The organism is Dactylosporangium sp. NPDC048998 (genome assembly GCF_043197855.1).
Classification (GTDB): Bacteria; Actinomycetota; Actinomycetes; order Mycobacteriales; family Micromonosporaceae; genus Dactylosporangium.
Window position 1 is genome coordinate 1 of sequence record NZ_JBICTV010000040.1, and the last position, 56409, is coordinate 56409.

52 protein-coding genes and 1 riboswitch (1 of these 53 only partly in view) are annotated in these 56409 nt (G+C 72.3%); of the genes, 23 read left to right on the forward strand and 29 right to left on the reverse strand.

Annotated features, from left to right (window positions below):
* Positions 1–151: 151 nt before the first annotated feature.
* From ACGFI8_RS42175 to ACGFI8_RS42205, 7 genes are all read right to left on the reverse strand, one after another.
* Complete coding sequence (locus tag ACGFI8_RS42175) at positions 152–2323, reverse strand: FtsX-like permease family protein (RefSeq protein WP_392813350.1); 2172 nt, start codon at positions 2321–2323, stop codon at positions 152–154.
* A complete protein-coding gene (locus ACGFI8_RS42180; RefSeq protein WP_392813352.1) occupies positions 2320–3006 on the reverse strand; it encodes an ABC transporter ATP-binding protein in 687 nt (228 codons plus the stop codon). Before ACGFI8_RS42180 ends, ACGFI8_RS42175 begins: the two co-directional genes overlap by 4 nt.
* Positions 3007–3142: 136 nt before the next feature.
* The gene (locus tag ACGFI8_RS42185; RefSeq protein ID WP_392813354.1) at positions 3143–3667 is read right to left on the reverse strand and encodes a PadR family transcriptional regulator; all 525 of its coding nucleotides are present in this window, start codon (positions 3665–3667) and stop codon (positions 3143–3145) included.
* A gap of 88 nt (positions 3668–3755) precedes the next feature.
* Positions 3756–4565: an SAM-dependent methyltransferase gene (locus tag ACGFI8_RS42190; protein WP_392813356.1), complete on the reverse strand. Its 810-nt coding sequence runs from the start codon at positions 4563–4565 to the stop codon at positions 3756–3758.
* Between the two features lie 79 nt (positions 4566–4644).
* Entirely contained in the window at positions 4645–5514 is an 870-nt protein-coding gene (locus tag ACGFI8_RS42195) for a carbohydrate ABC transporter permease (protein ID WP_392813357.1), read from the reverse strand.
* On the reverse strand, positions 5511–6488 hold the full coding sequence (locus tag ACGFI8_RS42200) for a carbohydrate ABC transporter permease (protein ID WP_392813359.1): 978 nt from the start codon (positions 6486–6488) through the stop codon (positions 5511–5513). The genes ACGFI8_RS42195 and ACGFI8_RS42200 overlap by 4 nt, the downstream gene beginning before the upstream one ends.
* An 18-nt stretch (positions 6489–6506) precedes the next feature.
* Positions 6507–7772, reverse strand: coding sequence for an ABC transporter substrate-binding protein (locus ACGFI8_RS42205; protein ID WP_392813360.1), 1266 nt, complete (start codon positions 7770–7772; stop codon positions 6507–6509).
* Positions 7773–7964: 192 nt separating this feature from the next.
* On the opposite strand from ACGFI8_RS42205, the gene ACGFI8_RS42210 reads away from it, so the two are divergent.
* Together ACGFI8_RS42210 and otsB are read left to right on the forward strand one after the other, a co-directional pair.
* A complete protein-coding gene (locus tag ACGFI8_RS42210) occupies positions 7965–10052 on the forward strand; it encodes a glycoside hydrolase family 9 protein (RefSeq protein WP_392813362.1) in 2088 nt (695 codons plus the stop codon).
* 70 nt (positions 10053–10122) lie between these two features.
* A complete protein-coding gene (otsB, locus tag ACGFI8_RS42215; RefSeq protein ID WP_392813364.1) occupies positions 10123–10947 on the forward strand; it encodes a trehalose-phosphatase in 825 nt (274 codons plus the stop codon).
* A 179-nt stretch (positions 10948–11126) separates the two neighbouring features.
* Here the strand turns inward: otsB and ACGFI8_RS42220 are convergent, their stop codons facing one another.
* The 3 genes from ACGFI8_RS42220 to ACGFI8_RS42230 all read right to left on the reverse strand — a co-directional run bounded on the left by ACGFI8_RS42220 (position 11127) and on the right by ACGFI8_RS42230 (position 16340).
* The gene (locus ACGFI8_RS42220; protein ID WP_392813366.1) at positions 11127–12629 is read right to left on the reverse strand and encodes an EAL domain-containing protein; all 1503 of its coding nucleotides are present in this window, start codon (positions 12627–12629) and stop codon (positions 11127–11129) included.
* A gap of 107 nt (positions 12630–12736) precedes the next feature.
* Entirely contained in the window at positions 12737–15136 is a 2400-nt protein-coding gene (locus ACGFI8_RS42225; RefSeq protein ID WP_392813368.1) for a penicillin acylase family protein, read from the reverse strand.
* A 64-nt stretch (positions 15137–15200) separates the two neighbouring features.
* Positions 15201–16340: a type III PLP-dependent enzyme gene (locus ACGFI8_RS42230; RefSeq protein WP_392813370.1), complete on the reverse strand. Its 1140-nt coding sequence runs from the start codon at positions 16338–16340 to the stop codon at positions 15201–15203.
* Between the two features lie 155 nt (positions 16341–16495).
* On the opposite strand from ACGFI8_RS42230, the gene ACGFI8_RS42235 reads away from it, so the two are divergent.
* A complete protein-coding gene (locus tag ACGFI8_RS42235; RefSeq protein WP_392813372.1) occupies positions 16496–17041 on the forward strand; it encodes a hypothetical protein in 546 nt (181 codons plus the stop codon).
* Positions 17042–17054: 13 nt separating this feature from the next.
* Here ACGFI8_RS42235 and ACGFI8_RS42240 read toward each other — a convergent pair whose 3' ends face one another.
* Genes ACGFI8_RS42240 through ACGFI8_RS42250 form a run of 3 tightly spaced genes read right to left on the reverse strand, consistent with a single transcriptional unit; the run spans position 17055 to position 19924 of the window.
* Complete coding sequence (locus tag ACGFI8_RS42240) at positions 17055–17669, reverse strand: GNAT family N-acetyltransferase (protein WP_392813374.1); 615 nt, start codon at positions 17667–17669, stop codon at positions 17055–17057.
* 26 nt (positions 17670–17695) lie between these two features.
* The gene (locus tag ACGFI8_RS42245; protein ID WP_392813375.1) at positions 17696–19222 is read right to left on the reverse strand and encodes an APC family permease; all 1527 of its coding nucleotides are present in this window, start codon (positions 19220–19222) and stop codon (positions 17696–17698) included.
* Between the two features lie 60 nt (positions 19223–19282).
* Positions 19283–19924 (reverse strand): GPP34 family phosphoprotein, encoded by a 642-nt coding sequence (locus ACGFI8_RS42250; RefSeq protein ID WP_392813377.1) that lies wholly within the window; start codon positions 19922–19924, stop codon positions 19283–19285.
* A 196-nt stretch (positions 19925–20120) separates the two neighbouring features.
* On the opposite strand from ACGFI8_RS42250, the gene ACGFI8_RS42255 reads away from it, so the two are divergent.
* From ACGFI8_RS42255 to ACGFI8_RS42275, 5 genes are all read left to right on the forward strand, one after another.
* The gene (locus ACGFI8_RS42255; RefSeq protein ID WP_392813379.1) at positions 20121–20969 is read left to right on the forward strand and encodes a helix-turn-helix domain-containing protein; all 849 of its coding nucleotides are present in this window, start codon (positions 20121–20123) and stop codon (positions 20967–20969) included.
* Positions 20970–21005: 36 nt separating this feature from the next.
* Positions 21006–21218: a DUF397 domain-containing protein gene (locus ACGFI8_RS42260; protein WP_392813380.1), complete on the forward strand. Its 213-nt coding sequence runs from the start codon at positions 21006–21008 to the stop codon at positions 21216–21218.
* 393 nt (positions 21219–21611) lie between these two features.
* The gene (locus ACGFI8_RS42265) at positions 21612–22301 is read left to right on the forward strand and encodes a hypothetical protein (protein WP_392813382.1); all 690 of its coding nucleotides are present in this window, start codon (positions 21612–21614) and stop codon (positions 22299–22301) included.
* A gap of 103 nt (positions 22302–22404) precedes the next feature.
* Positions 22405–23721, forward strand: a complete 1317-nt coding sequence (locus ACGFI8_RS42270; protein WP_392813383.1) for a condensation domain-containing protein — start codon at positions 22405–22407, stop codon at positions 23719–23721.
* Positions 23722–23825: 104 nt separating this feature from the next.
* The gene (locus ACGFI8_RS42275) at positions 23826–24578 is read left to right on the forward strand and encodes an SDR family NAD(P)-dependent oxidoreductase (protein WP_392813385.1); all 753 of its coding nucleotides are present in this window, start codon (positions 23826–23828) and stop codon (positions 24576–24578) included.
* 20 nt (positions 24579–24598) lie between these two features.
* Here ACGFI8_RS42275 and ACGFI8_RS42280 read toward each other — a convergent pair whose 3' ends face one another.
* The 4 genes from ACGFI8_RS42280 to ACGFI8_RS42295 form a co-directional block, all read right to left on the reverse strand.
* Entirely contained in the window at positions 24599–25492 is an 894-nt protein-coding gene (locus ACGFI8_RS42280) for a type 1 glutamine amidotransferase (RefSeq protein WP_392813386.1), read from the reverse strand.
* 98 nt (positions 25493–25590) lie between these two features.
* Positions 25591–26055, reverse strand: coding sequence for an FMN-binding protein (locus ACGFI8_RS42285; RefSeq protein ID WP_392813388.1), 465 nt, complete (start codon positions 26053–26055; stop codon positions 25591–25593).
* Positions 26056–26071: 16 nt separating this feature from the next.
* Entirely contained in the window at positions 26072–27439 is a 1368-nt protein-coding gene (locus tag ACGFI8_RS42290; RefSeq protein ID WP_392813390.1) for a ferric reductase-like transmembrane domain-containing protein, read from the reverse strand.
* Positions 27440–27443: 4 nt separating this feature from the next.
* Positions 27444–28097, reverse strand: a complete 654-nt coding sequence (locus ACGFI8_RS42295) for a TetR/AcrR family transcriptional regulator (protein WP_392813392.1) — start codon at positions 28095–28097, stop codon at positions 27444–27446.
* A 123-nt stretch (positions 28098–28220) separates the two neighbouring features.
* Here ACGFI8_RS42295 and ACGFI8_RS42300 point away from each other — a divergent pair, with 123 nt between their 5' ends.
* Complete coding sequence (locus ACGFI8_RS42300; RefSeq protein WP_392813393.1) at positions 28221–28775, forward strand: class I SAM-dependent methyltransferase; 555 nt, start codon at positions 28221–28223, stop codon at positions 28773–28775.
* 21 nt (positions 28776–28796) lie between these two features.
* Complete coding sequence (locus ACGFI8_RS42305; RefSeq protein WP_392813395.1) at positions 28797–29288, forward strand: DinB family protein; 492 nt, start codon at positions 28797–28799, stop codon at positions 29286–29288.
* A gap of 43 nt (positions 29289–29331) precedes the next feature.
* On the opposite strand, the gene ACGFI8_RS42310 is transcribed toward ACGFI8_RS42305, so the two are convergent.
* Together ACGFI8_RS42310 and ACGFI8_RS42315 are read right to left on the reverse strand one after the other, a co-directional pair.
* On the reverse strand, positions 29332–29595 hold the full coding sequence (locus tag ACGFI8_RS42310) for a hypothetical protein (RefSeq protein ID WP_392813397.1): 264 nt from the start codon (positions 29593–29595) through the stop codon (positions 29332–29334).
* 126 nt (positions 29596–29721) lie between these two features.
* Positions 29722–30465, reverse strand: a complete 744-nt coding sequence (locus ACGFI8_RS42315) for an IclR family transcriptional regulator (RefSeq protein ID WP_392813398.1) — start codon at positions 30463–30465, stop codon at positions 29722–29724.
* A 28-nt stretch (positions 30466–30493) separates the two neighbouring features.
* Here ACGFI8_RS42315 and eda point away from each other — a divergent pair, with 28 nt between their 5' ends.
* From eda to ACGFI8_RS42340, 5 genes are all read left to right on the forward strand, one after another.
* Complete coding sequence (eda, locus tag ACGFI8_RS42320) at positions 30494–31141, forward strand: bifunctional 4-hydroxy-2-oxoglutarate aldolase/2-dehydro-3-deoxy-phosphogluconate aldolase (RefSeq protein WP_392813399.1); 648 nt, start codon at positions 30494–30496, stop codon at positions 31139–31141.
* Positions 31138–32232, forward strand: coding sequence for a sugar kinase (locus ACGFI8_RS42325; protein WP_392813400.1), 1095 nt, complete (start codon positions 31138–31140; stop codon positions 32230–32232). The genes eda and ACGFI8_RS42325 overlap by 4 nt, the downstream gene beginning before the upstream one ends.
* A 95-nt stretch (positions 32233–32327) precedes the next feature.
* Positions 32328–33515: an AbfB domain-containing protein gene (locus ACGFI8_RS42330; protein WP_392813401.1), complete on the forward strand. Its 1188-nt coding sequence runs from the start codon at positions 32328–32330 to the stop codon at positions 33513–33515.
* 64 nt (positions 33516–33579) lie between these two features.
* Positions 33580–33670, forward strand: a riboswitch (glycine riboswitch).
* A 133-nt stretch (positions 33671–33803) separates the two neighbouring features.
* On the forward strand, positions 33804–35180 hold the full coding sequence (locus ACGFI8_RS42335) for an L-serine ammonia-lyase (RefSeq protein ID WP_392813402.1): 1377 nt from the start codon (positions 33804–33806) through the stop codon (positions 35178–35180).
* A gap of 47 nt (positions 35181–35227) precedes the next feature.
* Positions 35228–37450 carry an MMPL family transporter gene (locus ACGFI8_RS42340; RefSeq protein WP_392813403.1) on the forward strand — a complete coding sequence of 741 codons (2223 nt, stop codon included), beginning with the start codon at positions 35228–35230 and terminating at the stop codon, positions 37448–37450.
* 86 nt (positions 37451–37536) lie between these two features.
* Here the strand turns inward: ACGFI8_RS42340 and ACGFI8_RS42345 are convergent, their stop codons facing one another.
* Positions 37537–38052 (reverse strand): glycerophosphodiester phosphodiesterase, encoded by a 516-nt coding sequence (locus tag ACGFI8_RS42345; protein WP_392813405.1) that lies wholly within the window; start codon positions 38050–38052, stop codon positions 37537–37539.
* Between ACGFI8_RS42345 and ACGFI8_RS42350 the strand changes: the two genes are divergently transcribed.
* Complete coding sequence (locus ACGFI8_RS42350) at positions 38017–38661, forward strand: class I SAM-dependent methyltransferase (protein WP_392813406.1); 645 nt, start codon at positions 38017–38019, stop codon at positions 38659–38661. The genes ACGFI8_RS42345 and ACGFI8_RS42350 overlap by 36 nt on opposite strands.
* Positions 38662–38794: 133 nt before the next feature.
* Here ACGFI8_RS42350 and ACGFI8_RS42355 read toward each other — a convergent pair whose 3' ends face one another.
* Positions 38795–40030: an ROK family transcriptional regulator gene (locus ACGFI8_RS42355; RefSeq protein ID WP_392813408.1), complete on the reverse strand. Its 1236-nt coding sequence runs from the start codon at positions 40028–40030 to the stop codon at positions 38795–38797.
* Between the two features lie 295 nt (positions 40031–40325).
* Here ACGFI8_RS42355 and mmsA point away from each other — a divergent pair, with 295 nt between their 5' ends.
* From mmsA to nhaA, 5 genes are all read left to right on the forward strand, one after another.
* Positions 40326–41873 (forward strand): multiple monosaccharide ABC transporter ATP-binding protein, encoded by a 1548-nt coding sequence (mmsA, locus tag ACGFI8_RS42360; RefSeq protein WP_392813409.1) that lies wholly within the window; start codon positions 40326–40328, stop codon positions 41871–41873.
* A complete protein-coding gene (locus tag ACGFI8_RS42365) occupies positions 41870–43162 on the forward strand; it encodes a sugar ABC transporter permease (RefSeq protein WP_392813410.1) in 1293 nt (430 codons plus the stop codon). Before mmsA ends, ACGFI8_RS42365 begins: the two co-directional genes overlap by 4 nt.
* Before the next feature lie 71 nt (positions 43163–43233).
* Positions 43234–44349, forward strand: coding sequence for a substrate-binding domain-containing protein (locus tag ACGFI8_RS42370; protein WP_392813411.1), 1116 nt, complete (start codon positions 43234–43236; stop codon positions 44347–44349).
* Between the two features lie 78 nt (positions 44350–44427).
* Entirely contained in the window at positions 44428–45603 is a 1176-nt protein-coding gene (locus ACGFI8_RS42375; RefSeq protein ID WP_392813413.1) for an ROK family protein, read from the forward strand.
* Between the two features lie 119 nt (positions 45604–45722).
* The gene (gene nhaA / locus ACGFI8_RS42380) at positions 45723–46964 is read left to right on the forward strand and encodes a Na+/H+ antiporter NhaA (RefSeq protein WP_392813414.1); all 1242 of its coding nucleotides are present in this window, start codon (positions 45723–45725) and stop codon (positions 46962–46964) included.
* Here nhaA and ACGFI8_RS42385 read toward each other — a convergent pair.
* The 4 genes from ACGFI8_RS42385 to ACGFI8_RS42400 all read right to left on the reverse strand — a co-directional run bounded on the left by ACGFI8_RS42385 (position 46946) and on the right by ACGFI8_RS42400 (position 50954).
* Positions 46946–48244 (reverse strand): SLC13 family permease, encoded by a 1299-nt coding sequence (locus ACGFI8_RS42385; RefSeq protein ID WP_392813415.1) that lies wholly within the window; start codon positions 48242–48244, stop codon positions 46946–46948. The genes nhaA and ACGFI8_RS42385 overlap by 19 nt on opposite strands.
* A complete protein-coding gene (locus ACGFI8_RS42390) occupies positions 48241–48687 on the reverse strand; it encodes a CBS domain-containing protein (protein ID WP_392813416.1) in 447 nt (148 codons plus the stop codon). Before ACGFI8_RS42390 ends, ACGFI8_RS42385 begins: the two co-directional genes overlap by 4 nt.
* On the reverse strand, positions 48684–49958 hold the full coding sequence (locus ACGFI8_RS42395; protein ID WP_392813418.1) for a cation:proton antiporter: 1275 nt from the start codon (positions 49956–49958) through the stop codon (positions 48684–48686). The genes ACGFI8_RS42390 and ACGFI8_RS42395 overlap by 4 nt, the downstream gene beginning before the upstream one ends.
* Before the next feature lie 159 nt (positions 49959–50117).
* Positions 50118–50954, reverse strand: coding sequence for a TrmH family RNA methyltransferase (locus ACGFI8_RS42400; protein ID WP_392813419.1), 837 nt, complete (start codon positions 50952–50954; stop codon positions 50118–50120).
* A 196-nt stretch (positions 50955–51150) separates the two neighbouring features.
* Here ACGFI8_RS42400 and ACGFI8_RS42405 point away from each other — a divergent pair, with 196 nt between their 5' ends.
* On the forward strand, positions 51151–51783 hold the full coding sequence (locus tag ACGFI8_RS42405; protein ID WP_392813421.1) for a LuxR C-terminal-related transcriptional regulator: 633 nt from the start codon (positions 51151–51153) through the stop codon (positions 51781–51783).
* 43 nt (positions 51784–51826) lie between these two features.
* Positions 51827–52834, forward strand: coding sequence for a sensor histidine kinase (locus tag ACGFI8_RS42410; RefSeq protein ID WP_392813422.1), 1008 nt, complete (start codon positions 51827–51829; stop codon positions 52832–52834).
* On the opposite strand, the gene ACGFI8_RS42415 is transcribed toward ACGFI8_RS42410, so the two are convergent.
* The 4 genes from ACGFI8_RS42415 to ACGFI8_RS42430 all read right to left on the reverse strand — a co-directional run.
* Entirely contained in the window at positions 52822–53634 is an 813-nt protein-coding gene (locus ACGFI8_RS42415) for a polysaccharide deacetylase family protein (RefSeq protein WP_392813423.1), read from the reverse strand. The genes ACGFI8_RS42410 and ACGFI8_RS42415 overlap by 13 nt on opposite strands.
* A 165-nt stretch (positions 53635–53799) precedes the next feature.
* On the reverse strand, positions 53800–54342 hold the full coding sequence (locus ACGFI8_RS42420) for a GNAT family N-acetyltransferase (RefSeq protein ID WP_392813425.1): 543 nt from the start codon (positions 54340–54342) through the stop codon (positions 53800–53802).
* Position 54343: 1 nt separating this feature from the next.
* Complete coding sequence (locus ACGFI8_RS42425) at positions 54344–54937, reverse strand: hypothetical protein (RefSeq protein ID WP_392813427.1); 594 nt, start codon at positions 54935–54937, stop codon at positions 54344–54346.
* A protein-coding gene (locus ACGFI8_RS42430; protein WP_392813428.1) for a glycoside hydrolase family 38 C-terminal domain-containing protein crosses the window boundary here: on the reverse strand, positions 54934–56409 show its end. 2520 nt of this gene lie beyond the right edge of the window; the window shows 1476 of its 3996 coding nt (coding positions 2521–3996); its start codon lies beyond the right edge, outside the window; the stop codon is at positions 54934–54936. Before ACGFI8_RS42430 ends, ACGFI8_RS42425 begins: the two co-directional genes overlap by 4 nt.

The following is a 56409-nucleotide window of genomic DNA, read 5'->3' on the forward strand; positions in this document are numbered from 1 at the left end:
GGGGGGGGGGGGTGTGGGGTTGGGGGGCCGCCCCACCCCCCGGGGGGGGGGCCCCACCCCCCCCCCCCCCCCCCGGGGGGGGGGGGGGGCGGGGGGCCCCCCCCCCCCCCCCCCCCGCGCCGATCAGGGCCTTACGGGCCTTGCATTCCGGTCACTCGTTGCGGGCCGTCTCCGGTCCGGTCACACGCTCCAGCAGCGGCAGGGTCGAGGCGATGATCGCCAGCGACACCGCCAGGCCCAGCGCGGCCAGCGCGTAGAAGCTCCAGCCCGGCGGGGTCAGCGTGTAGCCCATCTGGGCCCGGAGGAACAGCTGCGCTGCCGCGAAGCCGGTCACCGCGGCCAGCACCGCGACCGCCAGCAGCGGCACGGCGCTCTCCAGGGCCACGACCCGGCGCAGCATCCGCAGCGGTACCCCGGTGAGGCGCAGCAGGCTGAACGGGCGCTTGCGGTCGACGATGCCGGCCGCGACGCTCACCGCCAGGCTGCAGCCCGCGATCGGCAGGCTGAACAGCATGACGACGTTCGCCAGCCGCTGGAACTGGTTGAGCTGCGTCCGCTGGTTGCCCACGTAGTCGTTCTCGGTCGCCGGCGGGACCCGCCCGTCGGGATAGGCGAGCTGGAGCACGGTGCGGACCCGCTCGCGCGCCCCGGGCGTGCCGTCCAGGCCGACGGCCAGCGTCGAGATCGGCAGCGCGGCGAGCTCCTCGACGGTGACCGGCGACGCGGGCCACACCGTGTCCGGGCCGGCCTCTCGGTTCGGGCTCAGCCTGACGAGGTCGTACGGGACCTGCGCCACGACGGCGCCGGGGGCGCACCGGCCGTACTGCGGAAGCCGGGCCAGCTCGGCACACGGGGCGACGTTGGGCGGCGACATCGGGGTGTTCTCCGGGTTTTGGTACAGCACCAGCGCGAACGTGGCGCCGGGCGTGCCGCGCAGCCGGTCCAGCAGCGCGCCGGGGACCTGGGCGCCGTCGCGGTCGAACTGCTGCACCATCGTGGCCGCGGCCAGCGGGCTCTCGCGCACGCCGCGCTGGTCGACGATCGTGGTGATCACGCCGGTCGCGGCGCTGACCACGAAGAGGCCCAGGACCACGCCGCTGATCGCGCGGAACGCGGCCTGCGGGTTGTCGGCGAGCCGGCGGGCGGCGACGAGCGTCGGCAGCCGGCGGGCGCGGCGGGCCATGAGCCGGGCGCCGACCATCGTGATCCACGGACCGGCGAACACGAGACCGGCCATGACCACCAGGAATCCGGGCAGGAAGGCGGCGACCTGGCCGTGGGAGGTGGGGGGTCTACGCCCGATGAAGTACGCCAGCTCCGCGAGCCCGGCGGCCAGCGGGATCAGCCGCCACGCCCGCGGCGGCGCCGGCGTGACCTGCCGCGCGACGCCAAGCGGCGAGATCCGCACGCGGCGCATCGCGAGCCGGGCCGCGAGGGCGGCGCCGAGCGGGACGCCGAGCGCGATGAGCACGGCCGCGAGCCAGCCCGGCGAGAGGTCCTCCGGGAAGAAGCGCATGCCGGTGAACGGGAACTGCGCCATGAGCGCCCGCAGCGCCGGAAACAGCGCGAAGCCGGCGGCGGTGCCGATGACGGCGGCGGCCGAGGACTCGACGGTGGCGAGCATGGAGACCTGCCGCGGGGTCGCGCCGACCAGGCGCATGGCGGCGAAGCGCTGCTCGCGCCGGGCGGCGCTGAGCCGGGTCGCGGTGCTGATGAAGATGAGCACCGGGAAGAGCAGGCCGCCGGCGAGCACCGACAGGACCAGGTCGAGCGCGGCGACCGGGATCGGCGGCGCGTTCGTCGAAATCGAGGAGACCGTGCGGGCGCCGGCGATCGCGGCGACCTCGTCCGCGGGGCGCCCGACGACGGCGATGAGCGAGTCGGGCGAGGCCAGGGCCGAGTCGTCGATGATGCCGGCCTCGCGCCCGGGGAACCGGGCGCCGAGCTCGTCGGCGGGGTGCGACGCGATGAGGTCGTGCAGGGCCGGGGAGACGTAGTACTCCCCCGGGGCGGGGACCCGCGGCAGTCCGGGCACCGCCGGCGGGTGGGGCCCGGTGAGGCCCACGTCGACGCGGTCGAGGGACTTGCCGTCGAAGAAGTCCCAGCGCCTCGACCACACCAGCGGGTCGGCCGCGGGCGCTGCGTCGGCCGGTTGCGCCGCGATCCAGCCGGCCCGGCCGGCCTGCGCCTCGAGGGCGCGGACCCCGGCGGCGGTGGACAGCAGCAGGCCGACGCCGAGCGCGACGGCCACGGCGATGACCACGAACCGCAGGAGCGCCTCGCGGCCGCTGGCCACCGCGAGCCGCAGGCCGAAGCCGATCACGACCCGCTCCCCTCGGCGGCGAGGGCGTGGACCGTGCCGTCGCGGACGATGACCTCGCGGTCGGCGTAGACGGCGACCCGCGGCTCGTGGGTGACGAGCACGACCGTGGTGCCCTGCTCCCGGGCGACGCCGACCATGAGGTCCATGACCTGCTCGCCGGTGAGCGAGTCGAGCGAGCCGGTCGGCTCGTCGGCGAAGAGCACCTGCGGCCGGTTGATCATGCCGCGGGCCAGCGCGACCCGCTGGGCCTGCCCGCCGGAGAGCTCGCCCGAGCGGCGGCGCTCCATGCCGCCGAGGCCGAGCCGCTCCAGCCAGCCGCGGGCCTGCCGCAGCGCCCCGGCCCGCTTGAGGCCGCCGAGCAGCAGCGGCAGCGCGACGTTCTCCTCGACGCTGAGCTCCGGCACGAGCTGGCCGAACTGGAACACGAACCCGAAGCGCTCCCTGCGCAGGGTGCTGCGCTCGTGCTCGTTGAGCGTGTCGATGCGCTGGCCGTCGAAGCGGATCTCGCCCTCGGCGGGCACGAGGATGCCGGCCAGGCAGTGCAGCAGCGTGGTCTTGCCGGAGCCGCTGGGCCCCATCACGGCGACGATCTCGCCCGGCCCGGCCTCGAACGACGCCTTGCGCAGGGCCGGGGTCTCGCCGAAGGACAGCACGGCGTCGCGCGCCTCGATGATCGCGCTCATGCCGTCACCTCCGCTTCGCTCCGGCAGCGGCATGAGCTGAACCTGCGTTCCTGATGAGCGGCCCCAACGCCAGGTCTGGCTCGGTGAGGCTTCGCGCTGACCGACCCAGACCAGGCGCCGCTGCGCTCCGGGCCGCTCATCGCCGCACCAGCCCGGCGAGGTGGTCCAGGCGGGCCACGGTCAGCTCGATCCAGCGCAGGTCCGCCTCCAGGTGGAACAGGCCGTGGTCGGCGAGCATCGCCTCGACGAGGTCGCCGTTCTTCTTGATCTCGTGCAGCTCGCGCATCCGCTTGAGGTGCGCGGCGCGCTGCGTGTCGAGGTACTCCCCCGCGGGCCGGTCCAGCATCAGCGACAGCACGACCTTGGAGAACAGCACGGTCTGCAGGTGCGGCTCCGGCTCGACGGGCTGGGTCAGCCACGCGTCGACCTCGGTCGCGCCGAGCTCGGTGATCACGTAGCGCTTGCGGTCGGGCCCCTCGCCGGCCTCGACGTCGCTGATCACGACCTTGCCGTCGCGGGCGAGCCGGCCGAGCGTCGAGTACACCTGCCCGAACGGCAGCGGCCGCCCACGGCCGAAGAACGTGTCGTAGTCGCGCTTGAGGTCGTAGCCGTGGCTCGGCTCACGCTCGAGGAGCCCGAGCAGGGTGAGAGGAACGCTCATGGGCAGACCATACACCGCGGATATACACTCGGTATATACCCGCGAGGAATAAAGCCCCGCCGGAGCCGAAAATCCGGGAAACGGCAGCTCAGCGAATGCGGGCCACCGCGCCGTAGCAGGCGACGTCCTCGGCGGATGGGCGGGGGCCGGGCACGCCCTCGGCGTGCCAGTGCGCCACCGAGACGATGCCCGGCTCGACGAGGTCGAAGGCGGACAGCAGTTCGGCGAAGCGGGCGCCGGTGCGCGCCTGGAACCGCCCGTCGGGGTTGTTGGCCGTCAGCCTCGCGATGGCCTCGTCCGGCAGGAACTCCCAGGTGGCGTGGGACGCGACGACGAAGCTGCCCGGGGCGAGCGCGCCGGTGAGCTTGTCGACGATCTCCTGGGGGTGCTCGTCCTCGCGGACGAAGTGCAGCACGGCGACGAGCAGCAGCCCGACCGGCTGGGACAGGTCCAGCGTGGCGGCGAGGTCCGGGTGGGACAGGATCTCGTCGGGCTCGCGCAGGTCGGCGTCGAGGTAGGCGTTGACGCCCCCGGGCGCGCTGGTCAGCAGCGCCCGCGCGTGCGTGAGCACGATGGGGTCGTTGTCCACGTAGACCACACGGCTGGCCGGGTCGACGGCCTGAGCGATCTCGTGCGTGTTGTTCGGCGCGGGGATCCCGGTGCCGATGTCGAGGAACTGCCGGATGCCCCGCTCGGCGAGGTATCGCACGGCGCGGCCCATGAACGCACGGTTCTCCACCGCCATGAGCTTCACGCCCGGCATCGCGGCGGCGATGGCGTCGCCGGAGGCGCGGTCGGCGGCGAAGTGGTCCTTGCCGCCCAGCCAGTAGTTGTACCGCCTGGCCGGGTGCGCCACGGTGGTGTCGATACGGGCGCGTGCGTCGTCGGTCGTGTCCATCAGTGCAACATCGTAGCCATCGGCGGCCACGATTGGACAACGCCGCCCGCCGGGTATGGGGCGTTCGTGAGGGTCGCGGTCATGCCTTGACCGCACCCTGCATGATGCCGCCGATGATCTGCCTGCCGAGCACGACGAACACGAGCAGGATCGGCACGGTACTGATCAGGGTCCCGGCGAGCACGAGCGTGTAGCTCATGTAGTAGCCGCCGGCCAGCGTCGACAGGGCGACCTGGACAGTCGGGTTGCTCTGACCCAGGGCCAGCAGGGGCCAGAAGAAGTCGTTCCAGGCGCCCATGAAGGTGAACAGCGCCAGTACCGCGGCGGCCGGCCGCGCCGCGGGCAGCACGACGTGCCAGTACAGCCGGGTGGTTGAGCATCCGTCGACCCGGCCGGCTTCGAGCAGCTCGTCGGGCAGCGCCTCGGACAGGTACTGGCGCATCAGGAAGACCCCGAAGGCGGACGTGGCCGCCGGGACGATCACGGCCTGCAGATGGCCGGTCCAGCCCAGCCACTGGGCCATCATGATGTACAGCGGGATGATGCCCAGCTGGGCCGGCACCATCATGGTCACGACCAGGAACACGAGCATCGCGTCGCGGCCGCGGAAGCGCAGCTTCGCGAACGCGAAACCGGCCAGCGTGCTGGTGAGCACCACGGAGAGGGTGACCGTGCTCGCGATGATCGTCGAGTTGAGCAGCGCCAGGCCGAAGGCGCCCTGGGCGAACGCGTGCCGCAGGTTGGCCCACAGGTGGGTGCCGGGCAGCAGTGCAGGCGGCCAGCGCCCGGCCGCGGAGTCGTCCTGCGAGGCCGCGACCAGCGACCAGTACAGCGGAAACACCGACACCGCGACGATCGCGCCGAGCAGCAGATAGGCCGGCGCTCCGGCGCGGCGCCGGCCCGGTGCCGGGGATCCGCGGTGGGCGCGGGAAACCGGTATCACGCTCATGTGGCGCTCCGAATACGCCGGGAGAGCAGGTAGTTCACGCCGACGGCCACGATTATGATCATGAACATGGCCCAGGACACCGTGGCCGCGTAGGCGTACTTGCCGTGGCTCCAGAACTGCTCGTAGACGTACATGGCGAGGGTCTGGAACTGGCGGGAGTCGCCGCCGGTCGGGCTCAGCCCCGGGTTGAACATGAGCGGCTCGGTGAACAGCTGGATGGTGCCGATGGTCGACATGATGACGGTGAAGATGATGGTCGGCCGCAGCGCCGGGACGGTGATGTGGCGGAACTTCTGCAACTCGCCGGCGCCGTCGAGGTCCGCCGCCTCGTAGAGGTCGTCGGACACCGCCTGCAGCGCGGCAAGGTAGATCAGGGCGTTGTAGCCCGTCCACCGCCAGGTGATCATGACGGCCAGCGCCAGCCACGATTGCCAGGTGCCCTCCTGCCAATCGATCTTGTGCACGCCGACCAGGCTGAGCACCCAGTTGATCAGGCCGAAGTCCCGCCCGAACAGCTGGGCGAAGATCAGCCCGACGGCGGCGACCGAGGTGACGTTGGGCACGAGGACACCCATCCGCAGCAGCGTGCGGGCGCGCAACCGGCGATGCATGAGGTGGGCGATCCACATCGCGAGCAACAGCTGGGGTGCGGTGCCCAGTACGCCGATCGCGGCGGTGTTGCGCAGCGCGTTCCAGAAGTAGTCGTCGTGGATCAGTCGTGCGAAGTTGTCCAGCCCGACGAAGATGTTGTCGCTTCCGGGCATGTCCCGGTTCCACCGGGTGGTGGCCATCCAGCCCGTGTAGAGGATCGGGAACAGCCCGAACACGAAGAAGATCAGGAAGAACGGCGCGATGTAGAGGTACGGCATGCCCTTCACGTCGAGCTTGTAGCGCAGGCGGGCCCACCAGCCGGGCGTCGCCCACGGGACACCTCGCCGCGCGCGCACCGCGGCCGGAGGTGTGGAGACTGCCATCTGGCTCGTCGTTCCCTTCTACGGCTCGGTGGCGTTCGCGACGTCTTTCAGCACCTGTCGCCAGGCCTTCTGGGGTCCCTGCCTACCCTTGTCGACCCGATTGATCCCCTGACCGATCAGTGGACCGATGTCGCCGTCCTTGGGGCCCTGGTACTGCGGCCGCAGCTTCCTGGCCGCCGTGGTGAAGATCTGGCCGGTCGGCGCATTGTTGAAGAACGGGTTCGTGTACCCGGCCACGGCCGGGTCGGTGTAGAGCGCGGGCTCGCTGGGCAGGTGCCCCTGGGTCCGGAAGATCCAGCTCTCCTGCTCCGGCGCGGTGAGGTACTCGGCGAGCTCGATGGCCTCCTTCCGGTGCTTGCTCTGCTTCGGCACGGTCAGGAACGAGCCGCCCCAGTTGCCGCTGCCGCCGGGGATCGTGGCGATGTCCCACTTGCCGCTGGTCTGCGGCGCGTTCTGCTTGATGGTGTCGGTCATCCACGCGGGGCAGGCCACGGTCGCGAATGATCCCCGCTGGAACCCGGCGTTCCACTGCTGGCTGAACGTCGTCAGCTTCGCCGACTCGCCGGCCTGCACGGCCTCGACGGCGAGGTCGAACGCCTGCTTGACGGCGGGGTTGCTCGCCACCACCACGTTGTTGCCGCGGTCGGTGTAGGCGACCGGCGCCTGGCCCATGATGGCGTTGAAGACGTTGGCCCCCGAGTCGAACCAGGCCACGTCCTTGGGTGCCCTGGCCTCGAACCGCTTGCCGGTCGCGATGTAGGACCGCCAGTCCGGCCACAGCGCCGAAACCTTGTCGCGGCCGGTCGGCAGGCCGGCCCGCGCGAACAGATCCCTGCGGTAGCAGATCGCCAGCCCACCGACGTCGGTACCCAGCCCGATCAGCTTCCCGTCGTCACTGGTCGCCTGCTGCGCCTTCCACGGCAGCCACCGGCTCGGGTCGACGCCCTGGGCCTTGAAATCCACGAACTTGTCCGCCATGACCCTGAACTGGGCGATGTAGCCGCCTTCGATCGCTTCGACGTCGCCGGTCCCCGATCCCCCCAGCAGGTGCGCCTGCAGGTTCTTGTGGTGGTCGTCGAAGGAGACGACGTGCTCGACGATCTTGAGTCCGGGGTGGCTCCGCTCGAACCTGGTGTACAGGTCGCGATATCCGAAGTCGCCGAACGTCTCGACCACGAGCTGGTTCTTGTCCGATCCGGTGAAGCCGCACGCGGCAACCGCCGTGCTGATCGCCAGGCAGCACAGCGCCAGCATGACTCCTACCTTGCAGCTGCTGGTGCGCATCGGACCTCCTTGCGCCGCGGCATCACCGCACTACCGCGCCGGAGACGCCTTATGCACCGGACCCGCGCCCGCCTCGCACCCCGGAGTGGATTATAGTGAGAGCGCTCCCACAGTGTGGGTAGATTCCCTGATCAGGTACCAGTGAAACGCTCTCTTCTCGGCGCTGCCGCTGCGGCTTTGCTCCTTGTCCCGGTGGCCCCTCTCGCCACACCCGCCGCAGCCGGCCCGGTCTGCGCCACCGCCCCGACGCTGTGCGTCGACGACGTCTCGTCCCGCGTGCGGGTCAACCAGGTCGGTTACCTCACCGACGGCCCGAAGGAGGCGACCGTTGTCACCACGAAGACCGCGCCGCTGCCCTGGCGGCTGCGCAACGCCGCCGGCGCGGTCGTGGCGAGCGGCGACACCACCCCGCACGGCGTGGACCCGACCTCGGGGCAGAACGTGCAGACCGCGGACTTCAGCGCGTACCACACCGCGGGCACCGGCCTGACCCTGGCTGCCGACGGTGAGACCAGCGTGCCGTTCGACGTCGGGGTCAACGCGGCCTACGAGAGGCTGCGGGTCGACGCGCTGTCGTTCTACTACACGCAGCGCAGCGGCATCGAGATCCTCGGCGGCATCGCGCCCGGCTACGCCCGGGCCGCCGGCCACCTGGGCGTCCCGCCCAACCGGGGCGACACCGACGTGCCCTGCCAGCCGGGTGTCTGCGACTACCGGCTCGACGTGCGCGGCGGCTGGTACGACGCCGGCGACCAGGGCAAGTACGTGGTCAGCGGCGGCATCGCGGTCCACGAGCTGATGAGCACCTTCGAGCGCACCAAGCTGGCCCGCGCGGAGCCCGGCAAGCTGGGTGACGGTTCGCTGCGGATCCCCGAGCACGGCAACGGCGTCCCCGACATCCTCGACGAGGCCCGCTGGGAGCTCGAGTTCATGCTGCGCATGCAGGTCCCGGCCGGCAAGCCGCTGGCCGGCATGGTCCACCACAAGGTCCACGACCAGAACTGGACCGGCCTGCCGCTCGACCCGGCCGCCGACCCGCAGCCGCGCGAGCTGCACCCGCCGTCGACGGCGGCGACGCTCAACCTCGCGGCCACCGCCGCGCAGGGCGCGCGGCTGTTCCAGCCGTACGACAAGCCGTTCGCCGACCGGCTCCTCGCCGCGGCACGGACCGCCTGGACCGCGGCCGTCGCCCACCCGGCGATCTACGCCCCGGCGTCCGACGACATCGGCGGCGGCGCGTACGACGACAACGACGTGTCCGACGAGTTCTACTGGGCGGCCGCCGAGCTGTACCTCAGTACCGGCGAAAACGCCTACCTGGAAGCGGTCATGGCCTCGCCGTGGCACACCGCCGACGTGTTCCGGCCGCAGGGCTTCGACTGGCAGTTCACCGCCACCGCCGGCCGCCTCGACCTGGCGACCGTGCCCAGCGCCCTGCCGGACCGGGCCCGGGTGCGGCAGTCGGTGGTGGACGGGGCGAAGCGGTACCTGGCGATGCTGCGCGCCAGCCCGTACGGCATCGCGTACGCGCCGATCGGCGGCAGGTTCGACTGGGGCTCCAACAGCCTGGTGCTGTCCAACCTCATCGTGATCGCGACCGCGTTCGACATCACCGGCGACCGGCAGTTCCGCGACGGCGTGGCCGGCGGGATGGACTACCTGCTCGGCCGCAACGCGCTCAACCAGTCGTACGTCACCGGGTTCGGAGCGCGGGCGTCGCACAACGAGCACTCCCGCATGTACGCGCACCAGCTCAACGCCGCGCTGCCCGGCCCGCCGACCGGCTCGCTCGCCGGCGGGCCGAACTCCGCGATCCAGGACCCGATGGCGTCGAACAGCCTGCGGGGCTGCCCGCCGCAGCTCTGCTACATCGACGACATCCAGGCCTGGTCGACCAACGAGATCGCGATCAACTGGAACTCGACCCTGTCGTGGGTGGCGTCGTTCCTGGCCGACCAGGGCGAGGGCGGCCCGGTGCCGGCTGCGGCGTGCTCGGTGTCGTACCGCCCGGTGTTCGACTCCGGACACAGGTTCCTCGCGGAAGCCACGGTTCGCAACACGGGCGCGTGGACGCTGCATGACTGGAAGCTCCGGTACGCCTACACCGGCACGCAGGTGCTCAACCGGGCGTCCGGCGCCACGGCGCGGCAGACGGCCGCGTCGGTCGAGGTGACCCCGAGGTACTCCCGGCTGCGCCCCGGTGAGTCCACGACGATCCTGCTGGCCGGCCGGGTGGATTGGGGCCCGGACACGGCGCCCGCCTTCTTCTCGTGCGGTTAAGCCGGGCGTGAGATCGGGCGCGAGCCGCGCGGCGCGTCACGCTCGGGGCGCGTCCGGTAGCCTTCGGTGCATGCTGAGGACCCCGGAGTCGGCGGCGGGTGCCGCCGGGCTGACCGCGATCCTGGACCGCCCGCAGGAGGCGTCCCTGGCCTTCGACTTCGACGGCGTGCTGTCGCCGATCGTCGCCGACCCCAGCCTTTCCCGGCCGTATCCGGGGGTCGTGGCGGCGCTCGGGCGCCTCGCCGAGCTGGTGGGGTCGGTCTCGATCATCACCGGGCGGCCCGTCGCGGACGTGCTGCGGCTCGGGGACCTGGGCGAGCTGGCCGCGCTCGAGCAATTCTCGATCTTCGGGCTGTACGGCATGCAGCGCTGGGACCGGGCCGGCCGCGCGGTGGTGTCCGAGCCGGTGCCGGCCGGGGTCGCGGAGGCGCGCGCGGAGCTGCCGGCGCTGCTGGAGGCGGCCGGCGAGCCGGGCGTGACCGTCGAGGACAAGGCGATGTCCGTGGCCGTGCACACCCGCCGCGCCGACGAGCCGCACCGGGCGTTCGCGGCGCTGCGGGGCCCGCTGCACGAGCTGGCCGGGCGGCACGGGCTCGCGCTGGAGCCGGGGCGGATGGTGCTGGAGCTGCGCCCGCCGGGCGTCGACAAGGGCCACGCGCTGCGGGCGATCGTCGAGCGGCGCGGGGCCCGGGCGGTCGCCTACTTCGGCGACGACCTGGGCGACCTGGCCGCCTTCGACGCCGTCGAGCGGCTGCGGGAGGCCGGCATGGCCGGGCTGAAGGTGTGCAGCGGCTCCGACGAGGTGCCGCAGCTGGCGGCCCGGGCCGACCTCATCGTCGACGGGCCGCCCGGCGTGCTCGAGTTCGTCGAGGGGCTCAACGAGCGCCTGAAATAGCGCGAAGGTCATGAGCGCGCAGCCCGTCGACGCTGCCGGCCTCCAGCGGACCGGGGTCCTGCGCCGCCCGGTCGCCAAACCAACGGTTTTCGATGTGCGGCGTTCTTGATGACTCGGGTCCGCGTCACCTGCGGACCGTTCCTCCCGCGAGACACCGGGTCTGCGGTGCCAAGGACCGATCAGCGCGGCAGCCGCTGCAGGATCATGCGCGCCATCGAGGCGACCAGGGCGCTGTCCTCGGTGTGGGCGAAGGCGAGCGAGCCGTGGGAGCCGCGCCCGCACAGGGCCGCCGTGTACCGCGGCGCGACCACGACCGCCGCGCACTCCTCTACGTTCCCGCCCGGTCCCGGCGCGAAGCGCATCCCCGGCGCGATCGCGGCCGGGTGCAGCGGGGCGACCAGCCCGACGAACGCCGCCCGCTCGGCGAGGCCGGTCAGCGACGGCAGCCAGGAACGGGCGGTGGCCGGGTCGGTGCACGAGGCGAGCACGACCGCGCCGGTACCGGCACGCCGCAACAGATGCTCCAGGTGCGCCGCGAACACCTCCGGCGTGCCGGCTCGCGCCTTCCCCAGCGCCGCCGCGGCCTCGAACGGCGTCCCCGCCGGCAGGTGCAGCCCCGGGCGCGACGGCCGCAACGCCGCCGCGCCGGCCGTGCCGTCCGGATCGAACGGGCCGTCCAGGTTGAACGAGCCGACCGGGTCGAACGGGGCCAGCTGCGCGATCGGGGCCGGCCCGCCGAACAGCAGGCCCTGCCCCCAGTGCGCGCCCAGCGCGCGGGCGTTGGCGAGGTCCGCCTCGGTCTCGATGCCCTCGGCGACGATCACCGCGCCGGTCCGCTCGGCCACGGCGCTCACCGCGGCGACGATCTCGACGGTCCGCGACGCGTGCGGCGCGCGCAGCAACTGCAGGTCGAGCTTGACGACCTCGGGCTCCAGCAGCGGCAGGAACGCCAGCGACATCGGGTCGGCGCCGACGTCGTCGAGGGCCAGGCAGTTGCCGTGCGACTGGATCGCGGCGGCCAGCTGCAGCAGCGCGGCCGGCCGGGCGGAGAGGGCCCGCTCCGTGTACTCCAGCACGATCCGGAACGGCGGCCCGCCCGTCATCAGCTCGAGCAGCCGCGGCGACAGCGGCTGGTCGACGACGGCCGGCTCGGCGTTGACGAACACCAGCGGCGGCGGCTTGTCCGCGCTCCGCGCCACCTCGAGGGCCCGCTCCGCGCACAGCGTGTCGAGCTCGGCGAGCCGCCCGGCGGCCACCGCCGCCGCGAACAGCGCCCGCGCGTGCCACAGCTCGCTGCCGACCGGCCCGCGAGCGAGCGCCTCGACCCCGACCGGCTGCAGCGACCGCAGCTCCACGATCGGCTGGAACAGCGGCTCGACGGCCCGCTCGGCAAGCACCCGGTCGATCAGCTCCCCGCCGTCGACGGCGGTTGACGCTGCGGTCGTGCCACCGGGCGCGGCGGTGCCGGGCCCGGCGGTCGCGTCAGTCGGCGCGGGAGCACTGGGCGTCGCGGTCGGGCCGGATGTGGCGGCCCGCCGGGAGCGTGGTGCCAGCGTGCGGCTCACCCGCGAGACCCGGGAGCGGAACGACGAGGGCCGCAGCGGCGCGGGTGTCGGAGTGGACACGGAGGGTGACGCGGCGGTCGCGGGGATCGGAACATCGGGCCGGTCCTGGGCCTGCATGCCAACCTCCCGGCTCGACACCGCCGCGTGCCCCGCTCCCCGCACAGTAGACCCTGGCCTGCCGGCAAACCAGCCGCGCAGGTCAGGGCCCACTGCTGGAGATCGTGTCACGCCGAGGCGGCGATCACCTCCACCGATTGCGTGTCGGCGTTGATGGCCGAGTCCGAGTACCGGCAGTCGCGCAGCTTCTTCTGGGAGTACAGCAGCGTCTGATCGGTGAAGTGGGACGAGGCGGGATCGCCGGACTCGCTGAAGGTCAGGATGCACTTGGCCGACGGCCCGGACGAGGTGTACGCCAGGGTCAGCAGGAAGCTGGTCCCGTAGTTGACGACGTAGCCCTTGTCGGTGAGGTCGCTGCCGGGCGCGAACGTCCCCGGGTCCACGAAGCCCTCCAGCGACGAGCCCGGCAGCGGCTCGTACTGCGCCATGTTGGCGCTGCCGATGTTCTCCGTCGAGCCGGGCACCGCGATCTTCTGCCCGTTCTTCACCGTGTACTGCACCTGCTGCATCGGCACGTTGAGCGCCAGCCCCAAGGCCCGCATCCGCAGCATCGCCCGGGCCAGGCCGGCCAGGATCGCGTCCGGCGAGGACGGCGCGCCACGCGGGGTGCGGGTCGGGTCGGCGGCGCTGAACGGCGTGCCGAACAGCGAACCGGAAGCGTCCAGCGCGCCGGGGTCGGCCGCGACGACCGCGCCGACGGTCTCCCGCCACAGCACCGCGCCGCGGCTGGCGAGCTCGAACTGCCGGTCCCAATCGGCCAGCACCGTGCAGCCGGGGCTGACGTCGACGGCCGTGCCGTCCACGACGACCGGCCTGGTGCCGCGGGCCCGGCAGGCGGAGACGGCGTAGGCGGCCAGCTGCGCGGCGGTGTACGTGTCGCCGGACAGGATCGTCGTGCCCAGCCCCGCGAGGTCGAACTTGGCGGTGCTGTTGATGAGCTTGACGTTCTGCCGGGTGCGCACGGTCAGCGGCTCGCCCTCCGGACCCTGCAGCGGCGTGAACCCGGTCAGGAACTGGTTGGCGTTGGGCACCCAGTGGCTGTCGTTGGAGTTGAACACGTAGTCGCGGCGCTGCAGCTGCGGCTGGTTCGCGAAGGGCACCAGGCCCGGCGAGCGGGCGCCCGGCGCGACGACCCAGGCGTTGGCGCTGTTGCTGCCGTCGAGCAGGCCCAGCGGGTTGCTCGCCCACTCGGCGATCGAGGCCGGGGAGAGGTTGGGCGTGGGCGAGGAGTCGGCGTACCAGGCGTTGCCGGCGGAGTCGGTGGCGACCGTGTTCACCCACGGGATGCCCTGGTCGCGGGCGAGCGAGGCGCGCAGCGAGTTGACGTCGGTGGCCCGCGCCATGTTGAGCCACACCCGCAGGAGCCGGTCGTTGTCGATATTGGCGTCGCGGTAGGTGATCGCCGAGTACTGGTTCCAGCCCAGCGAGGGGTCGATCGCGGAGAGGTCCAGGACCGGGCCGTAGCGGGTGGACCACATGGTGCGGGTGACGTTCTGCAGCGAGCCGTTGGGCTGCTTGACCTTGACGGTGACGGCCTTGCCGGTCATCGCCTCGCGGCGGTTGTCGACGAGGTACGTCGTCGGCGAGCTCGGGTCGAGGTTCACCGAGTAGAACGTGTACCGGGCGCCGGCCGCGATCGTGTGCGTCCACGCGACCTTGTCGGTGAAGCCGATCTGCACGCCCGGCAGGCCGCCGAGGCTCGCGCCGTAGACGTTGAGGTCGCCGGGCACGGTCAGCTGCGACTCCCAGAAGCGCAGCTCGCCCTCCCACGGGAAGTGCGGGTTGCCGACCAGCATGCCCTTGCCGGTCTGCGACTTGTCGGCGCCGAGCGCCCAGCCGTTGCTGGACAGCGACTTGCTCTGCCCGGTGAGCTGCTGCACGCCGGCGCTGGTGAGGGCCGGGGAGATCGGCAGTGCGGACGCGGCGCCGGACGGCGGGGTGGCCATGGCGATCGGGGCGAGCAGCGCGCCGCCGCTGGCCAGCAGGGCGACGTCGCGCTGGTAGGCGAGCAGGTCCACGGCGGTGATCGGCCCGACCCACGGCTGGCCGGCGCACCAGCCCGGCACGCGGGCGGCGCCGCGGCTGGCCAGGAAGGCGTTGTACCCGCGCACGTAGCCGTTGACCACCTGCAGCTCCTCCGGCTGCAGCTGGGCGAGCTGGGTGCGGGCGCGGTCGACGACGCCGAGCGAGGCGTAGGCGAAGTCGGTGGCGAGGTTGGCGCCGTCGGGCCCGGGGCCGAACCAGCGCGACCGCTCGCTGCGCACCTTGACGATCTGGTCGGCGAGGTCGCAGAAGCGGTCCTCGGCGTAGGCCCACGCCTGGCCGAACGCGGCGTTGCCGATGGTGGAGGCGCTGATGTGCGGCACCCCGTAGGAGGTCCGCTTGATGACGGCGGAGTATCCGCCGGAGGCGACCGCGGCGGCCGGCCCGGCCGCGGTGACGGCGACGGCTGGGGTGAGAAGCGCCGCGGCGGCGAGCGCGGTGACGACCCGGCGGGTTCCGGACACGGTTCCTCCGTTACAGACCAGGGGATGCGGTGAGAGACGGGAAGGACCTTGGCAACTGAGAGCATCAACCACAGTACGCAGCGTCATCACTGGTTTCAATGGCCACTCCAGTAACACAACGCACCACCGGCGCGTCGAAGCCATTGAATCTTGATGCATAGACTGTGGTATATGCACCGGCGGTGCCGAGATACACCTCGTCGCCGGTGCGCAGGTCCGCGGACAGCTCGACGTCGAACATGATCGTGTCCTGGCTGTCGCAGGTCGGCCCGGTGAGGTGAAACCGGTCGCGGGCCGCGCTGCCGCGCGAGTCGGAGACGGGAAAGCGCAGCTGGTTGCCGGTTTCCAGGCTCTCCATGAGCCCGTTGAACGCGCCGACGTCCAGGTGCGCCCAGCGCCGGCCGCCCCGCACGGCGGTACCGATCACGGTGGCGCGCAGCCGCCCGGCCTCCGCGACGAGGGCGCGCCCAGGCTCGCAGGCGGCCGCCACCGGATACGGCAGCTGCGCCAGCCCCGCGGAGATCGCCGCCCAATAGTCCGCGATCGGCGGCGTCTTCGCGGTGTACCGCGCCGGAAAACCGCCCCCGAGGTTCACCATGTGCAAGAAGACATCTTCGGCGGCCAATTTGCTCATTACGTACCCGACGGCCCGCAGCGGCGCCCGCCACGCGTGCGGCAGGAGCATCTGGGAGCCGACGTGGAAGGCGGCGCCGTACGGGTGCAGGCCGCGCTCGCGGGCGGCGAGCATGAGGGCCACCGCCGTGTCGCCGTCGACGCCGAACTTGCCCTCGCTCGGCACGCCGCTGCGGATCTGGTGCGCGGCCAGCCGCACGACGACGGCCGCGCCCGGCGCCGCGGCGGCGAGCTTGTCCAGCTCGTCCTCGGAGTCGAAGGCGAAGCGCCACACCCCCGCCGCGTGCTGGCGCGCGATGTGCGCCGGCGGCTTGACCGGGTTGCTCGACAGCACCTGCGCGGGGTCGGCGCCGATCGCCACCAGCGCGTCGAGCTCGGCCGCGGACGCGATCTCGAACCGGCAGCCCAGGGCGTGCAACAGCGCGAGGATCTCGGGGTGCGGGTTGCACTTCATTGCATAGTGCACATTGACAGCTGGCAAATTCGTGGTGAGCGAACGGTATGCCTCGGCGACGTTGTCGAGGTCGATGACGAGTTCGGGGGCCGACGGGGGGTCGTCGCGCCGGTCCATGGACCCTCCCGAGATCGCAAAAATGGCGACGGAATGAAGTCACCATATTGCACTCGGTGACAGTTGGACTACTCTCAATACACCGACGATCGAAAAAGGACGATCGACTGTAGCCGCTGCACTGTGCCTGGCCGACCGCGATCGGAGTGCGGGACATGAACGTCAAGATTGTCGATCAAGTGCAGGGCGAACTGCGCGACGAGGCGTGGACGCTCTACTCGGAGGCCTTCGCCGAGCTCAACGCGCTGGCTGTCCAGCGCCATCTCATGTACCGCAACGAGTTCGACGACGTGATGGGCGATCCGCGGGTCCAGAAGTACCTCTGCCTGGACGACGACGACACGGTCCGCGGGCTCTCGATCTACACCAACGACCTGGACGCGGTGCCGCTCATCGCGCCGCCCTACTTCGCCCGGCGCTGGCCGGAGCACTACGCCGAGAAGCGGATCTGGTACTGCGGCTTCGTGGCAACCCAGTCCGACGGCCGGGCGGCCGCCGCCTTCGGCGAGCTCGTGACGGCCATGTATCTCACCGCGGCGGCGCAGAACGGCCTCATCGCGCTGGACTTCTGCAGCCGCACCGACGAGGTGCGGCACATGGCCCGCGTGGTTCGGCTGATGCTGCACCGCCTCTCCGGCGACGTGAAGGCGCAGCGCATCGACGAGCAGCAGTACTGGCTCTACGAGTTCCCGGCGGCGTGACGCCGGAGGTCTTCTAGCGCAACGGTTCCCGCCACATCGGCCACACCGGCGGGCCGTCGGGCAGCAGCACCGGCGGCCGGCTGACGTAGCCGTGGCGCAGATACAGCTCGCGGTTGTGCGGGTCGTTGGCCTCCAGGTACGCCGGGAGGCCGGCGCGGTCCAGCCGGGCGTGATGCCGGGCCAGCAGCGAGCTGCCGATGCCGAGGTTCTGCCGGTCGGGCCGCACCGCGACGAACGCCAGGTAGTGGTGCGGCACGAGCGGGTGCTCGGCCTCCAGCGCCGCGTCGAGCTGGCAGATGCGGTCGAACGCCGGGCCGGTGACCTCCTTGAGCCGGCTGTCGTAGTCGACCGGCGGCGGGATCGCCCGGGTCAGCGGAAACCACAGCGCGACCCCGGAGAGCCTGCCGTCGATCGGGTCGACGCTGGCGTACACCTCGCCGTGGCGCACCGCGTGCTCGGCGAAGATCGCGAAGTACTCCGGGCTGGACTCGCGGCGCAGCTCCGCGTCGGGCATCAGCCAGCACGCGACGGCGCCGTCGCTCATCGCCGCGGTGAGCACCTCGGTGATCTCCTCGGTGCCGACCGGATCGATGTCGCGGACGACCACGTCCTGAATGGCGTGCGTCATGACCATCCTCTCCAGAGACGGTGCGGCTAGGCCGCGTGGTGCGCGACGTCGGCGGTGACCCGGTGCGGACGCGGGGGGCGGCCGAAGACGCTCTCCGGCACCACGAATCCTTCGGTGCCGCGCCCGATCCCGGCGTACGCCTCGGGCCGCGCGCCGCGCATGATCGCGGCCCAACCGATGCCGAAGGTCGCGCAGACCGCGTACGCGGTGGGGAACAGCCAGTTGAACGGCGAGTCCGGCGGCACCTGCAGCAGCTGGCCGAGGCCGACGACGGTCGCCGCGAGCACGACGCTGAGCAGCAGGAACGACAGCATCGGGGCGATGCGGGAGCGCCAGACGTTCTCCCTGCGGCGGTGCCGGACGAAGAAGCCGACCACCGCCGCGGACGTGGCCCACATCAGGATCAGCACGCCGAGGCCGCCGACCGTGGTCATCCAGGCGAACAGGTGCACCAGCGGGTCGGTGTGGGTCACGAAGTACAGGATCAGCACCCCGAGCGCGAGCACGCTCTGGGTCAGCGAGCCGACCAGCGGGGCGCCGGTACGCGGGTGCGCCACGCCCCACAGCCGGGGCAGCACCCGCTCCCGGCCGAGAGCGAACTGGTAGCGGGTCACCGCGGTGTGGAAGGCGAGCATCGCGGCGAAGACGCTGGTGAGGAACAGGATGTACCCGATGTTGACCAGCGCCTCGGGCACATACGGCCCGACGAGCTTGAAGACCAGGTCGGTCTGGTTGTCCCGGGCGGCCTGCACGATGTCGCCGGCGTTGACCGACATCGCCCACGCCGAGACGCCGCACAGCAGGCCGGGCAGCAGCACGGCCCAGTGCGTGGCCCGGCCGATGGTCTTCTTCGGGTCCTTCGCCTCCTCCGACAGCACGACCGTGGCCTCAAACCCGACGAAGCCGGCGATCGCGAGCACCAGCATCGCGACCACCTCCGGGGTGGCCAGCTGCTGCGGTGCGAGCGGGGCGAGGTTGACGTGGCCGCCGTGCGGGTGGGCCAGCATGAAGAAGTCGTAGACGAGCACGATGGCGATCTCGACGGTGAGCAGCACGGCGAGCACCTTGCCGCTGAGGTCGACCCACAGCACGCCGAGGATCGCCACCAGGAACCAGCCGACGAGCGAGCACACGAACCAGCTCGCGTGCACGCCGCTGGCCTGGAGGATGCCGGAGGCAACGACGCCGAAGAGGCCCAGCAGGCCGATCTGCATCGCGGCATAGGCGGGCAGCGCGACGAACGCCGCGGCCACGCCGATGATCCGGCCCAGGCCGTGGCTGATGTAGCTGTAGAAGGCGCCCGAGTTGACGATGTGCCGGCTCATGGCCACGAAGCCGACGGTGAACAGCGACAGGATGAGGGCGGCCACGAAGTACACCAGCGGCACCGCGGTGTTGCCGACGACCGCGTAGATCGTCGAGATCGCGCCCAGGATCACCGTCAGCGGTGCGGCCCCGGCTACGCCGAAGAACACCACCGACGGCACGCCGAGCCGGTTGCTGGCCAGCCCGCGCGCGACGATGTCGGGCCCGGTCGAGGTGGTACGCGCCATGTTGTTCGGTCTCCTCACGCGGGCGCCCTGGCGCCCTGGTTCACGCGGCGAGCGGTGGTCTCAGCGGCGACCGGCGGCGAGCGCAGAGCCCACCGCGGCCTCGGTGTACTGCACGAGCTGGACGAGGTCGTCGGGGAGGGAGCTCATGATCCCCGGCAGGTTCTGCATGCAGTCGCGCTGCTGCTGGGGGCTGAAGAACACGTACCGCGTCAGGCCGGTGGCCACGACGAGCGCGACCAGCACCCGGTCGGAGAGGTTCATCGAGCGGCGCCGGCTGAGCGCCTCGGCGAGGCGGATCGACTCCCACGCCGCGGCGTTGCGCTGGTCCGGGTTGACCGGCATGTAGAGCGTCTGCGCGCTGAGCAGCTTGCGCCGGGTCACCGGCTCCACCACCCCGGCCCGCAGCAGCCGCTCCCCGACCTGGTCCGCCGCGTCCTGCGACAGGTAGGCCAGCCAGGTGCGGATCTCCTTGTGCTGGGGTTGCGCGACGAGCAGGTCGAGCAGGGTGTGGGCCAGGGAGTCGCCCGGCGGCTCCTGGCTCACCACATACAGGTCGCCGGTCATCGCGCGGAGCCGGCCGAACAGCATGAGCTCGCCGAGCAGGCCCGCGGCCAGCCCGAGCCCGGTCGCCCTCGGGTGCAGGCGGGATCGGCCCGTCCGGTCGTCGTGCGCAATCAGGTAATAGCTGTTGGCAAGCACCACGAATCACGCTCCTCGGCACGCGGCAAAAGGAGATCATGAATGAATAAAGGTTCACCCTCGATGTCCCCAGCATCATGTACCAAGCACTGCGCGTAGTGCAACGAGTACTAGACTCGGAGTCTCAGCGGTCGGGAAATTGCCTAAGATCATGGGCGTGCAGACGGACCCCACCAGAACACCAATCGAGGAGGTAGCGGTGGCTGTCGACGAGGGGCCGACGTTGCGCCGCCGCCGGCTGGCCGCCGAGTTGAAGAAGTGCCGCGAGGACGCGGGCCTCACCCAGGAGCACGTCTCCCGGCACTTCGAATGGCACTCGGCGAAGGTCACCCGCATCGAGAACGCACGGGTCCCGGTGACCCCGCGGGACGTGAACGATCTTCTGACCCTCTACCGCATCGGCGACAGCGAGTACCGCGACGCGTTGATGACCCTGGCCCGGCTGGCCCGGCAGCGCGGCTGGTGGACCGACTACAAGGACGTGATGCGCCCGGGCAACTTCGTGGGCATGGAGGCCGACGCGTCCTCGGCCAAGGTCTGGGAGCCGATCGTGCTGCCGGGGCTGCTGCAGAGCGAGCCGTACATGCGCGCGCTCATGGGCAGCGGGCGCAGCCACGACCCGCAGGCCGCCATCGACCGCCGTGTCGAGCTGCGAAAGACCAGGCAGAAGCGGCTGACCGGGCCGTCGCCGCTGACCCTGTGGGCGATCGTCGACGAGTCCGTGATCCGCCGTCACGTGGGCGGCGTCGACGTCATGCGCGACCAGTGGCGCCGGCTGATCGCCGCCACCGAACTGCCCAACGTGACGCTGCAGGTCCTGCCGTTCGACGCGGGCGAGCATGCGTTCCTGGGCGGTTCGATCGCACTCCTGGAGTTCCCTGACGTCGCCCACTTGGACGTCGTATACCTCGAAGGGCTTGCCGGGGACTACTACGAAGAGCAGCCTGCAGAGGTCAAGCGTTACCGGGTCGAGTTCGAGCGCCTCAGCACCAGAGCACTCGGCCGGGACGCGTCGATCGGCATGATCAAGCGCCTGCTCGACGAGTGACGGCCGGGGAGTCCGCCAGGAAGGGAGGTGCTATGCATGGCAACGCATGTTCAACACGTCGCCTGGCGTAAAAGCAGCCGCAGCAACGGCAACGGCGGCAGTAATTGTGTGGAGGTCGCGGTCGTCGGCGCAATAATCGGCGTCCGGGACAGCAAGAATCCCGACGGGCCGGTTTTGCAATTCACGCCCACGGATTGGGAATCGTTTGTGGACGGCGCGAAGCACGGTCGCTTCGATTCCGCCCACTAACGACGTTGTGGTTCAACGGCGGTGCTGCCGACACCGTCATTGAACGTTGACACGGCACCTCGTCGTGCCACTGTCGAACCGATGACGCCTTGACGGCACGTTGCGGGGGGCCGGTGCGCGCAGCATCGGTCCTCCACAATGTGACGCGTCGATGCTATTGCTCATCTCGGCCGAAGCACAGCACGCCGTTTCGCAGCATCTGCGATTTCTACCCAACCGCCCCCGGCCGGTCTCACGGTGCCGCGCCGGGCGGGCGCCGGGTCAGGGACACGATCAGCATACCGCACCCAGCGACGCCGATCACTCGGCCAAAAAGCCCTGTTGACCTGCGATTTCTTCGACGTACGCTCGCGGCTCACGACGAGTCGGAGGTTTGCGTTGGTCGATCCCGGCATGGCGACGTGGGCGCGGGTGGTCCTGCTGCAGGACAGCCCGAGGCCGTACGAGCGTGTCCAGGCGTACCGAATCCTCTCCCCCTTCAACCCCCAGGCGTACCGGCCGCGGCTGGCCCGGGCCCTGGGCGACCTCGTGGACGGCTTCTCCCCCGCCGCCCCCGCCGATGCCTGTCTTGCCCTGCTGACCGAGGCCGCGACCGCGCTGCGGGCGTGGGCCGGGGCGCTGGTCGAGGAGGGCCGCCCGCCGCTCGACCTGGTGCTCAACGGCGGCCGCAACCGCCGGGCCGCGGACCGCGAGGGCCCGGACTGGGACCTGCTGGCCGCGTCGCTGGCCCTGGCGGCGGCCGGCCGCGGCGACGCCGCCCTGGCCGTCGCGGAGGAGCTGGTCATCGCCGAGCGCGGCCGGCGGGCCGGCTCGCGGGCGGCGGGCAGCCGGCTGGCGATCGCCCTGGACCATCAGGCGACCCTGCTGGAGCGGCGCGCACGGTCGCACGCCGCCGCATCCCTGCGGCGGGAGGCGGCCGAGGCCGCGGCCCACGGCGCCGCGCAGCGCCCGCGGAGCAACGAGATCGCCGCCCTGCTCCTCGCGGGCGCGGCGGCCACGGCCACGACCGGCCGCACACCGAGCGGGAAGCGCGCGATGATCGCTCCCGGTGCGGCACCGTCCCGGACGCCGATGCCCCTGTAGCGGGCACCCGACGGCACGGCGGCGTGACGTGATACGTCGGCGCCCGCTATATGGCGGTGCGGCGGGCGTCGACAACCATCCATCATTCCGTGAGACTCTCTGCGTGGAGTCCGAGTTCGCCTTCGCGGGGGCCCGGCCGGGCACCGGGCCGGCCACCTGGGGACAGAGCGCGATCTGGGACGTGGTGCGGCGGCTGGGCGCCGACGCGGCGCGGTACAACGTCTCCGGCGGCACGCCGCTGGACCCTCCGCTGCCCCTGGACCGGCTCGCCGGCGTGGTCCGCGCCCTGCTGCTGCGGCACGACTCGCTTCGCACCGTCCTCGCGCCCGACGGCGAGCGGCTCGCCCAGGTCGTGCACGCCGCCGGCGCGGTGCCGGTGCACGCGCGCGAATGCGAGCCGGCCGACGTGACCGAGACCGCCTACGCGCTCTACCACGAGCTGCAGGCCATCCCGTTCGACGCCGAGCGCGAGCTGCCGGTCCGCGTCGGTGTGGTCGTCGCGGACGGCCTAGCCGGATACGTCATCCTGTCGCTGTCGCACACCGCCTCCGACGGCTGGGGCCTGCGCAACCTGCTCGCCGACTGCGCCGCGCTCCTCGCCGGCCGCGAGCCGTCCGGCGACGCGCGGCAGCAGCCGCTGGAGGAGGCGGCGTACCAGGCCTCCGAGCGCGGCCGCCGCCGCGACGCGGCCGCGCGCCGGGCCTGGATCGACAAGCTGCGCCGCGGGCCGGCGAGCCAGTTCCCGGACCGGGCCGGCCGCCCCGCCGCACCCGCGTTCCCCAACGCGGTGCTCAACTCCCCCGCCCTCGCCCTCGCGCTGGACCGGGTCGCGACCGGCCTGGCCGTGAACCAGGGCGCGGTCCTGCTCGCCGCCGCGGCGGCCGCGGCCGGCCGGCTCGGCGGCGCGCCCGACACCGTCTTCCAGATCGTGGTGAACAACCGCTTCCTGCCCGGCATGGCGGGCGCGGTCAACACCATCGCCCAGGAGGGGCTGCTGCACCTGCCCGGCACCACCGGCGACTTCGCCGCCCTGGTCCGCCGCACGTTCGGGGCCGCGCTCTCCGCGCAGCGCCACGCGTACTACGACAAGCTCGCCCTGGACCGCGACATCGCCGACCTGCGCGCCGCGTGCGACCACTCGTGCTTCGTCAACGACACGCGCGGGCTGATGCCGATCCTCGGCTACGCCAAGCCGCCGGCGGAGCCGCTGCACCGCGCCCGCGCCCGCACCACGCTGACCTGGCCGCTGGAGCACGCCCCGCGCCGCAACACGACGTTCGCCCTCGACGCCCAGGACGCCCCGGGCAGCCTGGAACTGGCGATGACCGCCGACGCCGCGGTGCTGCCGCGCCCGGACATGGAGCGCTTCCTCTTCGGCATCGAGGACCTCGTCGTCACCCAGGCCCTCGCCCTGCAGTAGCGGTCGCAAAAGTTTTCCGCGGGACCGATGAGTTCCGCCGGAGGGTGGCGTTACACCTCGCGTCCACGGCACACGGCCGGGATACCGAGGAGGAGACAACACCGATGAACGTGATCATCTACGGGGCGGCGGGCGGCATCGGCGGCGCGGTGGCGGAGGCCTTCGCGCGGCAGGGCGCGACCGTGCACCTCACCGGGCGCACCGCCGCGACGCTCGAGGCGCTCGCGGCGCGCATCCGGGAGCAGGGCGGCAAGGCCGAGGCCGCGGTCGTCGACGCGTTCGACGAGGAGGCCGTCGAGGCGCACGCGGCGAGCGTCGGGCGCATCGACGTGTCGCTCAACCTCGTGCCGCGCGGCGACGTGCAGGGCATCCCGCTGGTCGACATGAGCGTGGCCGACCTGACGCGGGCGGTCACCGCCGGGCTCACCACCAACTTCATCACCGCGCGGGCCGCCGCCCGGCGCATGGTCGAGCAGGGCGAGGGGCTGATCCTGGCGCTGGACAGCGGCTCGGCGCACGGCAGCCCGATGATGGGCAGCACCGGGCCGGCCGACGCGGCGCTGGACACGTTCGTGCGCAACCTCGCCATGGAGGTCGGGCCGCGCGGCGTGCGGGTGATGGGCGTGTGGGTGGCCGGCATCCCGGAGACGCTGACGCTGGAGAAGCTCCGGGCGGTCAACGCCGGCATCGACGCGGACGCGCTCAGCGGCATCCACGCCAACCTGGACGGCCTGCGGATGCTGCGCCGCTCGCCGCGGCTGCCGGACATCGCGGAGATGATCGCGTTGCTGGCCTCCCCGGCGGCGCGCGGCATGACCGGCACCTGGGTCAACGCCACCGGCATGTTCACCAGCTGAGGATCCGGGGATCCGCGGCGTCAGTTGTGGGGGGCGGCCTGCACCTGGGGTGACATCGCCGGGGCGACGTAGTAGCGCAGCCAGTTGTCCAGCAGCGTGCGCATCCGGGCGCGGATCTCGCGGTCGGCCCAGTCCAGCGTCTCGAGGAACGCCGCATAGTCGGCCTCGGACGGGCCGAGGTGGCCCTCGGCGATCAGCTGGGGCCGGCGCACGCGGGCCAGGGCGGCGGCGATGCCCGAGGTGAGCTCCGGGTGGACCTGCAGCGTGCGGGCCGTCGCGCCGATCGCCAGGGACTCGTTGCGATAGACCTCGCCGTGGGCCAGCTCGGTCACCGGGCCGAGCGGCGAGACGGCCGGCGGGTCGTAGACGGCGTCGACGTGCGAGGTGAAGACGTCGAACGCGTCCGGCAGGCCGTGGAAGAGCGGGTCGCGGCGGCCGGCCGGGGTGAGGGTGAGCCGCTCGATGCCGAACCGGCGGCCGCGGTGGCCGACCTTGCACACCGCGCCCGCGGTCTCCGCCTTCGCCTGGTGTGACCAGCAGATGTGCAGCTCGGGCACACCGCGGCGCTGGGCCTCGGTGAGGAACTGCTTCACCCGCCGGATCCAGGGCAGCTCCTCGTAGGAGGAGTGGCCGGAGCCGCCGCCGATGATGCCGTGCGCCTCGATGGTGTCCGGCAGCGGCTCGCCGTCGGCCACGTTCACCGCGTGGATCTGGTCCGGGTCCAGGCGGGTGACCTCGGCGATCCAGTCCCGGTACGACGTCAGGCCCATCTGGAGCAGCGGCCCCTGCTCCTGGGTGTTGAGGAACAGGATCCGGCAGCGCTGCCGCACGTGCAGCGGGCGCACCGGGCCGCCGAGGCGGGCGGCGGGGTGGTCGATGGTGTTGACGCGCCCGATCGTCTCGTCGCCCGTCATGCTGCGGAACGCTCCAAGGGAAGGCCGGTAGGGACCGGCCGATTGTGCTGCATCGGGCGCCCCCGGTCCCGCCCTTCCCACGAATATCCGATAACGGATCAGCCAATGTGTGCGGCGTCGAGGGCGGCCTGCAGCGACTGCTTGTACCCCTCGCTGGTCACCGTCGCGCCGGAGACCGTGTCGATGTCCGCGCTCTGCGCCTGCAGCGCCTCGGTGCGCAGCTGCGGCAGCGCGTACGCGTTGATCTGCTGGTCGCGGCGGTTGCTGTTGGGGTACGTCACCGCGGTCACGTCGGTGACCTTCCCGCCGTCGACCGTGATCCGCACCTGCACCGGCCCCCACCGGGTCTGCACGGTCGAGCCGTCGTAGGTCTTCCCCGAGCCCGACCCGGTCCCGGACCCCGACCCGGTCCCGGAGCCCGAGCCGGCGTCGGTGCCGGTGCCGCTGGTCGGCGGCCCGGCTGCCGTCACGGCGCCGCCCGGGCCCATCGTGCTGGTGCGGTAGCTGAACAGCAGCACCAGCGCGGCCACCGTGGACAGCAGCCACAGCGTGATTCGGCGCATCAGATCATCCTCCGGGTCACCAGGCGAACCGTTCCGTGTGCAGCCGTTCGGGGCGGACGCCGGCGGCGCGGGCCTCGCGCAGGACCGCGTCCGTCCACCCCTGCGGACCGCAGACGTAGACATGGTGGCCGGCAACGCCCGGGACGGCGGCGCCGAGCGTCGTGCCGGCCAGGTCGCGGGGCAGCCACGACCCGGCCGCGCGGGGGCCGAGCAGCGGCACGACCCGCACCCCGCGGTGCCGGGCCAGCCAGGCCAGCTCGTCGCGGAACGCCAGGTCGGCCGCGGTGCGGGCGCGGTAGAGCAGCGTCGCCTCGCCAGTGTTGTACGGCAGGTCCCACAGCAGCGCGAGCAGGGGCGTGACGCCCACGCCGCAAGCCAGCATCGTGACCGGGCCACCGCGGTAGGACTCGCCGGTGAGGCGGCCGTACGGGCCCTCGATGAGCACGCGGGTGCCCGGGCGCAGCGTCGCGACCCGCGCGCTGCCGTCGCCGAGGTCCTTGACGGTGATGCGCAGCACGTCGTCGCGCGGCGGGCCGGACAGCGAGTACGGGTTGGCGCGCGACCAGCCCGGGCCGTCGAGGAAGCGCCACAGGAAGAACTGCCCGGCCCGCACCGGCAGCCGGTCGAGGCGCCGGCCGCGCAGGTACACCGACGTGAGCCCGGACCCCTCGGCGCGCACCTCGCCGACCCGCAGCGCGTGGCGGCGGTTGCGCCACAGCGGCAGCCCGGCGCGGAAGACGAGCACGGCCCCGGCCGCGACGGCGTACAGCGTCCACCAGTAGGCGCGCGCGGCGGTGGAGCCGATGAAGTCCTCGCCCGTCCAGAGCTGGTGCGGCAGCGCCAGGCCGACGCCGAGGTACGCGTACAAATGCAGCAGGTGCCAGGACTCGTAGCGCAACCGGCGCCGGGCGGCGCGCACCGACGTCACCGTGACCATCACGAGCGCGGCGGTACCCGCGGCGGCGAGCAACATGCCCGGGTACCCGGTCAGCAGGTCCCACAGCTCTGCGAACGCGTTCGCGTGCGCCTGGCCGGCGTAGCCGGGGACGATCAGCAGCACGTGGACGGCCATGAGGTGGAACGAGGTGAACCCGGTCCACCGGTGCCAGCGGGCCAGCCGATCCTGGCCGAACGCGCGCTCCACGGCCGGGATCCGGGCCAGCAGCAGCACCTGCAGCAGCATCAGGTCGGCGGCGAACAACCCGGCGAGGCGGCCGGCCGCCGTCACCGCCGCCCACCCGCCGCCGGTCACCTCCGTGACGCCGCCGCCGTGCACCCACAGCGCCGCGACGACGATCAGGCTCGCGCCGGCGGCGATCCCGGCGGCGTCGGCCCACCACCACGGTGTGCCGTCGCGCCGGACCGGCGCAGCGCTCGTAGTCATGCGTTCAACGATCGGGGTGGCGGTTTCCCGCGCGCTGGGCGGAGCCTGTGAATCGCCTGGGAGACCGGACCGCACCGGCCGGTGGTGGACCTGCGCCGCCGACCGCGGCGCCGATCCCCGGCACGGCCATCCGCTGGTACATCAGCGCCATCCGCTCCGGCGGGAACCGGAAGCCGTCGTCGATCCACCACACGAGCAGCCCGATCGCGGCGCTGGTGGCGAACTCGACCACCACGTCGACCGGCAGGTCCGAGCGCGCCGCCGCCAGGTGCGGGGCCAGGTGTGCGCGGAGCAGCCCGGCGAGCAGCTCGTGCAGCCGTTGCCGGAACGCGGTGCCGCCGCGGCGGCCGAACAGCGCGGCGTAGACGGTCCGATTACGGTACGCGTGCGAGAACAGCCCCACGACCGGCTGCCCCGGCTCGGGTGGCACGCCGGGCGACATCGCGTCGAGGTCGGCGCGCAGCCGCTCGGCCAGGTCCTCGAAGCCGGCCATGAGCAGCGCGTCCTTGTCGCGGAAGTGGGCATAGAAGGTGGAGCGGCCCACGTCGGCGCGGTCCAGCACGTCCTGCACGGTCGTGCGCTCGTACCCCTGCTCGATGATCAGCTGGACCAGCGCCTCGCCCAGGATGCGGCGCGTGCGGCGCACCCGGCGGTCCATCGCGCCCGCCTTTCCGGACGATTCCGCGCCGATGTTCGGTAACGAACGCCCTCCCCCGCAGCGTAACCGAACATGGTGTTCGGAAACAGATTGGTGTTCGGAAACAGATTGCGAGGAGCCGCCATGTCGCTGCACGAGCGGATGTTCGGGCTGGCCGGCCACGCCCGGCTCTACCACCGGCTGGTCCGGCCGTTCTTCGGGCCGATGTACGACCGGATCGCCGCCGACGTCGCCGGGGCCGGCCTGCCCGCCGGGGCGCGGGTGCTCGACGCCGGCACGGGCCCGGGCCGGGTGCCGCTGGCGATCGCCCGCACGCTGCCCGAGGCCCGCGTCGACGGCGTTGACCTGTCCGCCGCGATGATCGACGAGGCCCGCCGGTCCGCCGCGGCCGCCGGCCTGGCCGACCGGGTCACGTTCACCGTCGCGGACGTCGCCGCCCTGCCGTTCACGGACGCGACGTTCGACCTGATCGTGTCGTCGATGAGTCTGCACCACTGGGCCGACCCGGCCGCGGGCGTGCGCGAGCTGCGCCGCGTCCTGCGCCCGGGCGGCCGCATGTGGATCTACGACGCCCGGGTGGCGCTCGGCCGCGGCGAGGTCCCCGGCATTCCGTCGCGCCGCGAGCCGGTCCGCACCGGCCGCCTCCCGTTCCGCCTCGTCGGGCGCCTGGTCATCTGACGCTCGCGGTACCGTGGCGGCGTGGATCGCTGCGAGGAGTGCGGTTTCGGCTATGCGAGCCTCGGCGCCGGCGACGTGCCCGAGCGGCTCGGCGGGTTCGCCGGGCGCTACGCCGAGGCGCTCGCCGCCGTGCCCGACGTGCGGCGGCGGCCGGCCCCGGACGTGTGGTCGGCGCTGGAGTACGCCTGCCACTTCCGCGACGTGCTGCGCGTGCAGGCCGAGCGGCTCGACCTGGCGCTGCGCGTGGACGCGCCCGAGTTCGTGCCGATGGGCCGCGAGGAGCTGGTGGTGAGCGCCGCGTACAACGCCCAGGACCCGGCCGCGGTGCTCGGGACGCTCGACGCGAACGCCGCACTGCTGGCCGCCGCGTTCGGCGCGCTCGGCCCGCGGGAGCTGGACCGGGTCGGCCTCTACCCGTGGCCGGAGCCGGTCGAGCGCACCCTGCTGTGGCTCGGCCGGCACACCGTCCACGAGGGCGAGCACCACCTCATGGACATCCGACGCATGAACTGACCACGGGACCGCCCGCGGCCCGCGGGGCCAGATAGCACGGCGATCACCGAACTGGCAGGACGAGGACGGTGCTCATCGCTCCGATCCACGGGAGGCCGGAGTGACTGTCGCGGATCACCACGATCCTGCGGCCGTCCGGTGCCAACGCCGGGTCGATGAGCCGCTCGGCGGCAATCCTTCGCACTGGCCGACCCGGGTCGGCAAGCCAGAGGCCCTCCTGCCCGTTGCGTTCTCCGCTGATCACGAATCGCCCGGAAGAGTGCGTAGCGAAGCTGTGAATGGTCGTAAAGCCCTCCACGACCGGCACGGACGTGCTCGTCGACCGATCCCAGCGGCAGATCGCCTGGCCTGACGTGACCTGGGTGCTTGGCGAGCATGACGCGGCGACGAAGTGCAGAACGTCCTCGGGCCGGGCGGCTGGAAGGCGGCTGCGTTACAGGAAGCGGCGGGCGCTGGCGGCCTTTGCCACGGCGTCCGACAGGGCCGCGGCGACCTCGTCGATCGTCGTGGCGGTCACGCGCGTCCGAGGGATCGACAGGCTGATCGCGTCCGCGGCCGGGTCGCGCGTCGGGACCGTCCGGGCCACGCACACGATGCCCTCGGTGTTCTCCTCCCGGTCCACCGCGTAGCCGCGCTCCCGGATCGCGGCCAGTTCGGCCCGCAGCGCGGCGCGGTCGGTGATCGTGTGCGGCGTCAGGGCCGGCAGCGGGTCGGGGAGCAGGGCGTCGACCTCGGCATCGGGGCGGGCCGCGAGCAGGGCCTTGCCCAGGGCCGTCGCGTGCGCGGGCAGGCGGCGGCCGATCGCGGAGTACAGGCGCAGCGGGTGCACGGACTCGCGCTTGGCCACGTACGTGATGTCGGCGCCGTCCAGGCGGCCCAGGTGTGTCGTCTCACCGAAGCGCGCGGCCAGGTCGTCCAGGATGCCGGCGAGCAGGCCCACCGTGTCGTCGGCGTCCAGGTACGCCGCGCCGACCTGCAGCGCGCGCAGGCCCAGGCGGAAGCGGGTCTCCTCGGCCTCGATCCAGCCGCGCGCGGCCATCGTGCGCAGGATGCCGTGCAGGCTGCTCTTCGGGATGTCGAGCAGCCGGGTCAGCTCGGACAGGGTCGACGGTCCGGCGGCGGCGAGGGCCTCGAGGATGTCGAGCGTCCGGTCGGCGGACTTGACAGGGTTGGTCACGGGGCTCCCATGCACTAGGGTCACATACGTGACCGACGTTCAACATACTGAACATACCCCCATTGTCGAAGTCATCGCCGCCGGGAAGATCGTTCCGGTGGTCGTGCTCGAGGAGGCCGCCCTCGCTGGGCGGCTCGCCGACGCCCTCGTCGAGGGCGGGCTGCACTGTGCCGAGGTGACGTTCCGCACCGCCGCCGCGGCCGACGCCATCCGGGGCATGGCCGAGCGGCCCGGCATGCTCGTGGGCGCGGGCACCGTGCTCACCGCCGCGCAGGTCGACCGGGCCGTCGACGCCGGCGCCCGGTTCGCCGTCAGCCCGGGCTTCAGCGCCGCCGTCGTGGAGCGCTGCGCCGAGCACGGCGTGCCGGTGTTCCCCGGCGTCGCCTCGCCCAGCGAGATCATGCAGGCCCTGGACGCCGGCCTGGACACCGTGAAGTTCTTCCCCGCCGAGCAGCTCGGTGGCGTACCGATGGTGAAGGCCCTGTCCGCCCCCTTCCGCTCGGTGCGGTTCATCCCCACCGGCGGCGTCAACGCCGGCAACGTCGCCGACTACCTGGCCCTGCCCTCGGTCCTGGCGGTCGGCGGCACCTGGATGGTCGCGCCCGACCTGCTCGCCGCGCGCGACTGGGACGCCGTCACCAGCCGCACCAGGACCGCATTGGAGAAGATCGCATGATCACCGTCCGTCCGGCGGCCGAGTGCCGCTACGACCTGGTCTCGCTCGGGGAGGTCATGCTCCGGCTCGACCCGGGCGAGGGGCGGATCCGCACCGCCCGGCAGTTCCGCGCGTGGGAGGGCGGCGGGGAGTACAACGTCGCCCGCGGGCTGCGCCGCTGCTTCGGCCTGCGCACCGGGCTCGTCAGCGCGTTCGCGGACAACGACGTCGGCCGGCTGCTGGAGGACCTGATCCTGCAGGGCGGGGTCGACACGACGTTCGTGCGATGGGTGCGGTACGACGGGATCGGCCGCACGGTCCGCAACGGCCTGAACTTCACCGAGCGCGGCTTCGGCGTGCGCGGCGCCGTCGGCGTCTCCGACCGCGGCCACACCGCCGCCGGGCAGCTGCGCGCCGGCGACGTGGACTGGGAGCACCTCTTCGGCGAGCTCGGCGTGCGCTGGCTGCACACCGGCGGCATCTACGCGGCGCTGTCGGAGACCACCCCGGACACGATCGAGGCCTGCCTGACCGCGGCCCGCCGGCACGGCACCGTGATCTCCTACGACCTCAACTACCGGCCCAGCCTGTGGAAGGCGATCGGCGGCCAGGAGCGCGCGCGGGAGGTCAACCGCCGCCTCGCCGGCTACGTCGACGTGATGATCGGCAACGAGGAGGACTTCACCGCCTGCCTCGGCCTCGAGGTGCCGGACACGGACATCCACGCCGGGGCGATCGAAGCCGCCAACTTCCGCACGATGATCTCGGCGGCGGTCGAGGCGTACCCGAACTTCCAGGTCGTCGCGACCACCCTGCGCGGCGTGCACACGGCGACGGTCAACGACTGGGGCGCCATCGCCTGGGCCGACGGGGACTTCGCCGAGGCGACGCACCGGCCCGGCCTGGAGATCCTCGACCGGGTCGGCGGCGGCGACAGCTTCGCCTCCGGACTGATCTACGGCCTGATGACCTTCGGCGACCTCAAGACCGCGGTGGAGTACGGCGCGGCGCATGGCGCGCTCGCCATGACCACGCCGGGTGACACGTCGATGGCCAGCCTGAAGGAGGTCGAGGCGCTGGTCGCCGGGGCCGGCGCCCGTGTCCGACGCTGACCTGACAAGATCTCACAAAAATCGAACATTTACATCGTTAGAACCAACGCGTACGTTCGGGATCCATCGTGATCGCTCAGTATGCGGAGGTTGAGATGCGAGGACGACGCCCGCTCGCCGCGACGGCCACAGTCGTCGCGGCGCTGCTCGGGACGCTGTTCGTGGTGAGCGCCCCGGCGCACGCCGAGTCCAACGGCGGGGTGCGCATCCTGCCGCTCGGCGACTCGATCACCGACGGGTTCAACGTGCCGGGCGGGTACCGCATCAACCTGTGGCGCGCCCTCGCCGACGCCGGGCACCCGGTCGACTTCGTCGGCTCGCAGTTCAACGGCCCCGCCGACCTGCCCGACCACGACCACGAGGGCCATCCCGGCTGGCGCATCGACCAGGTCGACGCGAACGCGGCCGGCTGGGTCGCCACGACCGCGCCCCGCAGCGTGCTCGTCCACCTCGGCACCAACGACGTCGTGCAGAACTACGACCTGGCCGGCGCACCGGCCCGGCTGTCCGCGCTGATCGACCACGTGCGCGCCGCGGCGCCCGCCGCCGACGTCTTCGTCGCCTCGATCATCCCGCTGTCCGACCCCGCCCGCGAGGCGAACGCGAACGCCTTCAACGCCACCATCCCCGGCATCGTGGCGGGCAAGGGCGCCCGCGTGCACTTCGTCGACATGCACGCCGCGCTGGGCACCGGAGACCTCGCCGACGGCGTGCACCCGACCCGGGCCGGGTACGACAAGATGGCCGCCCGCTGGGCCGCCGCCCTCGCCGCGGTGCCCGGCTCGGCCGGCGACGACGGCGCGCCCACGACCCTGCCGAGCGGCTCGTACGTCTCGCTGCGCGCCACCACCGCCTGCTGCACCAACCGCTACGCCCGCCATCAGAACGGCCTCGGCTACACCGAGGTGGTCACCGCCGGTAGCGACCAGCTGCTCAAGCAGGACGCCACCTGGCGGGTCGGGCCCGGCTTGGCCGGCGTGGCCGGCGGCTGCTACAGCCTGCAGTCGCGCAACTATCCCGGCTACTACCTGCGCCACCAGAACGGCCGGGTGCGCATCAGCGCCGACGACGGCACCGCCCTCATGCGCGCCGACGCCACCTGGTGCGCCCGCACCGCCCCCGGCGGCGTGCGGCTGGCCTCGTGGAACTACCCCGGGGCGTACCTGCGCCACATCAACGCGGAGCTGTGGCTGGCCACGCCCGGCGGCACGGCCGCACAGGACAACGCCGCGAGCCTCGTGCCGGACATCACCTGGTCGGTCGAGGCGCCGTGGGCACCCTGAACGCCGCTTGACGGGGCCGCGCGCGGGCCGTACGGTCGCCGCGACAACCGCATATCGCGCCGCATGAACCGCGACGGGAGAGTCCCCAGCACTGGGGCGCCGAAGGAGCAACTCCTCCCCGGGAATCTCTCAGGCCCACGTACCGCCGCGGACAGGCGACTCTGAAAAGCCGGGACGCCGCGTCCCGCGCCCACGGTGCAAACCGCCGCACGCCGGCGGTGAAGCTCTCAGGCAATCGATGACAGAGCGGGGAGGTCCACCCAGTCCGCGACCAGGGAGCCTCTCGCGATGACCCTCAGCGCCTTCGACCTGTACTCGGTCGGCATCGGCCCGTCCTCCTCACACACCGTCGGCCCGATGCGCGCCGCCCGCCGGTTCGTCGACCGGCTGGCCGGCGAGGGCCTCCTGCCGCGGGTCGGCCGGATCAAGGCCGAGCTGTTCGGCTCGCTCGGCGCCACCGGCCACGGCCACGGCTCGCCCGCCGCGGTGGTCCTCGGCCTCGAGGGCGCCGAGCCGTCGACCGTGGACACCGACACGACGGCCGACCGGGTCGCGGCGGTGCGCGCCTCCGGCCGCATCGGCCTGCTCGACGGCGCCCGGACCATCCCGTTCGACCTCGACGCCGACCTCGTCCTGCACCGCCGCCGCTCGCTGCCCGAGCACCCCAACGGGATGCGCTTCCACGCCTGGACGGCCGCGGGCGAGCCCCTCGACACGCGCACGTACTTCTCCGTCGGCGGGGGCTTCGTCACCGGCCCCGACGGCGGGATCGCCGCCGACGAGACGCCGGTGAAGTTCCCGTTCGCCACCGGTGCCGAGCTGCTTGCGCACTGCGCGGCCGAGGGCCTGTCCATCAGCGACGTCATGCTCGCCAACGAACAGGCCTGGCGCAGCGAGGCGGCGATCCGCGCGGAACTGCTGCACATCTGGGCGGTCATGCGGGCCTGCGTCGACCGCGGCTGCACCCGGCCCGAGGGCGTGCTGCCGGGCGGCCTCAAGGTCCGCCGCCGGGCACCGGCGCTCTATGCCGACTTATCCGAAATTTCGGATAAGTCGGACCCGCTGCGCGTCCTCGACTGGGTCAATCTCTACGCCCTCGCCGTCAACGAGGAGAACGCGTCCGGCGGGCGGGTCGTCACCGCGCCCACCAACGGCGCGGCCGGGATCATCCCGGCGGTACTGCACTACTACACGCGGTTCGTGCCCGGCACCCCTGAGGACAAGGCCGACGGCGTGGTGCGGTTCCTGCTCGCCGCCGCGGCCGTCGGCATCATCATCAAGGGCAACGCGTCGATCTCCGGCGCCGAGGTCGGCTGCCAGGGCGAGGTCGGCTCCGCCTGTGCGATGGCCGCCGCCGGGCTGTGCGAGGTGCTCGGCGGCGACCCGCGGCAGGTCGAGAACGCCGCCGAGATCGGCCTCGAGCACAACCTCGGGCTGACCTGCGACCCCGTCGGCGGGCTGGTGCAGATCCCGTGCATCGAGCGCAACGCGATCGCGAGCGTCAAGGCGATCAGCGCGGCGCGGCTCGCCCTCAACGGCGACGGGGCGCACCATGTCACGCTCGACAAGGCCGTGCGCACCATGCGGGAGACCGGGCGGGACATGTCGGTGAAGTACAAGGAGACGGCCCGCGGCGGGCTGGCGGTGACCGTCATCGAGTGCTGACCCGGGTCGGCGCCGCCCCGCCACCGCAGGCCTGAGAAGCTGTCGTCATGGCGCAGGGCGTGGTGGCGAGGATCGGGCGGTTCTGTTTCCGGCACCGGTGGCCGGTGATCGGCGCCTGGCTGGTCGTCGTCGTGCTCGGCGGCCTCACGTTCGGGCCGGTGTTCGGCGCCATCGCGGACGCGAGCAACCCCAAGCACGTCGAGGCGATCGACGGGCTGGACGCCGTGGCGACCGGCAACGACTCCAGCGGTACCGTCATCGGGCTCGTCTCCGGCGTGGACCCGGACGCCGCCGCGGTCCGCACCACGGTCCTCGCCGCCGCGGACGACGCCGGCCGGGTCGCCGGCGTGCGCGGGGTCGCCACGCCCTACTCGGTGAACGGCCAGCAGGTCCCGGCCTCCCCGGCCTACCTTGCCAACGACGGGCGCGGGCTGCTCGTGGTCGTGACGCTGGCGAAGCTGGACCGCGGCGAGCGCGACGACACCGTCGAGCAGCTGCGCACCCGCCTGCACCGGCTCGACGACGCGCTTTCCGCCGCGGGTGTACCGCAGGCCACGGTCGAGGTCGGCGGCAACCCGGTGCTCAACGCCGAGATGCGCGCGGCCCAGAAAGCCGACCTCGGCCGCGCCGAGGCGATCTCGCTGCCACTGACCCTCGTCGTGCTCGTGTTCGTCTTCGGCGGGCTGGTCGCGGCCGGGCTGCCGGTCCTCGCCGCGTTCGTGTCCGTCGCCGCGGCGATGCCCCTGCTGTGGGTGTTCTCGCGCGTCACCGATCTGGACCAGAACGTCGTCACCGTCGTCACCCTGCTCGGGCTCGGCCTGTCGATCGACTACGGGCTGCTGCTCGTCGCGCGGTACCGCGAGGAGGTCGCCGCCGGCTTCGAGCCCCAGGAGGCGGTCGGGCGCGCCTGGGCCACGGCCGGCCGCACGATCTTCTTCAGCGCGCTGACCGTCGCCGCCGCGCTGTCCGGGCTCATGATGTTCTCGGTCCACCAGCTCGGCGCGCTCGGCGCCGGCGGCGTGTCGATCGCGGTCGTGGCCATGCTCGCCGCGCTCACCTTCACCAGCGCGCTGATCGGCGTGCTGCACAAGCGGATCCGCCCGTCCGGGCGCGCTGCCGGGCGCGGCGCCCGCACCCCGGTCCGGCCCGGCGGCGACGAGCGCGGGTTCTTCGCCGGGCTGTCCCGGGCCGTGCAGCGCCGCCCGGTCCTCATCGCGCTCGGTACCGCCGCGCTGCTGCTCGCCGCCGGCTCGCCGCTGCTGGGCGCCACGATCAAGCTGCCGCACCTGGAGGGCGTGCCGCGCAGTGTCGAGGCGGCCCGGGTCGCCGACGAGCTCGCCGCGCGGTTCGGCCGCGCCTACCAGCCGGTGGTGACCGTCGTGGCCCGCACGGACGCCGCGCACCTCGACGCGTACGCCTCGAAGTGGGCCTCCGACCCGGCCGTCGCGGGCCTGCAGCCCGCCAAGCCGGCCGGCCCCGGCGTGGCCACCGTCGACCTCGTGCTGCGCGGCGGCTCGCAGGACGACGCGGCGCAGGGCCTGGTGCACCGCCTGCGCGCCGACCGGCCGGCGGGCGTGCAGTCCTGGGTCGTCGGCGAAGCCGCCACGCTGATCGACCTGGTCGGCCTGATCACCGACGACCTCCCGGCGGCCGTGACCGTCACCCTCGTCGCGATGGTGCTGCTGCTGTTCGCGATGACCGGCTCCCTGGTGGTACCGCTGAAGGCCATCCTGGCCAACGTGGTCTCCCTCGGCGCCACGTTCGGCGTGATGGTCGCCGTCTTCGAGCACGGCTGGGGCTCCGGGGTCCTGCACACGCTCACCGTCGGCGGCCTCGACCCGTTCGTCGTCGTGATCGTGTTCGCCTTCGCGTTCGGCCTGTCCATGGACTACGAGGTGTTCCTGCTCGGCCGGATCAAAGAGTATGTCGAGCGCGGCGACGACACCGACGCCGCCGTGCGCCGCGGCCTGCAGCACACCGGCCGGATCATCACCTCGGCCGCGCTGCTCATGGTCGTCGTCTTCGGCTGCTTCGCCGCCGCCGATCTCGGCACGATCGAGCAGGTCGGCGTGGGCCTGCTCACCGCCGTGGTCATCGACGCGAGCGTGGTGCGCTGCCTGCTGGTGCCGGCGACGATGACGCTGCTCGGGCGCTGGAACTGGTGGGCGCCCGGCCCGCTGCGCCGGCTGCACGAGCGCATCGGGCTGCGCGAGCACGCCCTGCCGGAGCCCGCGCAGGAGCGCGACCGGGAGCCCGTCGCCGTCGACTAGCGCCGGGTGTGGTGCGAAGGTCGCCCCTCTTGCCACACCCGGAGGTCGTCGTGCCGGCGATACCGGATCGGGTCGCCGGCCGTGGGTCAGCGTGGCTCGTCGGCCTTCGGCAAGCGCATGCCACGCTCGGCCATGATCTGGCGGACGTGGTTCGGGTAGTTGGTGATGATGCCGTCGATGCCCATGTCCATGAGGGCCTCGATCGTGGCGGGGTCGTCGCAGGTCCACGGGATGACCTTCAGGTTCCGGGCGTGCGCCTCCGACACCATCGCCTCGTCGACGTAGAAGCGGAAGCCCGGGTTGCCGATCTTGCCGTCCTGCGGGAAGCCGTACACCGGCGAAAGCGCCGTGACACCCGGGATGGCGGCGGCGGCCTTCACGAAGTCGCCGCCGAAGTCGTCGGCGTCGAGCCCGCCCAGCCACGGCGAGGCGCCCGGCTTGCCCACCTGGAGGAAGTCGTAGTTGGTCAGCGCCACCAGCGGCCACTTCGGCGCGAGCTGGTGCATGACCTTCAGCGCGCCCCAATCGAAGGACTGGATGGTGACCTGGTCCTCTATGGTTCGCCCGTGGACGCCAAGACTGATGAGCTGCGGGCCGCGCACGATGTGCTCGCGGCGTTCTATGCCGACCGCCTGGCCGGAGCTCTGGAGAGGATGCCCATCGAGCGGGCCGTGCTCAGCCTGTTCTGCGAACTGACCCTTGCCGCGGATCTGGGTCCCAGCGTGGGAGACATTGGTTGCGGGACCGGCCGACTCGCTCCCTACTTGGCCGCGCACGGTCTGTCCCCGCGTGGGATTGATCTCTCGCCTGAGATGGTCCGCGTGGCGCGGCGGGACTATCCGGACTTCGCCTTCGACGTTGCCGACCTGCGTGACCTGCCCTTCGAAGATGGCTCGCTGGCAGGGGTGATCTGCTGGTACTCGCTGATCTTCCTCGCGCCCGCCGATCGGGCGGTCGCCTTCGGTGAGCTGGCTCGTGTTGTCAAGCCGGGGGGCTATCTGGTGACCGCGTTCAAGGCTGGTGACGGCGCGGTCCGGCGGTCTGGCCGAAGCGCCGGTCTCGGCATCGAGTTCGATGCGTACTGGCTGTCGCCGGAAGAGATGGAGCGCCGGGTTACTGAGGCCGGATTCGCGACGGTGTTCTGGGCCGGTCGGCCCGCTGAGGAGCAGGAATCCACCCCACAGGGATACCTGCTTGCTCGGCGAACGTGAGGCCGGTCCGGCATTTAACGCTCACACAAACGCATGTTCGCTCACGAGAGCGCGAACTGTTGCCAGCCCCTCCGGCAGCGTGTGTAAAAGGTGGCTGCTATAGCCGCCACTTTTTACACACAGCCGCAGAGGCTCAGCCGGCCAGCAGGGACGAGACCTGGGGCGAGAACGTCGAGTGCAGCACCAGTGCCGCCCCGCCCACCACCGCCGCGTCGTCGCCCAGCGGGGACAGCGCCACGTCCACCCGCCGGATCCGCCGCGCGATGGCCCGCTCCCCCAGCGCAGCCACCACCGCCCGCTGGAACTGCGACTCCACGTGCCGGATCCCGTGCCCGCCCAGAATGATCAGCTCGACATCGACGATGTTCACCACGTTCACGGCCACCGTCGCGAGGTGCTCCGCGGCCCGCCCGATCACCCCAGCGGCGAGCTCGTCGCCCGCCGCGGCGGCCCGGCACAGCGCCCCGTGGTCCACAGTGGACGGTTCCCTCCGGAAGGCCTTCCGGAGAGCGCTCTCACCGCCGGCGGCCAGTCGGCGGTGCGCGTCGGCGACGAGCGCGGCCGGGTTGATGTAACTCTCGAGACAGCCCCGATTGCCACAGTAGCAGGCAGGACCACTCTCCGTAACCGACGTGTGCCCGAACTCGGCGGCGTTCATCGATCCGCCGCGGTGGACCTGGTGACCGAGCACCAGGCCGCCGCCGACGCCGGTGCCGAGGAAGAAGTACGCGAAGTTGGCCACCCCGCGGCCCGCGCCCGCCCACCGCTCGCCGATCGCCGCCGCCGTGGCGTCGTTGTCCAGCGTGACCGGCAGGCCGGTGGCGTCGGCGACCATCTGCTTGAGCGGTACCCGCGTCCAGTCCGACAGCTGCGGCGGCGAGATGACCTCGCCGAGCGACTGGTCGATCGGTCCGGGGGTGGCCAGGCCCACGCCCAGCACCCGGTCCCGGCCCACGCCCGCCTCGGCGAGCACCTCGTCCACCAGCCCGGCCATCGCCGCCGTGACGTCGGCCGGGTCGATGCCGGCGGGCGTCGGCCGCCGCGCCGTGACCAGCGGCCGGCCCAGTAGGTCGACTACCACGCAGGCCAGCTCGACGGGGTCGAAGTGCAGGCCCACGGCCCGCCCGGCGTCGGCGTTGATGCGCAGTACGGTGCGCGGCTTGCCGCCGCTGGACGAGCGGGCGCCGTCCTCGCGCACGATGCCCTCATCGATCAGCCGGCGCACGATGCCGGAGACCGTCTGCGGGGTCAGGCCGGTGAGCTCTGCGATCTCCACGCGGCTCGTCCCGTCGGCGAGCTGGATCTGGTCCAGCACCACCGCCCGGTTGTATTGCCCGACCTTGGGGAGATTTGTCCCGACCTGCCGCACCCAGCCTCCCGCCTACGTACCGTTACCTCCATGATGCCTCGCGGCGTTGACTTAGTAAAGCAATTGGATTTAGAGTCCGACACGCGCACCTAACACCCCGGATACGTGAGAGCGCTTCCCCGGGGCCTGCGGCGACCCCCCAGGCGCTAGATCATTGCCAGATTGTTACCGAGACGCGACGGATCAGAACTGGGCAGGATCGCCACACTGGAATAAGTTGGTCGTCACAACAAAACTGGCTGACGGCAACGCTCCTCGGAGGCAACATGATGTCGGTGACAAGGCAGCTCGCCTCATGAGCACCGCACCGATCCTGCTCGAGATGCGGTCGATCACCAAGGAGTTCCCGGGCGTCAAGGCGCTCAGCGATGTCAACCTGGTGGTCCGCGAGGGCGAGATCCACGCGATCTGCGGCGAGAACGGCGCAGGCAAGTCGACGCTGATGAAGGTCCTCAGCGGCGTCTACCCATACGGTTCGTACAGCGGCCAGATCTTCTACGGCGGCACGGAGAGCCGCTTCGGCGACATCCGGGCCAGCGAGAAGGCCGGCATCGTGATCATCCACCAGGAGCTCGCCCTGGTGCCGCACATGTCGATCACGGAGAATCTCTTCCTGGGCAACGAGCCGACGCGCAACGGTGCCTACGACTGGAAGGGCGCCAACCGCAAGGCGATCGAGCTGCTGGCCCAGGTCGGCCTGCGCGACGATCCGGACACCCTCATCAAGGACATCGGCGTCGGCAAGCAGCAGCTGGTGGAGATCGCCAAGGCGTTCGCCAAGGACGTCAAGCTGCTCATCCTCGACGAGCCGACCGCCGCGCTCAACGTGAACGACTCCCGCCACCTGCTCGACCTGCTGCGCGAGTTCAAGCGGCAGGGCATCACCTCGATCATGATCTCGCACAAGCTCAACGAGATCGAGGACATCGCCGACTCGATCACGATCCTGCGCGACGGCAAGACGGTGGAGACCCTCCAGGTCGGCGCCGAGGGCGTCGACGAGGACCGGATCGTGCGCGGCATGGTCGGCCGCGAGCTGCACAATCGCTTCCCGGAGCACACGCCGAACATCGGCGAGGTGTTCTTCGAGGTGCACAACTGGACGGTGCGCCACCCCATCTCCGCGGACCGGCTGGTGTGCAAGAACTCCAGCTTCAACGTGCGCCGCGGCGAGATCGTGGGCTTCGCCGGCCTCATGGGCGCCGGGCGCACGGAGCTCGCGATGAGCCTGTTCGGCCGCTCCTACGGCGTGTATCTGTCCGGCCAGATCTTCAAGGACGGCCAGGAGATCCAGCTGAAGTCGGTCTCCGACGCGATCAAGAACGGCCTGGCGTACGTCAGCGAGGACCGCAAGTCGATCGGGCTCAACCTGCTCGACGACATCAAGACCTCGATGGTGGCCGCGAAGCTCTCCAAGATCACCCACCACGGCGTCATCGACCAGGTCGAGGAGCACAAGGCCGCCGAGCAGTACCGGGAGGCCCTGCGGGTCAAGGCGCCGACCGTCGACGAGGGCGTCACCAAGCTCTCCGGCGGCAACCAGCAGAAGGTCGTGCTGGCCAAGTGGATGTTCACCGATCCCGAGCTGCTGATCCTCGACGAGCCGACCCGCGGCATCGACGTCGGGGCGAAGTACGAGATCTACGGCATCATCCAGCGGCTCGCCGACCAGGGCAAGGGCGTCATCGTCATCTCCTCGGAGCTGCCCGAACTGCTGGGCCTGTGCGACCGCATCTACACCGTGTTCGAAGGCACCATCACCGGCGAGGTCCCCCGCAACGAGGCCGATCCGGAACTCCTCATGAAGCAGATGACCTCTACGAAGAAGATGCCGACGCGATGAGCCGATTCAAGGAACTCCAGAAGAACCTGTTCGGGGGCACGACCTCCAACGCCCGCCAGTTCACGATGATCTTCACGCTGGTGTTCGCCCTCGTGCTGTTCCAGATCCTGACAGACGGGCTGACGCTCAACTCCGGCAACCTGATCATCCTGACCCAGCAGTACGCATACATCTCCGTGCTGTCGATCGGCATGCTGATGGTCATCGTGGCCGGCCACATCGACCTGTCGGTCGGCTCGATCGCCGCGTTCACGGGCATCATCGTGGCCAAGGCCATCAAGGCCGGCCTGCCCTGGGAGCTGGGCATCGTGCTCGGCCTGGTCATCGGCGCGGTCATCGGCGCCTGGCAGGGCTTCTGGGTGGCCTACATCGGGGTGCCGGCGTTCATCGTCACCCTGGCCGGCATGCTGCTCTTCCGCGGCGGCAACCAGTTCATCGGCAGCGCCGAGACGATCCAGGTGCCGGAAGGCTTCAAGGTGATCGGTGCGGGCTACCTGCCGGAGTGGGGACCGAGCACCGGCTACAACAACTCCACGCTGGTCCTGGGCCTGCTGGCCGCTCTCGCGGTCATCTGGCGTGAGCTGCGGGCCCGCAAGACCCGCCGCGAGATGGAGGCCGAGCCGATCCCGGTTTGGATCACGGTCCTCCGCCTGGCCATCATGGTCGGCATCATCGTCTTCGCCACGCTGCGCTACGCGGGCGGCCGGGTCGGCACCAGCTTCCCGGTCTCGGGCTGCATCCTGGCCGCGCTCGTCATCGCGTACTCCTTCTACACCCGCAACACCCCGGGCGGCCGGCACATCTACGCGGTCGGCGGCAACGCCCGCGCCGCCGAGCTCTCCGGCGTCAAGCTGCGCCGCGTCAACTTCTTCGTCATGATGAACATGTCGGTCCTGGCGGCGCTGGCCGGCATGATCTTCGTGGCCCGCTCCGGCGCCTCCGGCCCGCAGGACGGCAACGGCTGGGAGCTCGACGCCATCGCGGCCGTCTTCGTCGGTGGCGCCGCCGTCTCCGGCGGCATCGGCACCATCAGCGGCTCGATCGTCGGCGGCCTGGTCATGGCCGTGCTGAACAACGGCCTGCAGCTGATCGGCGTCGCCACCGACCGGGTCCAGATCATCAAGGGTCTGTTCCTGCTCGCCGCCGTCGCGCTGGACGTCTACAACAAGAGCCAGGGCCGGTTCTCGATCATCGGTTCGATAATGCGGCCCTTCCGGCAGGCTCCAGCCCAGCCGGTCTCTCCACCCGAAACCAGCCAGGAATCCACCAAGACCCCGGTGGCCGGCTGAACCACCCGCCGCGACCCGCGGCAGACGCCCCTATCCCCAGTAACATCCCGAAAGAAAGGGCTTTCCTAGCCATGCGCAAGTTCCTCACCAGGAGCCTCGCGGTCAGCGCCGTCGCGCTGGTGGCGCTGTCTGCCACCGCGTGCGGCAACAGCGACCGCGAGGCCTCCAGCAACCCGTCCGGTGGTGCCGCCAAGGGCTTCGCCAAGGACGCGCTGATCGGCGTCGCCCTGCCGTCGAAGACCTCGGAGAACTGGGTCCTCGCCGGTGACCTCTTCACCAACGGTCTCAAGGAGGCCGGCTTCAAGTCCGACGTGCAGTACGCCGGCGCCTCGACCACGGTCGCGGACCAGCAGTCGCAGATCTCGTCCATGGTCACCAAGGGCGCGAAGGTCATCGTCATCGGCGCCACCGACGCCGCGCAGCTGGGCACCCAGGTCAAGCAGGCCAAGGACGCCGGCGCGGTCGTCATCGCGTACGACCGGCTCATCACCGGCACCGCGGACCTCGACTACTACGTCGCGTTCGACAACTTCAAGGTCGGCCAGCTGCAGGGCCAGGCCCTGCTGGACGGCATGAAGGCCAAGAAGCCGACCGGCCCGTGGACCATCGAGCTGTTCTCCGGCTCGCCGGACGACAACAACGCGGGCGTGTTCTTCAACGGCGCGATGGACGTGCTCAAGCCGCTCATCACGAAGGGCGACCTGATCGTCGGCTCGGGCCAGACGGACGTCAAGCAGACCGCGACGCAGGGCTGGAAGGCCGAGAACGCCCAGTCCCGCATGGACGCCATCATGACCTCGACCTACGCCAAGGGCGACAAGACGCTGGACGGCGTGCTGTCCCCGAACGACACCCTGGCCCGCGCGATCATCACCTCGGTGAAGGCCGCCGGCAAGCCGATCCCGATCGTCACCGGCCAGGACTCCGAGGTCGAGTCGGTCAAGTGGATCATGTCCGGCGAGCAGTACTCGACGATCAACAAGGACACCCGCAAGCTGGTTGCCCAGACGATCGAGATGGTCAAGAAGCTGCAGGCCGGCGAGCAGCCGGAGATCAACGACACCAACTCGTACGACAACGGCGTCAAGAAGGTCCCGTCGTACCTGCTCCCGCCGGTCATCGTGACCAAGGCGAACGCGGCCGAGGCCTACGCCAACGACCCGAAGCTCGCCCCGCTCACCAAGTAACACACCGGCACGACGTCGTGGGTCCCCGGAGTTGCTTTCCGGGGACCCACGATCGTTCTCCAGGCGAAGGGACCGCGCGTGTCCACCAGCCCACAGGAGTCGGTACGCAGGCAGAACCTGGGGGCCCTGCTCCGCTACGTCCACGTCCGCGGCGCGACGTCCCGCGCCGAGCTGACCAGCCGGCTCGGCCTCAACCGCAGTACCATCGGCGCCCTGACGGCCGATCTGGCCACCGCGGGCCTCATCGATGAGGGTGTACCGCAGGAGACCGGCCGCGCCGGCCGGCCCTCCATCGTCGTGCGCCCCCGGTCGTCGCGCGTCTACGGATACGCGCTCAGCATCGAGCTCGACCGCCTCCGCGCCGCCCGCATCGGCCTCGGCGGAAAGGTCCTCGACGTCCGCGCCGCCGACCGCCCGCCGGGCGCCGACGCCGGCCCGACCGTCGCCGGCCTGGCCGCACTCGTCGCCGACATGCGGCGCACCGCCCCCGTCGACGCCGTGTTCGTCGGCTGCGGCGTCGCCGTCTCCGGCTCCGTGCGCCACCACCTCGGCTGGGCGGATGCAACGATCGAACCGGCGCTCGCCGCCGCACTCGACGATCACCGCCTGGACCCCCGCCCCGGTGGCGGCCGCCCGCCGATCCTGGGCCGCACCGCCGACCTGGCCGCCCTGGCCGAGCACACCCGCGGCGCCGCGGCCGGCGTCGCCAACGTCATCTACCTGCACGGCGACGCCGGCGTCAGCGCGGGCATCATCGCCGGCGGCCGGCGCATCACCGGCTACGGCGGCCACGGCGGCGAGGTCGGCCACATGGTCGTCAACCCGGCCGGCCGGCTGTGCGGCTGCGGCTCGCGCGGCTGCTGGGAGACCGAGATCGGCGAGCGGGCCCTGCTGCACCTCGCCGGCCGCGCCGTACCGAACGCCGGCGCCGCCGTCTCGGCGGCCGTGCGCGCCGCCCGCGAGGGCGACCCGGACGCCCGCGCCGCGGTCGTGCACGCCGCCGACTGGCTCGGCTTCGGCGTGGCCAACCTGGTCAACATCTTCAACCCCACGGTCGTGGTCTTCGGCGGCACGCTGCGGGAGTTGTACCTCGCCGGCACCGACCACGTACACAACCGGCTCTACGCCATGGCCCTGCCGGCGTGCCGCGACCACGTGGGCCTGCGCACCCCGCAGCTCGGCGACGACGCCCCACTGGTCGGCGCGGCCGAGCTGGCGTTCGAGGCCCTGCTGTCCGACCCCCTCTCGCGGTAGCCGGCGCTTCGCCGCGGATCCGCGACCGTTTCGGTTGAGCGTGTCGTTCACGTAAGCTCGCAATTGGTGTGCCGGGAAGTCTGGTCGGCGTTTGGTGCCAACCGACCCGGAGGAGCTTCATGACCGGCAACACCGTGCGATGGGCGCAGCCTCGTCGCATCGCCGCGATCCTGCGCACCGAGACCGTCGGCGGGCTGCTGTTGCTCGTGGCTGCCGTGGTGGCGTTCGGCTGGGCGAATTCGCCGTGGGCGGCCCGCTATGCGAGCCTCGGCAACCTGCGGGTCGGACCGGCCGCCTGGCATCTGGATCTGACGCTGGCCGCGTGGGCGGCGGACGGCCTGCTGGCGGTGTTCTTCTTCGTGGCCGGGCTGGAGCTCAAACGCGAGTTCGTGGCCGGCGAGCTGCGCGATCCGCGGCGGGCGGCGCTGCCGGTGGCCGCGGCCGTCGGCGGTATGGCGGTACCGGCGCTGATCTACCTGGCGGTCAACGCGTCGGCGGCGGGTGACCTGCGCGGCTGGGCGGTGCCCACGGCGACCGACATCGCCTTCGCGCTCGCGGTGCTCGCCGTGGCCGGTTCCCGCGTGCCGCCGGCGCTGCGGACGTTCCTGTTGACCCTGGCCGTGGTCGACGACCTGCTCGCGATCCTCATCATCGCGGTGGCCTACACGGCCGGGCTGGCGGTCCTGCCGCTGTTGGCCGCGGCGGTGCCGCTGGCCGCGTTCGCCTGGCTGGTGCGCCGCGGCGGCCGGGGAACCCGGTGGTTGCTGGCACCGCTCGCCCTCGCGGTGTGGCTGCTGGTGCACGCGTCCGGCGTCCACGCCACGGTGGCGGGGGTGCTGCTGGCGTTCACGGTGCCGGTGGCACGCACCGGCGGGGACGATGCCGCGGCGCGGCTGGAGCATCGGTGGCGGCCGGTGTCGGCCGGGTTCGCGGTGCCGCTCTTCGCGTTCTTCGCCGCCGGGGTGCCCGTCGCCGGCGCCGCCTCGCTCGGCGCGGCCCTGCGCGACCCGGTCACGCTCGGGGTCCTGGCCGGGCTGACGGTCGGCAAGCCGGCCGGCGTGCTGGCCGCGACGTGGCTGACGCGTCGCGTGACCGGGGCCGCGCTGCCCGGTGGCTATGGTGGCCATGGTGGCCTTGCCCGGCGGGATCTGGTGGCGGCCGGGCTGCTGTCCGGGATCGGGTTCACCGTGTCGCTGCTCGTCGCCGAGCTCGCCTTCGGCGCCGGCGCTGACGAGCACGCCCGGCTGGCCATCCTGCTCGCCTCCTGCATCTCCGCGGCCGCGGCCACCCTGCTGCTACGCGCACGCCGCCGGCCGCCCGCGGACACGCCGGCGGCGCCCGTTCAGGCAAAGGCGATGTAGCGCAGCCACAGGTACGGGGCGCAGATGCCGACGGTGACCGCGGCGACGATCAGGCCGTACTTGGTGAACTGCCAGAAGCTGATCCGCTGCCCGGCGCGTTCGGCCAGGCCGAGGATGACGACGTTGGCCGACGCGCCGATCGCGGTGGCGTTGCCGCCCAGGTCCGCGCCCAACGCCAGGGCCCACCACAACACGTGCGGCCCGCCGGTGCTGCCGTCGGCGGCGGCGAGATCCGCGACGATCGGGCTCATCGTCGCCACGTACGGGATGTTGTCCACGATCGCCGACAGCACCGCGGACCCCCACAGCAGGGCCATCGCCGCCAGGTGCGGCTCACCGGCCACCGCGTCGGCGATGGCCCGGGACAGGGCGGTGATGGCGCCGGTGTGGACGAGCGCGCCGACCATGACGAACAGTCCGGCGAAGAAGGCGAGGGTCGGCCACTCCACGTCTTTGACGACCTCACCGGTGTCCAGGCGGGAGAAGGCCAGCAGGGCCAGGCCACCGACGATTGCGACCACCGACGGCTCCAGGTGGACCACGGAGTGCAGCACAAACGCCGCGGTGACCAGCGCGAGCACGATGAGGCTGAGCACGAGCAGCCGCGGGTCGCGGATCGCGTCGCGCTCCCGCAGCTGCATCACGGCCGCGGCCCGGTCGGGGTCGGTGCGGAACGCCGCGCGGAACAGCAGCCGGCACAGGCCGACGAACACCACCACGAGCAGGACGATGAGCGGGGCGAGATGGTTGAGGAAGTCGTTGTACGACAGCTCGGCGCGGCTGCCGATGATGATGTTCGGCGGGTCCCCGACCAGGGTCGCGGTGCCGCCGATGTTGCTGGCCATCGCCTCGGCGATCAGATACGGGGCGAGCGGCACGGCCAGGCGCTGACAGACCAGGAACGTGACCGGGGCGATGAGCAGGACGGTGGTGACGTTGTCCAGCATCGCCGACGCGACCGCGGTCACCAGGACCAGGATGACCATCACCGGGAACGGCCGGCCCCGCGCCCGCTTCACCGCCCAGATCGCCAGGTACTCGAACGCCCCGGTGCGCTTGAGGACCGCGACGATGAGCATCATGCCCAGGAGCAGGAACACGACGTTCCAGTCGATCCCGGCCTCGGCGGAGAAGAACGCGTGCTCGGCGTCGGTGGCGCCGAGCAGCAGCATGACGACCGCGCCGCCGAGCGCGGCCTTGACCCGGTGGATCTTCTCGGTGGCGATGAGCACGTAGGTGCCGGCGAACACCGCCACCGCCAGCCAGGCAGTGACGCTCACGCGGCCAGCATCCGGTCCAGCAGCGCGTCGAGGGTGATCGCGCCGAGCATGCGCCGCTCCCGGTCCACCACCGCCACGAGCGGCGTGCGGGTGCGGGCCATCAGCGCCGCGATCTCCAGCACCGTCGCCTCCGGGGACACCACGGCGAGCTCCCGGTTGTCCGGCGGCAGCGCCTGCGCCACCGTCCGGTCGCCCAGCTCGCGCAGCAGCAGGTCCGCGGCCGGCTCGTCCACGACCCGCGCCAGGGCCGGGTCGTCCTGGCAGTACGACGGGATCGCCATGCGCAGCACCTGCGTCCCGGCCAGGATCGTGAACGGGTAGCCGCGCTCGTCGAGCACGATCAGCCCCGGCAGGTTTTGTCCGGCCAGCAGCCGGGCGGCGTCCAGGGCGGGGGCGTCCAGCCGTACCGCCGGGAACTCGGCGGCCAGATCGCGAGCTCTCATGGTGTGTTCCCTTCCACCGGCGGGCCGGATCCGTCCGGTGCATCCTGTCCGGGCGCGCGGCGCAGCAGCCGCCGCCCGCGCGAGGCGAGCCGTTGCTGCCAGGCCGGCATGAGCTGTGGCTCGAACCCCCGGGCCACGATGATGTCCGTCGAGGAGTGCAGCACGATGCTCAGCACGATCGTCACCGCTACCAGCGTAAAGACCCGCTCGGCGGCGGCGATGCCGGACGCGAGTACCAGCAGCCCGTAGACCACCGAGGCGAACCCTTTGGGCCCGAACCACATCGCGGCCGCCTGCTCCCGGGTGCTGAGACCGGAGCGCAGGAACGACACCCACAGCGCCAGCGGCCGAGCCAGCACCAGGGCCAGGACCGCGAACACCCAGCCCGCCCATCCGACGCCGGCGAACAACCGGGGCGCCAGCAGCGCGCCGAACACCAGCAGGGCCACCAGCTTGAAGATCTCCGCGATCAGCTCACCGAAGTGCTCGAACGCCTCCCGCTCCCGCCGGCCCACCGTGGCCACCGTGATCCCGGCGGCGAACGCGGCCAGGAACAAGTTCGCGTGGCTCACCTTGCCCAGCGCCAGGACCAGCAGCCCGATCGCGACCGCGTTCAGGGGCAGGTACTGCTCCGACACCGCGAACAGCCGGGTCCGCTCCAGCCGGATCGCCACCCACGGCACGAGCACGCCGATCGCGATCCCGGCCACCAGCTCCACGCCGATCTCGCCCAGATGCAGCTCGTGCGAGCCCGCCGCCACCGCCAGCAGCACCACCACGAACGGCAGCGCCAATCCGTCGTTGACCCCGGACTCGACGTTGAGCAGATGCCGTAGCCGCGCCGGGACCTTGTCGTTGCCGACCAGCGCGGCGGCGAACACCGGGTCCGTCGGGGACAGGATCGCCCCGATCAGCAGCGACTCCGGCCAGCCCAGCCCGGCCACGAAATGCGCGATCACCGCCGTGACCAGCAGCGTCAACGGCAGCCCCCAGCCCAGGGCTCGGCCCGGCAGCCGCCACGCGCTGCGCAGATCGGCCCAGCCGACCCGCATCCCGTCGGTGAACAGCACCGCGAACAGCGCCAGCTCCGCCAGCGACGCCACCACCGGCGAATCCGCGGTCACATGAACCACGCCGGTCACCCCGTCACCGAGGATGAACCCGGCGGCGAGGAACAGCACTGCGGTGGACAGGACGGTCCGATGTGCCAGGGCCGACAGCAGCACCGCCAGCAACAGCACGGCAGCGAAACACAGCAGCAGCAGCGTCATACGGGTCCTGTCGGTCGGTAGGGTGAACACACACGCCGACCAGACTTCCCGGCACTCCGCCAAGCAAGCTACCCGAACACCCGCGCCACCGGAAGCAACAGCACGCCGACCGCAACGACACCGCACGCGCGGAACCGGTCGGCCAGCCCTGAGGCCGCCTCAGCGAGAACGGCGGTCCCGGGCAATGCGCTGACGGGCAGCCTCATAGAGGACCGCGGTCGCGGCGTTGGCGGCATTGAGCGAGCTGGCGCTGCCGCCCATCGGGATCCTGACCATCTGGTCGGCCAGCTCACGCCAGGAAGAACTCAGTCCCTTGGTCTCGTTGCCGATCAGGAGCAGCGTGGGACCGGTCAGGTCGAAGTCGAAGATGTCGACCTCGCCGTGCTCATCCGTGCCGACGACCCGCACCGGCGTTCCGGCCGCCCGGTGCGCCTCGAGCCAGACCATCACCTCTCGCGCTGCGGGAACCCGGACCGTCGGCAGTGCGAACAGCGACCCGGTACTCGCCCGCACAGCCTTGCTGTCGTAGACGTCGGCGGCATGACCGGCCACGATCACACCATCGGCCCCGAAGGCGTCCGCAGAGCGGATGACGGCGCCGATATTGCCCGGGCTCGTCGGCCGGTCGAACAGCACGCCGAGGAAGTCCCCGGAAACCTTGATGCGGCCGAGGTCGTCGTCCGGGATCTCCATGACCGCGATGACCTCAGGCGCGTCTTCGTCCTTCTCCCCCAGCTCGGCGAGAAGGTCGGGGGCCATGGCCACCTGCTCGACACGAGTCGTACGGAGCAGATCCAGGGCCCAGCCCGACAGTTGGTGCCGCACGTCGAAGATCAGGGTCCGGATCGGCCAGCCCCGCTCGATGGCAATGTTGATCGGCCGCACACCCTGCACGAGGAACTCGCGGGAACGCTGCCGCTTGTTCCGGTTGGTGAGCAGCGCCTGCCATTGCTGGAAGCGGGCATTCTTCGTGGTGATCCGCTGCGTCGGCGCCACCCGTTCCTCCAGATCGCGATCACTGAAGCATCCGGGTAGCTACGGCCGCTGTCCCCGCGCGTCCTAACGTTACCGGTACTACCCGGCAGCTGTTGCGCGACCGGGACTGAGGCGAACCGCCAGCTCGCGAGATCTCTGCCTCGCCGACCGGAGCCCGGCCCGGCGGGTGCGGCGCAGGCAGGGTACAAACGTTGTTGTGACCGCGACGAACGCCTGGCGGATCCTGCTGGCCGACGACCACCTCGTGGTGCGGGCCGGGCTGCGGGCCCTGCTCGCCGCCGACCCGCGGTGCCGGGTCGAGGGCGAGGCGGCCGGGCTCGACGAGCTGCGCACGGTCGCGCACCGGCTGCGCCCCGACCTCATCGTGCTCGACCTGAGCTTCGGGCCCGACAGCGCGCTGCCGGTCCTGCCGGAGCTGCTCGCGGCCGACCCGCCGCCGCGGATCGTGGTGCTGACGATGCACGACGACGTGTCGTTCGCGCGGGAGGCGTTCGCCGGGGGTGTGCACGGGTACGTGCTCAAGGAGGCCGCCGCCGACGAACTGCTGCGGGCGGTGGAGACGGTGATGGCCGGTTCGGTGTACGTCGACGCCGAGCTCGGGGCGCGGCTGGCCCGCAGCCGGCCGGCGGCCTCGGATGCGCTCAGCCCGCGCGAGCGGGAGGTGCTGACGCTGCTGGCCTCGGGGCACACCAACGCCGAGGTCGCCCGGCGGCTGTCGATCAGCCTGCGCACCGTGGAGACGCACCGGGCGAACCTGCGCACCCGGCTGGGCACGACGAGCCGCGCCGAGCTGGTCGCGGCCGCGCGCCGGATCGGGCTGCTGCCATGAGCGTGGCCACCAACGCGGCGAGGACCGGCACGAGGCGAACGCCATGAGCCGGGGCGAGCGGGTGCCCAAGGTCGCCGCGACCGTGCTCGCCGTGGCGGGGGCGATCCTGCTCGCCGTCGGCATCGTGCTGGAGCTCGGCAACATCGATCCGCGTGAGGAGCTGTGGGCCGGCGTCGGCGCGGGCGCGACGTTCCTGTTGGCCCTCGCGTGCGTGCCGGCGGGGGGCCCGCACCGCTTCGCCGTGCGGGCCCGGCTGCTCGCCGCCGCGGGCATCTCCGCGCTCATCGCGGTCGCCGGGCTCTGGCAGGGCAGGACGCGGCCGGCGCCCGAGGTACTGCTGCTGCTGATCCCGGTGGCCCTGCTGTTCGCCACCTCGGGCCTGACGCTGCGGGAGGCGGCCGTCGAGCGGCGCCGGGCCCGGCTCAGCGCGACCCGGTCCCGCCTCGACGGCGCGGAGGCCGAGCGCCGCCGGTGGGCCCGCGAGCTGCACGACGACACGCTGCAGGAGCTCGCGGCCGCGCATGTGCTGCTCGGCGCGGCGGCCGCGGGGCACGACCCGGCGGCGCAGGCGGCCGGCATCGCCGGCGCGCGGGAGATCGTAGGCCGGCAGATCCAGTCGCTGCGCCGGATCGTCGCGCAGATGCGTCCGCTCGCCCTGGACGCGCTCGGGCTGGCCGCGGCGCTGGAGGACCTCGCCCGGCACGCGCGCGACCGCGACGGGCTCGACGTGGAGGCGTCCGTCGACGGGCTGCCGCGGCTGCCGGCGGCGGCGGAGACGGCGGTGTACCGCATCGTGCAGGAGGCGCTCACCAACGCGGTCCGCCACTCGGGCGCCGGGCGGGTGCGGATCGAGGCCGGGCCGCACGGGCCGGGCCTGCGCGTGCTCGTGCGCGACGACGGCACCGGCCCGCCGCCGGACGGGTTCGTCGCCGGGCACGGGCTGCACGGCATGCGGGAGCGGGCGGAGCTGCTCGGCGCCGCGCTGGCGGTGGGCGCGGCCGATCCGTGCGGTACCGAGGTGCGGCTGGACCTGCCGCCTCAGGCGATGTAGTCCTCCAGCCGCGCCGGGGTGAGCCCGGCCTGCGAGATGGCCTGCAGCACGGCCAGGAAGTCGTCGACGAAGGCCGGGCGGAAGTGCATCAGCACGATGTCGCCGGGCTTGACGGCCTGGCCCGCCTGATACCGCACGATGCCCTTGTCCGTCGTCTCCCTCCAGAAGAACGCCGCCTTCATCCCGCAGTCGTGCACGACCTTGAGCGTGGTCGTGTCCTTGTCACCGAACGGCGGCCGGAACAGCACGGGCCGGCGCCCGTAGAGATTCGCGAGTTCGTCCGCCCCGCCGCAGATCTCGTGCCGCTGCACGTCGTAGGACTTGCCCTTGAGGTCGGGGTGGCTGATCGTGTGCGCCTCGATGACGGCGCCGTCCTGCTCGAGTTGCGTGAAGTACCCGGGATCGGACTTGATGGCGTTGATCTCCAGGAACAGCGTGACGGGCACGTGCGCGGCCTTGAGCAGCGCCTCCGCCTCGGGCACCTTCGTCCAGCCGTCGTCGATGGTGATGAACGCGATCGGCTGGTCGGTCGGGATGGCGCTGTACCAGCCCGCCGACGGCCCGGCCGGCACGGTGACCGGCTTCGGCGCCGGCGGCGCCGGGAAGTGCGGAATCCGGGCCAGCTGCGCTGCGCTGAGCCCGGATCCGCCCGCCGCCCCCGACCCGGAGGCCATCGCCGGCGCACCGGGTGTACCCGCCGCGCTCGACGCCGCCGGACCCGTTGCCGTCGCGCTGCACCCGGTGAGCAGCGCGCAGACGACCAGCAGCGCACCGAGCGGCGCGCGGTGACATGACCACATGTGCTTTCCGGCTCCGGTCAAAAGGGTTCGGTACCGCGATGACGTCAGCCTGCCGCCCCCGCCCGCTCCCCGGTTCGGTACCGGCCCGCAGCGTGGCTACGGGTTTCCCGCAGCCACAAAAGCCAGTCACAAAAGCCGGCTACCAGAGCCGGCTACCAGAGCCGGCTACCAGAGCCGATCGATGGGCCCGGGATACAGATCGACCCGCGCGCCGAGCAGCACGCCGGCGCGGGCGTCGAAGAGCTCGCCCATCGTCACCTTGTCGAACCCGGGCGCGTCGCTGGCCAGCGGGGCCTCGACGGTGCCCCCGACCAGCACGGTGCCCGGCAGCACCCGCCACCCGGCCGCCTCGTAGAACCCCCGCAGCGGCCGGTCGCAGGTGAAGATCCCGGCGTCGAGCCCGAGCGCGCGCATCTCGTCCCGGGCGGCGGCGACGAGCCGGCGGCCGTACCCGCGCCGCCGCGCCCGCACCGCGGTCACCACGGCGCTGAGCCCGCCGGCCGCGAGGCGCTCGCCGCCGTGCGCGATCTCCTTGCGCAGGATGTCGAGCGCGGCCACGACCGCGCCGCCGTCCTCGAGCAGCATCGCCACCGGCCGCAGCGCCGGGTCGTGCCCGCCGCCGCCCGGCCAGGCCTCCTCGCGCAGCCGGTCGGCCTGTGCCCGCAGCCCGGCGGGTTCGTCGCCGGCGGCGAAAACGTGGATGCGCACGTCAGTGATGATGGGCGTAGTCGGGCTGGGCCGGGTCGCCGGGGTGCTCGAAGCCCGGGGACAACCGGACCAGCGCCGCGCACCGCTCGTCGAGCCAGCGCCCGAAGGCCCGCTCGCGGGCGGCCTCAACCAGTATCTGGGCGATCTCGTCGCGGGCCGCGTCGAACGGGCCCGGGTGCCGGTCGCGGTTGCGCTCGTAGTAGTCGCGCGTCTCCGCCTCGCCGACCGTCACGTCCGCGGTCACCGCCGCGCGCAGGGCCTCGGCGTGCGGGTGCAGGGCCAGGACGGTGGCCGCGACGCCGCCCAGGCGCAGGGCCTCAGCCAGGGTCGGGTGCACCGGCCGCGCGGGCCGGCCGGCCCCGGTGAGCCCGCGCCGCCCGGCCTCGTGGTCGAGCACCGCCTCGGTGGCGAGCACCTGGACCAGCCACCGCCGCAGGTTGCGTCCCTCGGCGGTGGCGGGGTGCGGCAGCCGCGCGGCGTAGGGGCCGGCGCGCATCGCCGCCAGCCGCGCCTCGACCTCGGCGACGGTCACCGCCCGCGCGCCGACGTACGCGGCGACGGGGCCGGTCGGTGGGTTGGTCAGGGGGTCGCTCACGGCAGCACCGTCACCGGGACGGGCTCGGTGTAGTGCAGCTGGCCGGCGTGCGCGAGCCGGGCCAGCACCCACCACTGTCCCGGGGGATGCCCGGCCGGCACGCGCACCGGGAACTCCACCGTGGACGATCCGCGCAGCGTGAGGGACCGCCGGGCGACCGGCAGCAGCTCCCAGGTGTGCCAGGGCCCGATGAGGTGTACGTCCACGAGCACCTCCCCCACGGCGTCGGTCCCCAGCCTCAGGGTCAGCGACGCGGACTCGCCGCGGCGCAGGCGCAGGGCGGCGGGGGCGAGCGCCGCGGTGACCGTCTCGGGTCCGGACACGCCGACGAGCAGCCGGGTCACGTCGTACGGGCCCTGCGGGATCGACGCGCGCAGCCAGTGCGCGCCGGGCTCCGGCTCCGGCGGCGGGGTCACGAGCAGCGGCACCACCACGTGCCCGCCGGGCTCCAGGTCGAAGGGCACCGACGGCGGCTCGACCGTCCAGCCCGGCGGCGCGGCGAACGACAGCGTGCCCGCGGCCCGCGCCGCCGTCAGGTCGCAGGCCACGGTCGCGGTCAGCGCCACCGGGCCGCAGACCGCGGCGTGCGGCGGATCCAGGTGTACCGAGACGGGCATGTTCCCCAGTGGCGCCGGCCCGGCGTTGTGCAGCCAGTAGCGCGAGTACACCGGCGCGGCGGGCAGGAACGCGGCGGGCAGCGGGCGCGCGACGCCGAGCACGCACTGCCCGATTCCCGCGGCCGGCAGGGCGCCGTCCGGCACGGGCCGCTCGAGCAGGTCGACCGGCTGCCGGGACACCACCGGTACCGGCAGTCCGATGTGGACGTTCGCGGGGCGCCCGGCGGACTCGTAGTAGCGGGCGGTGACGGCGGAAACCGGCTCGGGCACCTCGCCCGAGGCGATCGGGTCCCCGGCGGGCTTGAGCGCGGTGAGCACGACGGTGGGCGGTTCGACCTGCACGAGCCGCGCGGAGGCCGGCGGCCCGGCCGGGACGGCGCGGGCGTGCAGCGGGTGGTTGACCGCGTGGCCGGCGGCGACGAGCCCGGCGGCGCGCCAGTCGCCGTCGCCGGCGACGATGCTGTAGTCGAACTCGTGGGTCCAGTGCTGCTGCTGGAAGTTGGACCCGTCCGGCGCCGTCCGCCGGGGCGGGTCGATCCACACCCCGGAGGGCCAGCCGGTGCAGGAGCGCACCAGCGACAGGTGCAGCGCGCCGCCGCGGTCCACGGCGAAGCCGGGCAGGCCGCGGTTGACGATGCCGACGGTGTAGTCGTCCAGATCGGGGTCTGGGTCTGGGTCGGGGTCGTCGAGCGGCGGCGCCACGCGCACGTCGCCGGCGTCGACGTCGGCGCACAGGCGCGCGACCGCGTCCTCGGCGACGACGAGCACCGGCAGGGCGCGTACGCCGGTGAGGTCGGCGTTGGGCGTCCAGACCTCGGCCAGGGGGCGCTCGGCCGGTATCCAGACCCGGCCGTC

What these genes read in the sequence shown, in the direction of transcription:
- ACGFI8_RS42415 (WP_392813423.1), bottom strand. Translation starts at nt 53,634, where the DNA reads ATGTGGTCATGTCACCGCGCGCCGCTCGGTGCGCTGCTGGTCGTCTGC.
- ACGFI8_RS42365 (WP_392813410.1), top strand. Translation starts at nt 41,870, where the DNA reads ATGAGCCGATTCAAGGAACTCCAGAAGAACCTGTTCGGGGGCACGACC.
- ACGFI8_RS42190 (WP_392813356.1), bottom strand. Translation starts at nt 4,565, where the DNA reads ATGGACACGACCGACGACGCACGCGCCCGTATCGACACCACCGTGGCG.
- ACGFI8_RS42230 (WP_392813370.1), bottom strand. Translation starts at nt 16,340, where the DNA reads ATGGACCGGCGCGACGACCCCCCGTCGGCCCCCGAACTCGTCATCGAC.
- ACGFI8_RS42290 (WP_392813390.1), bottom strand. Translation starts at nt 27,439, where the DNA reads ATGACTACGAGCGCTGCGCCGGTCCGGCGCGACGGCACACCGTGGTGG.
- ACGFI8_RS42240 (WP_392813374.1), bottom strand. Translation starts at nt 17,669, where the DNA reads ATGACGCACGCCATTCAGGACGTGGTCGTCCGCGACATCGATCCGGTC.
- ACGFI8_RS42205 (WP_392813360.1), bottom strand. Translation starts at nt 7,772, where the DNA reads ATGCGCACCAGCAGCTGCAAGGTAGGAGTCATGCTGGCGCTGTGCTGC.
- ACGFI8_RS42335 (WP_392813402.1), top strand. Translation starts at nt 33,804, where the DNA reads ATGACCCTCAGCGCCTTCGACCTGTACTCGGTCGGCATCGGCCCGTCC.
- ACGFI8_RS42395 (WP_392813418.1), bottom strand. Translation starts at nt 49,958, where the DNA reads ATGACGCTGCTGCTGCTGTGTTTCGCTGCCGTGCTGTTGCTGGCGGTG.
- ACGFI8_RS42370 (WP_392813411.1), top strand. Translation starts at nt 43,234, where the DNA reads ATGCGCAAGTTCCTCACCAGGAGCCTCGCGGTCAGCGCCGTCGCGCTG.
- ACGFI8_RS42295 (WP_392813392.1), bottom strand. Translation starts at nt 28,097, where the DNA reads ATGGACCGCCGGGTGCGCCGCACGCGCCGCATCCTGGGCGAGGCGCTG.
- ACGFI8_RS42195 (WP_392813357.1), bottom strand. Translation starts at nt 5,514, where the DNA reads ATGAGCGTGATACCGGTTTCCCGCGCCCACCGCGGATCCCCGGCACCG.
- ACGFI8_RS42220 (WP_392813366.1), bottom strand. Translation starts at nt 12,629, where the DNA reads ATGCAGGCCCAGGACCGGCCCGATGTTCCGATCCCCGCGACCGCCGCG.
- ACGFI8_RS42390 (WP_392813416.1), bottom strand. Translation starts at nt 48,687, where the DNA reads ATGAGAGCTCGCGATCTGGCCGCCGAGTTCCCGGCGGTACGGCTGGAC.
- ACGFI8_RS42200 (WP_392813359.1), bottom strand. Translation starts at nt 6,488, where the DNA reads ATGGCAGTCTCCACACCTCCGGCCGCGGTGCGCGCGCGGCGAGGTGTC.
- ACGFI8_RS42180 (WP_392813352.1), bottom strand. Translation starts at nt 3,006, where the DNA reads ATGAGCGCGATCATCGAGGCGCGCGACGCCGTGCTGTCCTTCGGCGAG.
- ACGFI8_RS42285 (WP_392813388.1), bottom strand. Translation starts at nt 26,055, where the DNA reads ATGCGCCGAATCACGCTGTGGCTGCTGTCCACGGTGGCCGCGCTGGTG.
- ACGFI8_RS42280 (WP_392813386.1), bottom strand. Translation starts at nt 25,492, where the DNA reads ATGACGGGCGACGAGACGATCGGGCGCGTCAACACCATCGACCACCCC.
- ACGFI8_RS42235 (WP_392813372.1), top strand. Translation starts at nt 16,496, where the DNA reads ATGAACGTCAAGATTGTCGATCAAGTGCAGGGCGAACTGCGCGACGAG.
- mmsA (WP_392813409.1), top strand. Translation starts at nt 40,326, where the DNA reads ATGAGCACCGCACCGATCCTGCTCGAGATGCGGTCGATCACCAAGGAG.
- ACGFI8_RS42265 (WP_392813382.1), top strand. Translation starts at nt 21,612, where the DNA reads ATGGCGACGTGGGCGCGGGTGGTCCTGCTGCAGGACAGCCCGAGGCCG.
- ACGFI8_RS42340 (WP_392813403.1), top strand. Translation starts at nt 35,228, where the DNA reads ATGGCGCAGGGCGTGGTGGCGAGGATCGGGCGGTTCTGTTTCCGGCAC.
- ACGFI8_RS42325 (WP_392813400.1), top strand. Translation starts at nt 31,138, where the DNA reads ATGATCACCGTCCGTCCGGCGGCCGAGTGCCGCTACGACCTGGTCTCG.
- nhaA (WP_392813414.1), top strand. Translation starts at nt 45,723, where the DNA reads ATGACCGGCAACACCGTGCGATGGGCGCAGCCTCGTCGCATCGCCGCG.
- ACGFI8_RS42410 (WP_392813422.1), top strand. Translation starts at nt 51,827, where the DNA reads ATGAGCCGGGGCGAGCGGGTGCCCAAGGTCGCCGCGACCGTGCTCGCC.
- ACGFI8_RS42275 (WP_392813385.1), top strand. Translation starts at nt 23,826, where the DNA reads ATGAACGTGATCATCTACGGGGCGGCGGGCGGCATCGGCGGCGCGGTG.
- ACGFI8_RS42260 (WP_392813380.1), top strand. Translation starts at nt 21,006, where the DNA reads ATGGCAACGCATGTTCAACACGTCGCCTGGCGTAAAAGCAGCCGCAGC.
- ACGFI8_RS42330 (WP_392813401.1), top strand. Translation starts at nt 32,328, where the DNA reads ATGCGAGGACGACGCCCGCTCGCCGCGACGGCCACAGTCGTCGCGGCG.
- ACGFI8_RS42300 (WP_392813393.1), top strand. Translation starts at nt 28,221, where the DNA reads ATGTCGCTGCACGAGCGGATGTTCGGGCTGGCCGGCCACGCCCGGCTC.
- ACGFI8_RS42185 (WP_392813354.1), bottom strand. Translation starts at nt 3,667, where the DNA reads ATGAGCGTTCCTCTCACCCTGCTCGGGCTCCTCGAGCGTGAGCCGAGC.
- ACGFI8_RS42245 (WP_392813375.1), bottom strand. Translation starts at nt 19,222, where the DNA reads ATGGCGCGTACCACCTCGACCGGGCCCGACATCGTCGCGCGCGGGCTG.
- otsB (WP_392813364.1), top strand. Translation starts at nt 10,123, where the DNA reads ATGCTGAGGACCCCGGAGTCGGCGGCGGGTGCCGCCGGGCTGACCGCG.